Consider the following 56,751-nt stretch of genomic DNA (forward strand, 5'->3'; position numbering starts at 1 on the left):
TCGCGGTCGAGCCGGCCGAGCATGGCTTCCAGCTTGGCCACCGCGTCCCACGAACCGGTCGCCAGCGCGGTCATCGACACGTCGCGGCCCACCGTGGCCAACCGCGCATCCACCAGGTTGCACCCGCTGTCGGCGATGCGGCGCGTCACCGACAGCAGCGGCGACTCCGGATGCGTCGTATAGGCGTTGATCAGGAGGTGGTTTTCGTTCGGCGAAGGCCGGGGCGGGGTGTCGGTCAAGGAGGCTTCCGGCATTGCGAGAGGCTGAATGGCGGCTGGGCTCGCCCGGCCGCTGGGCGCAGCATACTTGCCCGTGCTTTCAGGCCGCAAGTATGATCGGGCCTCCTGAAAACCGGGCCGCGCCATGCGCGGAACCCGCAGAATCCAGAGCCAACCGCTTTGCATCCCACCGGCCTGATCACCGCGCTTGCGACCCCGTTCGACGAGGCCGGCGCACTGGACCTCGACGCCTGGCGCCGGCTGCTGCAATGGCAGCTGGCCCGCGGCGTGCAGGGACTGGTCGTGGCCGGATCGACCGGCGAGGCGGCGATGCTCGAGGACGCCGAGTACGACGCGTTGCTGCGCCTGGCGGTGGAAACCGTCGCCGGCCGCGTGCCGGTGCTGGCCGGTACCGGCCAGCCGGGCACCGCGCGCACGATCGCCCAGACCCGCCGCGCCGCCGCCGCAGGCGCCGATGCGGCGCTGGTGGTGGTGCCACCCTACGTGCGGCCGACCCAGGCCGGGCTGCTGGCGCACTACCGCGCCGTGGCCGAACAGGGCGGACTGCCGGTGCTGCTGTACAACGTCCCGGGTCGCACCGGCGCCGACATGCTGCCCGATACCGTGGCCGAGCTGGCCTCGCACGAACGTATCGTCGGCATCAAGGAAGCGGTCGCCGATCCGTCGCGGATGGCGGCACTGGTCGCGCTGCGCGGCCCCGGTTTCAGCGTGCTCGGCGGCGACGACGGCAGCGCCTGTGGCGCCATGCTCGCCGGCGCCGATGGCCTGGTCTCGGTCGGCTCGAACGCGGCCCCGGCCGCCTACCGTCGCCTGTGCGACCTGGCGCGCGGCGGCGAGACGGTCGCCGCGCGCGAATGGGATGCACGGCTGGCACCGCTGCATGGCTTCTGCGGCGTTGAGTCCAATCCGATCCCGGTCAAGGCGCTGCTGCAGCGTCTCGGCCACGGGCAAGGCTTGCGCCTGCCGCTGCTGCCGCTGTCGGCGCAGTTCCAGGGCGAGGCGGCCGCCATGGTCGCGCTGGCGCGCGAACTCGAATCACTCAGTGGCCGCGAAGCGCTCGCGGCCTGATCCAGACAACCCCGGAGAGCATTGATGTCCAACACTTCCCGCTTCGCCCGTGCCTCCGTGGCCGTGCTGCTGGCGTCCACCGCCACCGTGCTGCTCGGCGGCTGCTCCTGGTTCAGCAAGGGTCCCAAGGGCGACTACGCGCTGGCGGCCGAGGAGCGTCCGCTGGAGGTGCCGCCGGACCTGAACCTGCCCGACACCTCCGGGGCGATGGCGCTGCCGCCGGCCGGCGGTGCCGCGCCGCGTCCGCAGCAGGCGCCGGCCGCCGCCCCGGCGGCTTCGCCGAGCGGTTTCACCGTGCCGGGTACCCGCGATGCGGTGTTCGCCCAGGTCGGCACCGCGCTGGAAGGCATCGAGGGCGTGACCATCGCCAGCCGCGCCCAGTTGCTGGGCACCTACGACGTCAGTTACCAGGGCGTGGACTTCCTGGTGCGGGTGGTCGCGGTCGAGGGCGGCGCCTATGTTTCGGCGGTCGATCCGCGCGGCCTGCCCGCCACCGCCGAGGCGCCGCTGAAGGTGGTCGCCGCACTGCAGGCGGCGCTGGCCAAGGGCTGACGACACGGCGCCTGCCATCGCCGTCGCAAGAAAGGCGCCCCCTGGGCGCCTTTCTTCGTAGAGCGGGGCTTGCCCCGCTGCCACCAGTCCGAAACGCGCAGCGGGGCAAGCCCCGCTCTACGCTCAGCGTTCCAGCAGCGGCAACTTGCCCGGCTTGCCGTCCCACTCGGCCGCATCGGCCAGCGGTTCCTTGCGCACCGTGATCACCGGCCAGGCCTGCGACAGCTCGGCGTTGAGCGCGACGAAGCCTTCCTGGCCGGCGGGCACGTCATCCTCCGGGTAGATCGCGTTGGCCGGGCATTCGGGCTCGCACAGGGTGCAGTCGATGCACTCGTCCGGATCGATCACGAGGAAGTTGGGGCCTTCGTGGAAGCAGTCGACCGGGCACACCTCCACGCAGTCGGTGTACTTGCACTTGATGCAGTTCTCGGTGACGACGAAGGGCATGGGCGGCGCGGGGCGTGGCGAACAGGGCGCGCCATTCTAGTCCACCGGCCGGCCGGCGTCGCGCCGGGGACGCGTCACGCCAGGCCGCGGGTCCGCGCCAGTCGGTGCATGCCGGCGGCGGCCAGCTCCTCGGAATGGCGCTGCACTTCGATGCCGCGTGCCTGCAGGGCGCGCGCATAGCGCTCCACCAGCGCCTCGCTGCCGACCAGGTGCACCGGCGCCGGCAAGCCGGCGAGCGCGGCCTGCAGTTCGTGCCCGATCAGCAGGCCGGACAGGTACGAAGGCAGCGCGGCCTGGGCGAAGTGGCCGAAAAGCGACGCGGTGCGCACGCCGAACAGGTCGTGCAGCAGCCCGCTGGCGGGATCGCGGCTGCATTCGAGGCCGGCGTCGAACGCGGCGAGGTCCATCGGCGGCTCGCCTTCGGGCATGCTGCGCCCGAGGATGCTGTGCAAGCGCAGCACCGAATACAGCTCGCCGGTCATCGCGGTGGAGACGTGGACGATGGCGCCCTCGCGCACGCGCACCCACTTGCTGTGGGTGCCGGGCAGGCACAGGGTGTGGGTGCCGGGCCCGAGCGTGTCGAGCAGGCCGGCCACCTGGGTTTCCTCGCCGCGCATCACGTCGCCCACCAGTGGCCCGTGGTCGGCCACCCCGGGAACGCACCACAGCGTGCGCCGGGCCAGCCCGGGCGCCTCCAGCGACGCGTCCAGGTGCAGCATGCCTGCGGCCAGCGCCGCGGCGTCGGCCGGGCAGCGCACGTACGGCACTTCGATCCAGCCCCCGCGCGCGCCGACCATGCCGGCCATGACCACCAGTGGATCGTCCCAGTCCGCCAGGAGTGCGCCGAGCACCTTGCCGAAGCGGCCATGGCAGGCCAGTGCCCCTTCGTTGCTGCGGCGCCGCTCCAGGACGAGACCGTCCGCGGCGAGCCGGTAGGCGCGCAGGCTGGTGCCGCCCCAGTCCACCGCGATCATGGCAATACCACCCGGCCTTCCGGCAGGCCGAGCGCCCGCGGCAGGCGGAGCTCGAACAGGTTGCCCGAGCCGGGCCAGGCGCTGCGCGCAGCCTGGCCGAGTCCCTGCGGCGAGGTGATCACGTACAGCGTGTCCAGGCCCGGGCCGCCGATCGCGCAACAGGAGGGTTGCGGCACCGGCATCGGCACGATCCGGTCGACCGTGCCGTCGGGGCGGTAGCGCACCACCCGCGCGCCGCCCCACTGGGCGTTCCAGAGGTGGCCTTCCGCGTCGATGGTGGAGCCGTCCGCCACCGCGCCGGGCAGGTCGACCCGCGCGAACACCCGCGACCGACCCACCTGCGCCCGGTCCGGGTCGTAGTCGCAGCAGTGGATCTCCGCCGACATCGAGTCGCACCAGTACAGGGTGCGGCCATCGGCCGAGAACGCGATCGAGTTGGAGATGGCCACCGGCGGCAGCGGCAGCGGTCGCAGGCCGTGCGCGGCCGAGTACTGGTAGAACGCGCCGACCGGAGCCTTCGTCGCCGATTCGTCCATGGTGCCGAACACGAAGTTGCCATGCCGGTCGGCGCGGCCGTCGTTGCTGCGCGTGCGCGGCTCGTGCGGCTCCACGTCGGCCAGGTGCACCAGCGGCACCGCGTCCGCGCCGTCGGCCAACGCCGCGTCGAGGTCCGCGCGGTACAGCGCCTTGGCCAGGACCAGCAGCAGGTCGCCCGCCTGGCCCAGGCCGATGCAGCCGGGGCGGTCGGGCAGGGGCCAGGACCGCGAGGTTCCCTGTGCCGGCAGGTACATCCACAGGCGGGCGCCGTCGATGTCGACCCACAGCAGCGCCTGGCGGCGCTCGCACCACAGCACACCCTCGCCGTGGGCGCAGCGGGAATCGACGGTCAGGCGGGCCGGGTCGGACGGGGCGGGATCCATCGTCGACGTTCTACCATTCGGCGACGCTGCCGTCCGCATGGCGCCAGACCGGATTGCGCCAGTCGGGCGGGTTGGCATGGGCGTGGCGCAGGCGCTCCTCGTCGATCTCCACGCCCAGCCCCGGCAGCGGCAGGGCGCGGATGCAGCCGTCCTCGCAGGCGAAGTCCTCGCGGTTGGCCACGTAGTCGAGCAGGTCGGCGCCCTGGTTGTAATGGATGCCGATGCTCTGCTCCTGCAGCATCGCGTTGTGCGAGACGAAGTCCACCTGCAGGCATGCGGCCAGCGCCACCGGCCCCAGCGGGCAGTGCGGCGCCAGGGCGACGTCGTGGGCTTCGGCCATCGCCGCGATCTTCAGGCATTCGCTGATCCCGCCGGCGTGCGAGAGGTCCGGCTGCAGGATCGCCAGGCCGCCGCCCTGGAGCACGCGCTTGAACTCGAAGCGCGAGTACATGCGCTCGCCGGCCGCCAGCGGGATCGCGCTGGCGGCCGCCAGCTGCGGGTAATACTCCGCCTGCTCGGGCAGCACGGGCTCCTCGACGAACAACGGCCGGTAGGGCTCCAGCTCGCGCAGCAGCACCCGCGCCATCGGCGCACCCACGCGGCCGTGGAAGTCGATGCCGAAGTCGACGCTGTCGCCGAATGCATCGCGCACCGCCGCCACCTTGGCCAGCGCCGCGTCGATCGCGCGCGGGCTGTCGACCAGGCGCATCTCCTCGGTGCCGTTGAACTTGAAGGTGTCGAAACCTTGGGCGCGATAGCCACGGATCTGTTCCACCAGCTCGGCCGGACGGTCGCCGCCGACCCAGCGGTAGGTCTTCATCCGGTCCCGGACCAGGCCGCCCAGCAGCTGGTACACCGGCACGCCCAACGCCTTGCCCTTGATGTCCCACAGGGCCTGGTCGATGCCGGCGATCGCGCTCATCAGCACCGGCCCGCCGCGGTAGAAGCCGCCGCGGTACAGCGTCTGCCACAGGTCGTTGATCCGTGCCGGGTCCTGGCCCACCAGGTAATCGCCCAGTTCATGCACCGCCGCCTCGACCGTGCGTGCGCGGCCCTCCACCACCGGCTCGCCCCAGCCGGTGATGCCTTCGTCGGTTTCGATCTTGAGGAACAGCCAGCGCGGCGCCGCATGGTAGGTGGTGAGGCGGCGGATCTTCATGCACGGGCCTTGGTCGGGGGGCGTCCGGTGGACAGGTTTTTCATGGGCGGTAGGCGGTCTGTACCAGGCGGAACTCGCGCGCGCCGGAACGGGTGCGCTCGATCGGCTGGCCGGGACGGTAGAGTTCGCCGCCGATGCCCGCGCCGGTGCTCCCGGCGGCCAGGTAATCGGTGAGCGTGAGCGGGGTGACGCCGCCGACCACGAACAGCGGCACGGCAGGCAGCACCGCGCGAAGCGCACGCACGTGGCCCGGGCCGTAGGTGGCGGCGGGGAAGAGCTTGAGCATCTGCGCGCCCGCATCGAGCGCGGCGAACGCCTCCGAGGCGGTCGCGAATCCGGCCACCACCTGCATCCCCGCCGCCACCGCGTGGCGGATCAGCGGCGGATGGGTGTGCGGGGTGACGATGAAGCGCGCACCCAGGTGCTGCAGCGTGTCCACTTCAGCCGGGCGTAGCACCGTGCCGCCACCGATCCAGGCATGGCCGCCGTGCTCGCGGGCGGCGATGGCGATGCTCTGGGCCCAGTCCGGCGAGTTCAGCGGGATCTCGATCGCGTCGTAGCCCTCCTCGACCAGTACGCCCACGTGCGCAGCGGCTTCGCCGGGCGTGATGCCGCGCAGGATCGCGATCAGCGGCAGGCGGAACGGCGCATGCGCGCTCCGCACGCCAAGGCCGGCGGGTTGGCCAGGGTCGGTCATGCCAGGCCTCGGTGCGGGCCTGGAAGGGTGCGGATCGGTCCGCCCGGGCGCGCGCGCAGGTGGTGCACGGCCGTGTGCTGGAAGCGTGCCATGGCCCTCCTCCCAGGCCGTTTTCTGGAAGCCCGCGGCGCTCCGGCGGGCCGGATCGGTTCGCGTGCAGATGCAGCGGCGGTAGCCTCCCCCGACAAGTTATGTTGGGCAAATGAAATTTTCGCCGTAATCTATTCCAGCTTCGAATAGTTTCTCTGGGAGGGGAAATGGGCAAGCTGACCGGCAATGCGCACTGGTTCAACCCGTCGCGACTGAAAACGCGACACCTGCTGTTGTTGATGCACCTGGAAGAACAGGGTTCGGTCCTGCGCGCGGCCGAGGCCGCGCGGATGACACAGCCCGCGGCCTCGAAGCTGCTGGCCGAGATGGAGGGGCTGCTGGGCGTGCCACTGTTCGAGCGCCATGCCCGTGGCGTGGAGCCGACCTGGTACGGCCAGGTCCTGATCCGACGCGCCCGCACCGCGCTGCTGGAGATCGGCCGCGCCCAGGAAGAGATCGCCGCGCTGCGCGACGGGCGCATGGGGCAGGCGTCGATCGGCACGGTGGTCAACCCGGGCACGAACCTGGTGCCGCAGGCGGTCGCCGCGGTCAAGCGCGAGCACCCCGACATCCTGGTGCGGATCGAGATGGATTACAGCCGGCCGCTGGTGGCCAAGCTGCTGGACGGGCAACTGGACCTGGTGATCGGCCGGATCATGGATCCGGAGGGTGGCGCGGACCTGCTGTTCGAGCCGCTGTCCGACGAGCCCCATTCGGTGATCGTGCGCGCCGGCCATTCGCTGGACGGCCGCGCGCAGGTGGGGCACGGGGAGCTGGCGCCCTACGGCTGGATCCTGCCGCCGCCGGACAGCGTGTTGCGCACGCGGCTGGAAACCATGTTCCTCGAACACGGGCTGCTCGGCCCGCGCAACACCATCGAGACATCTTCGCTGTCGGTGACCATCAACCTGCTGCGGGTCAGCGACCTGGTGACAGCGCTGCCGGCGGAGTCGGTGGCGCCCTACGTGCAGGCGCGCCAGCTGGCGGTGCTGCCGCTGGACCTGGGCGTGGGCATGGAGTCGTTCGGGATCGTGCGCCGCCGGAGCCACCTGCTTTCGCCGGCGGCGCAGAAGATGCTGGACTCCTTGCGGACCGTCGCGCGGCGCCTCTACGGCTTCGCCGATATGGCGCCCGAGTCGTCGGCCTGATATGTCCATTCAGGGATATCGAGCGCGTTCTTGCATTCGATATTGTCATTGGTCCCGTCTCCCGTGCCCGACTAGTGTGGGCACGCGTAGCGCAGGCCGTTGAACACCGGCTTTTTTTTCCTGGGCAGGTGATAGCGCTATCACCGGCAGTGAGGGCTGCCGGACCATCGGGTCATTCCGCAAGCCACCAGTCTCCTGGGGAGGGAACTGTCAATGTCGAACCGTCCGACCTGCGCCCGTGCGCGCAGCGCCGCTCCACGTCCGTCGCACCGAATCAACCACTCCGCGCTCACCTTGGGCGTCGCCCTGGCGCTGGCGGCCGGCACGCTTCAGGCGCAGGAGGCGAATGCGCCGTCCGGCGGGCAGGAGGCGGACGCTGCGACCACCGAGCTCCAGGCGGTGGAGGTCAAGGGCATCCGCGGCTCGGTGATGCGCGCCCAGGACATCAAGCAGGATGCCGCGCAGATCGTCGACTCGGTGACCGCCGAAGACATCGGCGCGCTGCCCGACCGCTCGGTCACCGAGACCCTCAAGCGCGTCAGCGGCGTGACCGTCACCGGATTCGCCGCGCGCGACGATACCGACCACTTCTCCGCCGAAGGCAGCGGCGTGATGATCCGCGGCCTGACCTTCGTGCGCGGCGAGCTCAACGGACGCGACATCTTCAGCGCCGCCGGCGGCCGCGGCATCAGCTTCGAGGAGGTGTCGGCCGAACTGATGGCCGGCGTCGACGTCTACAAGAACCCGTCGGCCGAGATCATCGAGGGCGGCCTTGGCGGCACGATCAACCTGCGCACGCGCAAGCCGTTCGACGAACCCGGCCGCAAGGTCGCCGGCAGCATCGACTACAACTACGGCGACAAGGCCAAGGACGCGCGGCCGTCGGCCTCGTTCCTGTTCAGCGATCGCTGGCAGACCGGTTTTGGCGAGATCGGCGCGCTGGCCAACGTCTTCTATTCCGAACTGGCGACCCGTTCGGACGGCGTCCAGGTCATGCCTTTCGACCGCCGCGGCCGCAAGCCGGCCGAACAGACCGAAGGCTCGGAAACCGACTGGGTGTACGACTGGGACCAGGGGTCCTGGCAGTCGGCCGAATCCCAGCGCGACGCACTGCTGGCCGGCACCGACCTGGGCCAGGTGTTCGTGCCCGGCGGCGCCAACTGGCGGCGTACCGATTTCGAGCGCAAGCGCCAGGGCGGCGCGTTCGCGCTGCAGTGGCGGCCGAACGACAGCACCGAGGTCTACACCCAGTTCATCACCTCGCAGTACGACATGACCTGGCGCGAGCACTTCATGGAGTTCGGTGGTGCTTCGCAGAAGAACCAGCCCAACTGGAATGGCGACCCGGACCACTTCAATCCGATCTACGCCGACGGCCTGGCCGACATGAGCAACAACCTGATCCCGGCGGTCGGCACCCAGTTCGTCTACGACAGCCGCGGCCGCTTCATCAAGGGCACGGTGCGGCAGGGCGGCTGGCTCGGCCAGCCGTCGGACCTGGACAACGGCAACCCCGGCGTCTACCAGGGCAACTCCGGCATCCAGTTCATCAGCGGCAACCGCGTCAACGAACAGACCTCCAAGACCACCGACTGGTCCACCGGCTTCCAGCACTTCATCACCGACAACCTGATCATCCGCGGCGACTACCAGTACGTGAAGGCGGAGGCGAGCAACGTCGACTTCTCGGTCCACGCCTCGACCCTGCTGCAGGAGATGACCCTCGACCTGAGCGGCAAGTATCCGTCGGTCAGCGTCGCCGACCCGTCCACCGTCACCGACCAGCGCAACTACTTCTGGCGTTCGGCGATGGACCACATCGCCGACAGCGAGGGCACCGAGCACGCCGCCCGCGTGGACCTGGAGTACACCTTCCAGGACAGCAACTGGCTGCAGTTCGTGCGCTTCGGCGCGCGCATCGCCGACCGCAGCTACGACAACCTGTCCACCGGCTGGAACTGGGGCGTCATCAGCGACGACTGGAACAAGCTCACCGGAACCCCGGCCGACCCGGCCCGCGCCAACGTCGCCTGGCTGGACCAGTTCTATTCCAACGATTCGACCCTGTACACGATGAAGGACTTCTTCGGCGGCAAGGCCGACGTGCCGACCACGTTCTGGTCGCCGAAGGACGGCATGGTCGACATCGCCACCGTGGCCGCCACCCTGGGCCAGCTGCCCGGGGCGCGGTGGGCGCCGATCGAGTACGGACCGGAGAGCACCAATACCCAGGACGAACGCACCCAGGCCGCCTACGGCGTGCTGTACTTCGGCAACGACGCGATGGAGCGTCCGCTCGACGGCAACATCGGCGTGCGCGTGGTCCAGACCAGCGTCGATACGCTCGGCGGCGGGGTGATGCCGGACATGTCCAGCTGGGCCGACGTGGTGACGCCCGACGTACTGGAGCGGTACGCCGGCCAGGGTTTCACCACCGATACCCGGACCACCTACACCGACGTGCTGCCGAGCCTGAACCTGCGCATGCGCTTCGACCATGGCGTGCAGTGGCGCTTCGCCGCGTCCAAGGCGATCGCGCGGCCGGAGTTCCGCCTGATGCAGGCCTGGTTGCCGCTGTCGGCCAGCGCGTCGGCATGCCAGCAGGCGCTGGACGACGGGCTGCGGACCGAGCTTTGCGGGCCCTCCGACCTGTCCTTCACCGGCAGCGGCGGCAGCCCGGACCTGAAGCCGATGCGCGCCAACCAGTTCGACACCGCGCTGGAATGGTACTTCGGCCCGGCCAACATGCTGTACGCGACGTTCTTCTACAAGGACATCAAGGACTACTTCGCCAACCAGGCCGGCACCGAGCTCATCTTCGGCGACGAATACCTGATCACCCGTCCGCGCAACCTGGACGAGGGCAGGATCCGCGGCTACGAGGTGGGCTACTCGCAGTTCTTCGACTTCCTGCCGGGCTTCGGCGTGCAGGCCAACTACACCTTCGTCGACAGCAGCGGCGGCACCAATGCCGCGGTCGGGGTCCCGAACGGCAGCGCCGCGCGTGCCGGCACGGTCGAGCTGCCGCTGGAGGGCCTGTCCGAGCACTCGTACAACGTCATCGGCATCTACGAGACCAGCCGCTTCTCGGCCCGCCTGGCCTACAACTGGCGCAGCGAGTACCTGCTGACCAGCAGCGACGCGATCGTGTTCCTGCCGGTCTGGAACGACGACTACGGCCAGCTGGACGGATCGTTCTTCTACAACATCAACAAGAACTTCCAGATCGGCCTGCAGGTGAACAACCTGACCAACAGCATCACCAAGCTGCTGGTCGGGCCGCGCAAGTACCTGCGCGACGGCTACGAGGACGACACCCTGTACAGCCGTGCCTGGTTCGAGAACGACCGCCGCTACTCGGCCGTGCTCCGCGCCAGCTGGTAAGACAACGCAACGGATGGAGGGCCCGTGCCGGAAGGCGCGGGCCCTTCTTTTTTCGCGCCGGTTTCCTGACTCGACGCGACTGGGCTTGAATAAGTCACCGGTAAACATATTCCTTCACGGCATAGATCCCCCCGAATTCTTCATTGGCAATCCGTGACGCAGCGCGCCTAAGGTGGCCGCCGGGAGTTCCAGCCCGGCAGGCCTCGATGGGCGATCCATCGGATGACAGCGCTGGTCCATTCCGCCGCCGGCACCGCCGGCCTACAACTCGAAGATTCGAAAGTCAGTGTCCTGGGAGGGAACAGTGATGCCGAAATACCCGCTCCGCGGCGGCGCCGTGTCGCGCCTGCCTGCCCACCTCGCCCGTTCGGCCCTGGCCCTGGGCATCGCCCTGGCCCTGCCGGTCGGCGTGCTCCACGCCCAAGAACAGGCTGCCGCCGAGAATGCGGACAGCAGTACGACCGACGAGAGCGCGCCAGTGGAACTGGACGCGGTGCAGGTCCAGGGTATCCGCGCCAGCGTCATGCGCGCCCAGGACATCAAGCGCGACGCCGACACCTTCGTCGACTCGGTCACCGCGCAGGACATCGGCGCGCTGCCGGACCGCAGCGTCACCGAGACCCTGTCGCGCATTCCCGGCGTCACCATCGACCGCTTCCTGGCGGTCGGCGACCCGGAGCACTTCTCCGCCGAGGGCAACGGCGTGCAGGTCCGCGGCCTCACCCAGGTCCGCTCGGAGCTCAACGGGCGCGACAGCTTCTCGGCCTCCGGCGGCCGTGGCCTCAGCTTCCAGGACGTGCCGTCCGAGCTGATGGCCGGCGTCGACGTGTTCAAGAACCAGACCGCCGAGATGATCGAAGGCGGCCTGGGCGGCACGGTGAACCTGCGTACCCGCCTGCCATTCGACTTCGAGGGCGAGAAGCTCGCCGCCAGCTTCAGCGTCAACAACGGCGACTTCGCCGACAAGACCAGCCCGTCGGCCTCGGTCCTGTACAGCAACCGCTGGAACACCGGCGCCGGCGACTTCGGCATCCTGGTCGACCTGGCCCGCTCGGACCTGGCGACCCGCACCGACGGCATGTTCGTCCGCCCGTTCTTCAACAACAGCAACGCCGACATCGACGGAGACGGCGCCAACGACGAGGCCTGGGTGCCGCGTGGCGCCGACTGGCGCACGCTGAACTACGACCGCAGGCGTTCCGGCGCCTACCTGGCCATGCAGTGGCGGCCCAACGACGACATCGAGGTCGTCGCCACCGCCTTCCAGAGCGAGTACAACGAGCTCTGGAACGAGGACGCGATCTTCGTCGACAACGATCCGACCCAGGTCGCGCTCGACACCAGCCAGCCGTTCGAGCTGGATGGCAACGTGTTCCGCTCCGGCCGCATCATCCAGCCGGGCGGCGTGCCGATGGGCACGGACATCCGTGCGTCCAACCGCGACTCCAAGACCACCGACTTCTCCGCCGGCCTGAAGTGGACGGTCAACGACAACGTGGAGCTGTCGACCGACCTGCAGTACATCAAGGCCGACACCAAGAGCCTGGATTCGACGGTGGCGCTGGGCCTGCTGATGCCGTACATCGACGTCGACCTCACCGGCGGCCTGCCGTCGATCAGCGTCGACCAGCAGTTCACCGCGAACCCCGACAACTACTACTGGGGGTTCACGATGGACCACCAGGACGACAACGAGGCGGACCAGCTCGCCTGGCGGGCGGACATCAAGTACAGCTTCGACAGCGGCTTCTTCCGCTCGATCCGGGGCGGCGTGCGCACCACCCGGCGCGACGCGACCAGCATCGACACCGGCTACAACTGGGCGGCGGTGATCCAGCCCTGGATGCAGTGGTGGCAGTTGCCTGGCGGCGTGCCGCTGCCGGGCCTGGACCTGAGCAGCGACGTCAATTCCAGCCTGACCCACTTCAACGAGTTCAAGAACTTCTACCGCGGCGACGCGAACACGCCGGGCGGCTTCTATGCGCCGATCCTGGCCACGGCGCTCGGATACCCGGGCAGCTACCAGGCCATCCACGCGGCGGCCGAGGAGTACTACATCAATCCGGGCGGTTTCACTCCCTACACGCCAATGCTTCCGGGGCCGCAGCACACCAACGAGCAGGAGGAGTCCACCAACGGCGGCTACCTGATGCTCAACTTCGGCCTGGACGACGTGGCGTTCGACGGCAACGTCGGCGTGCGCGTGGTGCGCACCGAGAATTCCGCCAAGGGCTACGTGGTGTTCCCGAACCAGGCCTACGCGCCGTTCCTGGGCAGCGGCCAGTCCGAGCCGGTCTCGGCCGAGAACTCCTACACCGACGTGCTGCCCAGCCTGAACATGCGCTGGGAAGCGATGACGAACGTGATCTTCCGTTTCGCCGCGTCCAAGGCCATCGCGCGCCCGGCCTTCAGCGACATGCAGGCCTACCAGATCCTCAATGTCAGCCGCCGCGACTTCGACGACGCCGGCAACGCCTGCCCGGACGTGCCGGTGGCCTCGCTCGAATGCCTCGACCTGACCGGCAGCTCCTACGACAACCCGTACCTGGAGCCGATGAAGGCCAACCAGTTCGACCTGTCGGCGGAGTGGTACTTCGATCCCGACCACGGCGGCATGGCCTGGGTGAACCTGTTCTACAAGGACATCAAGGACTACTTCCGCCGCCAGACACAGGAGGTTCCGTTCCCCGGCGCGGACGGCAACACGTACGACTACCTGATCAGCCGCCCGGTGAACGTGGGTACGGCGGAGATCCGCGGCGCGGAACTGGGCTGGAACCAGTTCTTCGATTTCCTGCCCGAGCCGTTCGACGGCTTCGGCATGTCGGCCAACTACACCTACATCGACAGCTCCACCGAGGTGCCCAACAACATCGACGTGCAGCCGGTCGATACCGACGGCTCGACCTTCGACGACCTGCCGGCCGATGGCCTGTCGAAGAACGCGTTCAACCTCGCCGCGTTCTACGAGAAGGGCCCGTGGCAGGTGCGCCTGGCCTACAACTGGCGCAGCAAGTACCTGCTCTCGGTGGGGCCCAACGGCTACAACGGCAACAACAACAACATCGTCTGGAAGTTGCCGGTGTATAGCGACGACTACGGCCAGCTCGATGGCTCGGTCTTCTACCGGATCAGCGACAACCTGCAGATCGGCCTGGAGATGAACAACCTCAACAACGCCGAGCAGCGCACGATCATGGACCAGAACGAGGCCGGCAGCCGTGTCACCTCGTGGTACGTGAACGACCGTCGCTATGCGGCGACCATCCGCCTGACGTTCTGATGCCGCGGCGCGGGAGGCGAGTCGCCTCCCGCGCGACTTCCGCCCCGGGGCGGGGACGCCCGCAGACCTCGACGCGATGCCGGCCGACGCCGGCATCGCGTTTTTTCTTCTTCGCGAGCAGCGCTCGCGTGATTCCGCCACGGCATAGCTTGGGTTCAATAAGTCATTGGTCCGGCATGGATGTCTCGCCTATCCTCGGTCCGGACACCGTCGCAGGCGATGTGGCGGTCGCCATGCGCCCGCGGGACTTTCCCGCGAGCGCCAATCCACACGAAGTCAGTCCTGGGAGGGAACGGCGCGTGCGTCCCATCGCGATCCTGCTGGCCATGCTGGCATGGCCGGGCGGCGAAGCCACGGCAGGCCCGGCGGCCGAGTCCTACACCTGGCGCAACGTGGCCATCGGCGGCGGCGGCTTCGTCACCGGCATCGAGTTCCATCCCGCCGAGCGCGGCCTGGCCTATGCGCGTACCGACGTGGGCGGTGCGTACCGCTGGGGTGCCACGGCGCAGCGCTGGATCCCGTTGACCGACTGGCTCGGTCGCGACGACGCCAACCTCACCGGCATCGAGAGCATCGCGGTCGATCCGTCCGATCCGCGGCGCCTCTACCTGGCCGCCGGCACCTACACCCACGAACGCGCGGGCAACGGCGCGATCCTGCGTTCGAGCGACCGCGGCGCCACGTTCCAGCGCAGCGACCTGCCGTTCAAGCTGGGTGGCAATGAACTGGGACGCGGCAACGGCGAACGCCTGGCGGTGGACCCGAACGACGGGCGCGTGCTGTTCCTGGGTTCGCGCGCACACGGGCTGTGGCGCAGCGACGACCACGGCGCACGCTGGTCGCGGGTCGAGGCGTTCCCCGCGCTGGCGACCGGCGAATCGGCCACCGCCATCGGTTGGCGCAAGCAGCACATCGGCATCGTGTTCGTCACTTTCGACGCGGCCAGCGGCAAGGCCGGTGCGCCGACGCCGGTCGTCTACGCCGGCGTGTCCAGCCGCGAGGGCGGCCTGTTCCGCTCCACCGACGCGGGCCGCACCTGGCAGGCCGTGCCGGGCCAGCCGACCGGCCTGCGGCCTAACCACATGGTGGCCGACGGGCGCGGCGACTTCCTGCTCAGCTACGGCGACGAGCCCGGGCCCGACCGCATGAACGATGGCGCGGTCTGGCGCTGGTCGCCGGCCAGCGGGGCGTGGACCGAGATCACCCCGGCGCCGCAGTCGAGCGACCTGGAGGGCGACGGTTTCGGATGGGGTGCCGTGGCGGTGGCCAGGGGCAAGCCGGACGTGATCGTGGCGACCACGTTCAACCGCTGGGCCCCGCGCGACGACATCTACCGCAGCACCGATGGCGGAAGGAACTGGAAGCCGGTGTTCGAGCGTTCGCGGTTCGACCACACCGCGTCGCCCTGGACCGCGCAGGCCAAGCCGCACTGGATGGCCGACATCGAGATCGACCCGCACGATCCGGACCGCGTGCTGTTCGTCACCGGCTACGGCCTGTGGGCCTCGCGCGACATGACCGCGTTCGACCGCGGCGGCACGGTGAACTGGATCTTCGACGACGCCGGCCTGGACGAGACCGTGCCGCTGGACCTGGTCAGTCCGCCGCAAGGCGCGCCGCTGGTCAGCGGACTGGGCGACATCGACGGTTTCCGCCACGACGACCTGCAACGCACCACCACCCAGTTCGCCAGGCCGCCGCGCTACAGCAACACCGAGAGCCTGGACTATGCCGGCCAGCAGCCGCTGCTGCTGGTCCGTGCCGGCCACCTGCACCATCCCGATCCGGCGATCGTGCGCGCGGCGTATTCGCGCGATGGCGGCAGCACCTGGACCGCGTTCACCCGCGAGCCGCCGGCCAGCGAAGGCGAGGGCCGGTTGAGTATTGCGGTGTCCGCCGACGGCAGCCGGGTCATCTGGCAGGCACGCGGCGGCCCGCACTGGATCACCGACAACTTCGGCGGCCGCTGGCAGCAGGTGCGTGGCCTGCCGGCGACCGCTGTGGTGGCCGCCGACCGCTTCCAGGCCGCGCTGTGGTACGGCTTCGACCCGCTCACCGGCAAGCTGTTCGTCAGTGGCGACGGTGGCGTGGCGTTCGAGGAGACCCAGGGCGGAATGGATGCCGTCGGCGACTGGTTCCGCGGCGAGCTGCTGCCGTCGCCGGAGAAGACCGGCGTGGTGTACTTCGCCGCGTCCTGGCGCGGGCTCATGCGCTGGGGTGAGGGCGAGCTGGAACGCCTTCCCGGGGTGGAGAATGCATTCGCCGCCGGCCTGGGCGCGCCGAAGCCGGGCAGCAGCATCCCGAGCCTGTTCGTGCATGGGCAGGTCGGTGGCGCCGTGGGCCTGTACCGTTCCGACGACGGTGGCAAGCGCTGGATCCGGATCGACGACGCCCGGCATCGCTTCGGCAACCTGCGCATGCTCACCGGCGATGCGCGCGTGCACGGGCGTGTCTACCTGGCCACCGGCGGCCGCGGAATCATCTACGGAGAACCCAGTCCATGAAGTTGCGTCTGCTGTTGGCGGCTCTTGTAGTGCTCGTGATCGCGCCACCGGCCTTGGCGGCCGACACCTCGCTGGAGTTGCCACTGCTGTTCTCCGACGGTGCGGTGCTGCAGCGCGACCGGCCGCTGCCGGTGTGGGGGCAGGCCGCGCCCGGCACGCAGGTGACGGTGGCCTTCGACGGGCGCAGTGCGCAGGCACTGGCCGGCGCCGACGGCCGCTGGTCATTGCAACTGCCGGCGCATGCGGCGGGTGGGCCCTACGAACTGGTGGTGCGCGCCGGCACGCAGGAGCAGCGCGTGCGCGACGTGCTGGTCGGGGAGGTATGGCTGGCTTCGGGCCAGTCGAACATGGAGTGGCCGGTCGCGCAGACCGTGCACGCGCAGGAGGACATCGCCGCCGCCGGCGACGGCTCGCTGCGTCATTTCAAGATTCCCAAGTCCTGGGCCGAGACGCCGCAGGCGCAGCTGCAGGGCGGTGCCTGGAAGGCGGCCTCGCCGGCCACGGTCGGCGAGTTCTCCGCGGTCGGCTATGCCTTCGCACGCGAACTGCGCCGCGTACTCGGCGTGCTGGTCGGCATCATCGACAGCACCTGGGGCGGCAGCTCGATCGAAGCCTGGATGGATGCGTCGATGCTCGGCCTGGATGCGGTGGCGCTGGAAGCGAAGATGCGCGAGCGCCGCGCCTCCGATGCGAAGCTCGAAGCCGCCACGCGGGCCAGGCTCGAAGGCTGGCCGGCGGTGGATCCGGCTTCGGAGGCCTTTGCCGTCGCGGAGCTTGACGACAATGGCTGGCGACCGATCCGCGTACCGTCGTTGTGGGAGGCGCAGGGCTACACCGGCATGGACGGCGTGGCCTGGTACCGCACCCGTTTTGAACTGAGCGCGAGCGAGGCCGCTGCGGGCGTCACGCTCGGCCTGGGCCAGATCGACGACACCGACACGACCTGGGTCAACGGCCAGCGCGTGGGCGGGGTGGGCAACGGCTACAACGTGCCGCGCGAGTACCGCGTGCCCGCGTCGGTACTGCGCCCGGGACTGAACACGATCGCGGTGCGGGTCCAGGACGACGGCGGTGGCGGCGGCATTGCCGGCAGCGCCACGGAGGTCTGGGTCCAGCCGGTGGGCGGCCAGCGCCGCAGCCTGGCCGGCGACTGGCGCTTCCGCACCGCCGCGGTGACGGTGGACACGGCCGGCGACAAGAACCAGGTCGACACCCTGTTGTACAACGCGATGATCCATCCGCTGCAGCCGTACCCGCTGGCCGGGGTGATCTGGTACCAGGGCGAGGCCAACGCCAGCGACAGCGGCGCGTACCGCTACCGCGAGCAGTTCAAGACCCTGATCGACGGCTGGCGCCAGCGCTGGCACGCACCCGCGATGCCGTTCCTGTGGGTGCAGCTGGCCGCGTTCGATTCCGGCGACGATCGCCGCGATGCGAGCGGCGTCGTGCTGGACAGTCCGTGGGCGACGCTGCGCGAGTCGCAGTCGGCGGCGCTGGCCCTGCCGGCGACCGCGCAGGCGGTGACGATCGATGTCGGCGCGGCAGACGACATCCATCCACGCGACAAGCGCACCGTCGGCCAGCGCCTGTCGCGGGCCGCACGGCGCGTGGCGTACGGCGACGAGGCAGTCGTCTACCGGGGGCCGGTCTTCCGGCAGACACGTGCCGAGGGCAGCCAGCTGGTAGTGGCTTTCGACGCGCCGGGTGGCGTGCTGGCGGTCCGTGGCGGTGGCAACGCACCGCAAGGTTTCGAAGTGGCGGGTGCCGATGGCCGGTTCCATCCGGCGCACGCGCGCATCGTCGGCGATACCGTGGTGCTGCACAGCGATGCGGTGCCCGCTCCCGAATCGGCGCGCTACGCCTGGAGCGACAATCCGGCGCAGGCCGACCTGGTCGGGCGCGACGGACTCCCCGCGTCGCCCTTCCGCACGCGTGAATGGTGAGGCCGGGCGAATGGACAAGCAGATGGCGACGGAAGGGGTAGCGACGATGACGGGATGGACGATGGCAGCGCCCACCATGAACGGATGGCGCCTGCTGGCGGCCGGCCTGCTGGTGCTGGCGCTGGCGGCCTGCGGGCGCGGCCAGCAGGCGGGCGATGTCGCGTCGAAGGACGGTGCCGCAGCCAGCGGGAACGAGGTCCGAGGCGCCGCGCCGGCGCCGGGCGGCGAAGCGCCGATCCCGCAGATCGTCAGCCGCGACGGACGCCATGCCTTGCTGGTGGACGGCGAGCCGTTCCTCATCCTTGGCGCGCAGGTCAACAATTCCAGCAACTGGCCCGGCGCGCTGGACGACGTGTGGCCGGCGATCGAGGTGGTCAAGCCGAACACGGTGATGGTCCCGGTGGCGTGGGAACAGGTGGAGGCCGAGGAGGGCAAGTTCGACTTCTCCTTCGTCGACGAACTGCTGAAGCAGGCGCGCGAGCACGACCAGCGCCTGGTCCTGCTCTGGTTCGCCACCTGGAAGAACAACGGACCGAACTACGCGCCGAAGTGGGTGAAGCTGGACAACGAGCGCTTCCCGCGCGTTATCACCGCCGATGGGCGCACGCTCAACTCGCTGTCCCCCCATGGGCAGGCCACGCTGGACGCCGACCGCAAGGCCTTCGTCGAGCTGATGAAGCACCTGAAGGCGGCCGATCCGCAGCGCACGGTGATCATGGTGCAGCCGCAGAACGAGCCCGGCACCTATGGCAGCGTGCGCGACTTCTCGCCGTTGGCGCAGAAGGCGTTCGAGGGGCCGGTGCCGCAGCCGCTGCTGGACCGGCTGGGCAAGTCGCCGGGCACCTGGCGCGAGGTCTTCGGCGCCGATGCCGACGAGATCTTCCATGCCTGGCACATCGCCCACTACATCGACCAGGTGGCCGCGGCGGGCAAGGCCGCGTATCCGCTGCCGATGTACGTCAACGCCGCCTTGCGCGGGCCGTTCAATCCCGGGCAGCCGGGGCAGTACGCCAGCGGCGGGCCGACCGACAACGTGCTGGACGTGTACAAGGCCGCCGCGCCGCATATCGACCTGCTCGCGCCCGACATCTACATGCCCGAGTACATGCACTACACCACGGTGCTGGACCGGTATTCACGCGCGGACAACCCGCTGTTCGTGGCCGAGACCGGCAACCGCGGGGAGTACGCGCGCTACTTCTTCTCCGCGCTGGGCGAACAGGCCATCGGCTGGTCTCCCTTCGGCATCGATTTCACCCGGTATTCGAACTACCCGCTCGGCGCCAAGGTGGTGGACGCGGAGACGCTGGAGCCGTTCGCGCTCAACTACCGGCTGGTGGCGCCGGCGGCACGGCTGATCGCCAAGGCCAGCCTGGAGGGCAAGGTGCGTGGCACCGCCGAGCAGCCGGGGCAGGCCGTGCAGACGCTGCCGATCGACGCGCGCTGGAAGGCGGTGGTGACCTATGGCGTGCCGCAGTTCTGGTTCCAGGGGGAACCTCCGGGCAACCCCGAGCCGATCGGCGGCGCGCTGGTCGTGCAGCTGGGCCCGGACGAGTTCCTGGTTACCGGCATGCACGCGCGGGTGAACCTGGTCGCCAACGACCCGGCCGTCGCCGACCGCCAGATCTACGAATACGTGGACGAAGGCACCTACGAGGACGGCCAGTGGGTATTCCATCGCCGCTGGAACGGCGACCAGACCGACTATGGCCTCAATTTCTCCAGCGCGCCGCAGCTGCTGCGGGTCAAGCTGGCGACTTACTGATTCGAAACACGGGCGCCCGCGGGCGCCGATAGGGAGGGAGTGCGATGAGGGGACAGATGAAGCCGGCGCCGCTGGCGTTGTTAGTGGCGGCGCTGCTGCCGTTGGCGGCCGCCCAGGCGGTGGCACAGACGTTGGAGAAGCAGGCCGACGGAGTGATCGTGCGCCCGGCCGATGCCAAAGCCGCCGACGTGCGCCTGCAGCTGGTGAACGACAGCATCGTGCGGGTGAGCGCCGATCCGGATGGCGACTTCCAGCGCAGCCGCAGCCTGATGCGGGTGCCGGTGCAGGGTACGCCCGCGTTCGAGATCAGCCAGACCGCCGATGCGGTGCGCCTGAAGGCCAAGGGCATCTCGGCCGAGGTCGCGCTGGCCGACGGTCAGGTGCGCTTCTTCGACGCCGACGGCAAGCCGCTGGTGGAAGAGACCGCCGGCGCGCGCAGCTTCACCCCTTTCCAGGCCGAAGGCCGCCAGCTGTACAGCGTGCGCCAACGCTTCATCTCGCCGGACGACGAGTCCTTCTACGGCACCGGCCTGCACCAGCAGGGCTGGATGGACCTGAAGGGCCGCGACGTCGAGCTGCTCCAGCACAACATCGACAACGCGATCCCGTTCGTGCAGTCGTCCCGCCGCTACGCAATCCTCTGGGACAACAACTCGATCACCCGCTTCGGCGATCCGCGCGGCCTGCGCCCGCTCGGCGAGACCCTGGTCTTGCGCGATGCCAATGGCAAGCCGGGCGCGCTGACCGCGCGCTACTCGATCGACGGCCAGGAGAAGGTGGTCCGCCGCGAAGAGCAGATCAACTACCAGTACATCAAGGACCTCAAGAACCTGCCGAAGGCGGGCTGGAACACCGCACAGGGCGGCCGCACCCAGGTGGTCTGGGAAGGCACCATCGAAGCCAAGACCAGCGGCCGCCACACCTTCTCGCTGTACAACAGCGAATACGCGAAGGTAATCGTCGACGGCAAGCCGGTCATGGACCGCTGGCGCCAGAACTGGAACCCGTGGCACCACGAGTTCGCGCTGGACCTGCAGGCCGGCCAGCGCCACGACATCCGCGTGGAGTGGAACGCGATCGACCCGTCCTACATCGCGCTGCTGCACCGCGACCCGCTGCCGGCCGACGAGGCCAGGGACCTGTCGATCTGGTCCGAGGCCGGGCAGATGATCGACTACTACGTGGTCGCCGGCGATAACGCCGATGACCTGATCGCCGGCTACCGCCAGCTGACCGGCAAAGCGGTGATGCTGCCGAAGTGGTCGTACGGCTTCTGGCAGAGCCGCGAGCGTTACAAGACCCAGGGCGAGCTGACCGGCGTGCTGGACGAGTACCGCCGGCGCAAGCTGCCGATCGACGCGATCGTGCTCGACTGGTCGTACTGGCCCGAGGATGCCTGGGGCTCGCACGACTTCGACAAGGACAACTTCCCCGATCCGGACGGGATGGTGAAGCACGTCCATGACCGGAACGCGCAGATCATGATCTCGGTGTGGCCCAAGTTCTACCCGACCACGGCGCACTACAAGGAGCTGGACGCGGCCGGGCACATGTACCGGCGCAACGTCGAGGTCGGCGAGCTGGACTGGATCGGGAAGGGTTACCTGAACTCGTTCTACGACCCGTACTCGAAGGAGGCCCAGGACATCTTCTGGCGCCAGGTCAACGCCAAGCTCAACAGCAAGGGCTTCGACGCCTGGTGGCTGGACGCATCCGAGCCGGACCTGCACAGCAACATCGACATCGGCGAGCGCAAGGCCCGCACCACGCCGACCGCGTTCGGCCCGTCGGTGGAGTACTTCAACTCCTATCCGCTGGTGCATTCGGAAGGCGTGTACCGCGGCTCGCGCGAGGTGAATCCGGACAAGCGCGTGTTCATCCTGTCGCGCGCGTTCTTCGCCGGGCAGCAGCGCGCCGCCGCCGCGTTCTGGAGCGGCGACATCGTGCCGCGCTGGGACGACATGCGCGAGCAGATCTCGGGCCTGGTGAACGCGTCGATGGCCGGCGCGCCGAACGTGAGCTTCGACATCGGCGGCTTCTCGCCGGAGAAGCGCTACGAGACCCAGGACCCGGCGCACCTGGCCGAATGGCGCGAGCTCAACCTGCGCTGGTTCCAGTACGGCGCGTTCGTGCCCGTGTTCCGCCTGCATGGCCAGTTCCCGTACCGCGAGATTTGGAACATCGCCCCGGAAGGCACGCCGCACTACGACAGCTTCGTCCACTACCTGAAGCTGCGCTATTCGATGCTGCCGTACATCTATACCCTGGCCGCGGACACCTGGCACAAGGACGGCACGATCCTGCGCACGATGTCGATGGACTTCCCGGGCGACATGAAGACGCGCGGCATCGCCGACCAGTACCTGTTCGGCCCGGCCTTCCTGGTCGCGCCGGTGGCGCGGTTCAACGCCACGAGCCGGCCGGTATACCTGCCCGCCGGCACCAGCTGGATCGACTTCGAGACCGGCAGGCGCTACGAGGGCGGGCAGACCGTGGAGGCGGCCGCGCCGCTGCAGCGCATGCCGCTGTTCGTGCGCGCCGGTTCGATCGTGCCGCGGACGGTGGTCCAGCAGTACGTGGACGAACAGCCCGACGCGCCGCTGACCATCGAGGTCTACACCGGCGCCGACGGCAGCTTCTCGCTGTACGAGGACGACGGCCGCAACTACGGTTACGAGCGCGGCGAGTTCAGCCGCATCCCGCTGAGCTGGAACGAACAGGCCGGCGAGCTGACCATCGGCGCGCGCCAGGGCCAGTACCCGGGCATGCAGGCGCAGCGCGAGGTGCGGGTGCGCTGGATCGACGGGCCGCGCGAGGACGCGGGCGCGGTGGAGCCCAAGGCCGACCGCACGGTCCGCTACACCGGCAAGGCGGTGACGGTCCGCCGTCCGCGCGGTTGAGGCGCGGATGGACCTGACCCGGCGCGACCTGCTCAAGGCGTCGGCCGCGGCCGCCGCTGGAACCGGTGCCCTGGCGGGCATCGGCGCCGGCAATGCCGTGGCGGCGGCGGCGGGTGCGACGGGCGCTGCGCGAGCGGACTCCACGCGGCCTGCCGATGCGTTGGTTGGTGCCGGCACCGAACCGCTGCGGCTGTGGTACCGGCGCCCTGCCACGCAATGGGTCGAGGCGTTGCCGCTGGGCAACGGCCGGCTCGGCGCGATGGTGTGGGGCGGTGGCAGGTACGAGCGGCTGCAGCTCAACAAAGACACGCTGTACGCCGGCGGGCCCTACGACCCGACCCCGCCGGATGCGCTGGCCGCGCTGCCGGAAGTGCGTCGGCTGCTGTTCGCCGGCCGCTACGCCGAAGCCCAGGCGCTGGCCAACGCGACGATGATGGGGCGGCCGAAGAAGCAGATGCCCTACCAGCCGCTGGGCGACCTGCGGCTCGACTTCCTCGAGATCTCCGACGTCAACGGCTACCGGCGCGAGCTGGACCTGGACCGCGCGCTGGCGACCAGCACGTTCGAGGCGCGCGGCCTGCAGCACCGGCGCGAGGTATTCGTCTCGCCGGTCGACCAGTGCGTGGCGGTGCGCCTGTCGGGCGACAAGAAGGGCCGGATCGGCCTGCGCATCGGCCTGGACTGCGACCATGCGGAATCGGGCGTCGTCGCCGACGGCGCCGACGGCCTGCTGCTGCGCGGACGCAATGGCGACGCTTTCGGCATCGAGGGCCGGTTGCGCTTCGCCGCGCGCCTGCGCGTGCTGCCGGTGGGCGGCAGGATGCGCCGCCTGGGCGATCGAATCGAGGTCGCGCGGGCCGATGAAGTCGTGCTGCTGCTCACCGGCGCCACCAGTTTCCGCCGCTTCGACGATATCGATGGCGATCCGGAAGCGATCACCCGCGTCCAGCTCGATGCGGCCTCCGGCAAGTCGTGGCAGCAGCTCCTCGACGCGCACGTGGCCGCGCACCAGCGCCTGTTCCATCGCGTCGCGATCGACCTGGGGCGCACGCCCGAGGCGGTTGCCACGCTGCCTACCGACGAACGCGTGGCGCGCTTCGCGGACGGGGGCGATCCGGCGCTGGCCGCGCTGTACCACCAGTTCGGGCGCTACCTGCTGATCTGCTGTTCGCGGCCGGGCACCCAGCCGGCCAACCTGCAGGGCATCTGGAACGACCTGCTGTCGCCGCCGTGGGAGAGCAAGTACACGATCAACATCAATACCGAGATGAACTACTGGCCGGCCGAGGCCAACGCGCTGGGCGAGTGCGTGGAGCCGCTGGAGCGGATGGTCGCCGAACTCGCCGAGGCGGGCGTGCAGACCGCGCGGGACATGTATGGCGCACCGGGCTGGGTCGTGCACCACAACACCGACCTGTGGCGGCGGAGCGCGCCGATCGACGGCGCCGAATGGGGCCTGTGGCCGACCGGCGGCGCCTGGCTGCTGCAACACCTGTGGGACCGCTGGGACTACGGGCGCGAGCCGGGCTACCTGCAGAAGGTCTGGCCGCTGTTCAAGGGGGCGGCGGAGTTCTTCGCCGCCACCCTGGTTGAGGATCCGGACACCGGTGCGATGGTCACCGCGCCGTCGATCTCGCCGGAGAACGAGCATCCGTTCGGCGCCGCGCTGTGCGCCGGACCGTCGATGGATGCGCAGCTGCTGCGCGACCTGTTCGGCCAGTGCATCGAGATCGCCGGCCTGCTCGGGGTCGACGCGGCGCTGGCGCAGCGGCTGGCGGCGTTGCGCGACCGCCTGCCGCCGCACCGGATCGGCCGGGCAGGGCAGTTGCAGGAGTGGCAGCAGGACTGGGACATGGACGTGCCGGAGATCCACCACCGCCATGTCTCGCACCTGTACGCGCTGCATCCGTCCAGCCAGATCAACGTGCGCGACACCCCCGGGCTGGCCGCCGCCGCGCGCCGCTCGCTGGAGATCCGTGGCGACGATGCCACCGGCTGGGGCATCGGCTGGCGCCTGAACCTGTGGGCGCGGCTGGGCGACGGCGAACACGCCTGGAAGGTACTGGCGATGCTGCTCAGTCCCTCGCGCACCTATCCCAACCTGTTCGACGCCCACCCTCCGTTCCAGATCGACGGCAACTTCGGCGGCACCGCCGGCATCACCGAGATGCTGCTGCAGAGCTGGGGCGGAAGCGTGTTCCTGCTGCCCGCGCTGCCCGGCGCCTGGCCGGAGGGTCGCGTGCAGGGCCTGCGGGTGCGTGGCGCGGCGGGCGTGGACCTGGAGTAGGCGGACGGGCAACTGCGCCGGGCGCGGATCGCGAGCGACCGCGGCGGGCGATACCGGATCGAGTACCGCGGACAGGCCGTGGACCTGGAGCTGGCGCCAGGCCAGGCGGCCGGGTTGGCCTGGCGTGGCGGGAGGTTGCAGCGGGCGTGACCGTGGCCGGGACGGGCGCGGTCACAGGACCGGCCGGCCCAGCTCGAAGAGGCTGCGCGCACCCCGGACCGCCCGGCGATTTCCGCGTGCGTTCCATGCTGCAGCGCCGCGGCGGCCCGCCCTGGGCAGCCATGGGTCTTCGCTTGCCCTGGACCGCGGCCGACGGCTGACACATTCACCTGGAACGGATGACGACAGCGCTGCCATTGAGGATAAGCTGTGCCGCGCCAGTCCGCTCGACGGGACTGTGCCGCGGGGCCGGCGGGCAGGAATGGCGGCCGGCCCTGCACCGCTGCACCGGGGGATCCGTGAGGGCGGGTCCGTGCGTTTGAGGGGTCCGCAGTCGCGGGCAGTTGGGGCCGTCCGCGCGGGCGGACCGTGGGGGAGGGCGCACCGGCCTGCCGGTGCGGAAGACCAATACGACGACAAGGGTTCGAATGAGCAGTCCATCCATCGCCGGCCAGTCGGCCGCGCATAGCGGGGAGAACACCCGCTTCATCATCCTGATCAGCCTGGTCGCCACCATCGGCGGCTTCCTGTTCGGTTACGACAGCGGCGTCATCAACGGCACCGTCGACGGCCTGAAGCTGGCCTTCGGCTCCGATGCGGCGGTCACCGGCTTCAACGTGGCCTCGATGCTGCTGGGCTGCGCGATCGGCGCGTGGTTCGCCGGCACCCTGGCCGACCGCTATGGCCGCCGCACCATGCTGCTGTGGTCGGCGGTGTTCTTCCTGGTCTCGGCCTGGGGTTCGGGCATCGCCACCTCGTCACTGGAATTCGTGGTCTACCGCGTGATCGGCGGCTTCGCCGTCGGCGCGGCCAGCGTCATGGCCCCGGCCTACATCAGCGAGGTCGCCCCGGCGCGCTACCGCGGCCGCCTGGCCACGGTGCAGCAGATCGCGATCATTTCCGGCCTGTTCTTCTCGTTCCTCAGCAACTACCTGCTGGCCAGGATGGCGGGCGCGTCGACCGAGGTGCTGTGGCTGGGCTTCGAAGCCTGGCGCTGGATGTTCTGGGCCGAGATACTGCCGGCCGCGCTGTTCCTGGTCGCGCTGTTCTTCATCCCGGAGAGCCCGCGCTACCTGGTGGCGCGCGGCCTGCGCGAACGCGCCTCGTCGGTGCTTGCGCGCCTCTATGGCGCGGTCCAGGGCGAGCGCACGCTCGTTGAGATCGATGCGTCGCTGGCCAAGGACCACCATCGTCCGCGGCTGTCGGACCTGGTCAACAAGGCCACCGGCAGGATCCGCCCGATCGTGTGGGTCGGCATCGGCCTGGCCACGTTCCAGCAGTTCGTCGGCATCAACGTGGTGTTCTACTACGGCGCGGTGCTCTGGCAGGCGGTCGGTTTCTCCGAGAACGACGCGCTGCTGATCAACGTGCTGTCCGGCGCCTTGAGCATCGGCGCGTGCCTGGTGACCGTGGCCCTGGTCGACAAGGTCGGGCGCAAGCCGCTGCTGTGGGTCGGCTCGGTCGGCATGGCCGTCAGCCTGGCGCTGGTGACCTGGGCGTTCGCGACCGGCGGCCTGGACGCGGCCGGCAAGCTGCAGCTGACGCCGTCGATGGGCACCCTGGCGCTGGTGGCCGCCAACGTCTACGTGATCTTCTTCAACGTGTCCTGGGGCCCGGTGATGTGGGTGATGCTGGGCGAGATGTTCCCGAACCAGATCCGCGGCTCGGGCCTGGCCGTGGCCGGACTGGCGCAGTGGACCGCCAACTTCCTGATCACCTGGACCTTCCCGATGCTGCTGACCGGCATCGGCCTGGCCGGCGCGTACGGCATCTACACGGCGTTCGCCGTGCTGTCGGTGTTCTTCGTGCTGCGCTTCGTGCACGAGACCAAGGGCAAGGAGCTGGAGCAGATGGAAGGCTGATTGCCTTCCGGGCGGCCCGGTGGTCCACGCCGCCGGGCTGCTCCGGACGGAACCGGGGGCGTCTTCACGCGGACCGGCCCGACCCGGGGCCGGTCCACTCCGGGCAGTCCGCCCGGAACGGGCCACCTGGCCCGGAAAAACAAAAAAGCCCCGCGACGCGGGGCTTTTTCTTGTGCTTCAGCCGGCGAAGTGGCGCTCCCTAGGGGACTCGAACCCCTGTTTTAGCCTTGAGAGGGCCACGTCCTAACCACTAGACGAAGGGAGCGTTGAGGGTGTCGCCGGCGAAGGCGCGCTAGTATATTCACGCGCCCGCCGGACGGCAATCCGGCCGGACCGGTCCCGTTCACGGAAGCATGCCCATCAATCCGCACCCCCTCCCGCACCCCGTCCTGCGCAGCATTCCGCGCGAGCAGCACGTCATCTCCCGCCGGGACATCAGTCCCAACGCACTGCGCGTGCTCTACCGCCTGCGCGAGGGCGGCTTCGGCGCCTACCTGGTCGGCGGGGCCGTGCGCGACCTGCTGCTGGGCCTGCACCCCAAGGATTTCGACGTCGCCACCGACGCCACGCCCGAGCAGGTCAAGTCGCTGTTTCGCAACTGCCGCCTGATCGGCCGGCGCTTCCGCCTGGCCCACGTGGTCTACGGCCGCGAGATCATCGAGGTGGCCACCTTCCGCGCCAACAGCGACGACGGCAGCGGCGACCGCGAGCTGGAGGACGGGCGCCTGGTCCGCGACAACGTCTACGGCACGATCGAGGACGACGCGATCCGCCGCGACTTCACCTGCAACGCGCTGTACTACGCGATCGAGGACTTCTCGGTGCGCGACTACGTCGGCGGCTACGAGGACGTGCAGGCCCGGGTCATGCGCCTGATCGGCGACCCGGAGACCCGCTACCGCGAGGACCCGGTGCGCATGCTGCGCGCGGTGCGCCTGGCGGCCAAGCTGGAGTTCACCATCGAGCCGGCCACCGCCGCGCCGATCCCGCTGCTGGCGCCGCTGCTGGGCGAGGCCGCGCCGGCGCGCCTGTTCGAGGAAATGCTCAAGCTGTTCCTGTCCGGGCATGCGGTGGCCAGCTTCGAGCACCTGGAGGCGCACGGGCTGCTGGGCGCGCTGCTGCCGGAAACGGCCGCCGCGCTGCGTTCCAACCGCAGCGGCGCGCTGCGGCGCATGCTCGTCCAGGGCCTGGCCAACACCGATGCGCGGGTGGCTGCCGACGAGCCGGTCTCGCCGGCGTTCCTGTTCGCGCTGCTGCTGTGGCCGGCCTATTGCCGCGCCCTGGCCGGGCTGCAGGCGCAGGGCATGCATGCCGAGGAGGCGCAGCGCCGGGCGGCCGACCGGGTGACCCTGCACCAGGTGCAGACGATCGCGCTGCCCAAGCGCTTCTCGCTGCCGATGCAGGAGATCTGGCTGCTGCAGCAACGCTTCTCCTCGCGCCAGCGCAAGCGGGTGTTCCGCCTGCTGGCCAACCCGCGGTTCCGGGCGGCGTTCGATTTCCTGGTCCTTCGCCTGGCCGCGTCCGATTCCCACGCCGCCGACGTGGAGTTCTGGCGGCAGGCCCAGCTCAGCTCCGGCGACGAACTGTCGGCCAACCTGGAAGCGGCCGGTGCGGCGGGCGATGGCGAGGGCGACGACGCGCCCACGCGCCGTCGCCGCCGTCGCCGTCGCCGGCCGGCCACCGCATCGGCCGAATGACCGCCGCGCTCGACGGCGTTCGCGCCTGCATTGGCCTGGGCGCCAACCTGGGCCAGCCGACGCTGGCCCTGCGGCATGCCGCCGACGCGCTGGCTGCGCTGCCGGAAACGCACCTGCTGGCGCTTTCCCGCTTCTACCGGACCCCGGCCTGGGGCCGCGTGGACCAGCCCGATTTCATCAACGCCGCTGCGCTGGTACATACCCGCCTGGCGCCGGAGGTCCTGCTCGAGTCGCTGCTGCGGATCGAGCGCGAGGCCGGCCGCGAACGCGGGCCGGAGTCGCGCTGGGGGCCACGGGTGCTCGACCTCGACCTGCTGCTCTACGGCGGCCAGGTGATCGACCGGCCCGGCCTGCGGGTACCGCATCCGCACCTGCACGAGCGCGCGTTCGCCCTGGTGCCGCTGGCCGAGGTCGCCGCCGCCGAACCCTTCCCCGGCCATGGCACCGTGGCCGAGGCGCTGCGTGCGATCGACGGTACGGGCGTGGAGCCGGTGCAGGGCGTGGCTGGAATGGACTGATCCGGGTGCCGGGCGGGCGATGGCCTGTCCTTTGCCGGTCCCTGGGCGATAATGCCGGGCTTGCCGGACCGGCCGCGCGCCGCAGGCCCCCCACGAGATGCCGCCGATGAGCGTACATGCCGAGCAGAAGCCCTGGACCGTGCCCGCGCTGGCCGAAGCCAAGCGCCAGGGCCGCCGACTGGCGATGCTGACCGCCTACGACGCCGGCTTCGCCCGGGTGCTGGATGCCAACGGCATCGACCTGGTCCTGGTGGGCGATTCGCTGGGCATGGTCGTGCAGGGGCACGGCTCGACCCTGCCGGTCACCGTGGCCGACATGGCCTACCACACCGCCGCGGTGGCCCGGGTGCTGAAGCGGGCCCTGCTGGTATCCGACCTGCCGTTCCAGTCCGATGCCACCCCCGAGCGCGCGCTGGATGCGTCGATGGCCCTGCTCCAGGCCGGTGCGCAGATGGTCAAGCTGGAAGGCGCCGGTCACAAGCTCGATGTGGTCCGCTTCCTGGCCGCGCGCGACATCCCGGTCTGCTCGCACCTGGGCCTGACCCCGCAGTCGGTGCTCAAGCTGGGCGGCTTCAAGGTGCAGGGGCGCGAGGAGAAGGCCGCGGCGCAACTGCTGGCCGATGCCCGGGCCGCGGTGGAAGCCGGCGCCTCGCTGCTGGTGCTCGAGTGCGTGCCGACCCCGCTGGCGCAGAAGATCACCGCCGCCGTCTCCGTGCCCACCATCGGTATTGGTGCCGGCCCGCATTGCGACGGCCAGGTGCTGGTGCTGCACGACTTCCTCGGACTGGACAGCGGCCACCGCCGCCCGCGCTTCGTCAAGGACTTCCTCGCCGAAGGCGGTTCGGTCGCCGGCGCAGTGAGCGCCTATGCCGATGCCGTGCGCGACGGCAGCTTCCCCGATGCCGCCCACGCCTACGCCTGAGCCCACGCGCCGCCCCACGCCGAGACGAACCGGACCATGATCGAAACCATCACCGAACTGGCGGCGCTGCGCGAGCGCGTGCGTGGCTGGCGGCGCGACGGCCTGCGGGTGGGCTTCGTGCCGACCATGGGCAACCTGCACGCCGGCCATTATTCGCTGGTCATGCTGGCCCGGCAGTACGCCGACCGCGTGGTGTCGAGCGTGTTCGTCAACCCGACCCAGTTCGGGCCGAACGAGGACTTCACCCGCTATCCGCGGACGCCCGATGCCGACACGGCTGGCCTGGAGGGCGCCGGCTGCGACGTGCTGTGGCTGCCGACGGTGGAATCGATGTATCCGTTCGGCGTGGAGCTGGCCTCGCGCATCCGCGTGCCCGGCGTGAGCGCGGTGCTGGAGGGCGAGTGCCGGCCGGGCCATTTCGACGGCGTGTGCACCGTGGTCAGCCGCCTGTTCAACCAGGTGCAGCCGGACGTGGCCGCGTTCGGCAAGAAGGACTACCAGCAGCTGGCGGTGATCCGGCAGCTGGTCGCCGACCTGCAGTTCCCGATCGAGATCCTCGGCGGCGGCATCGTGCGCGAGGCCGACGGCCTGGCCATGAGTTCGCGCAACCAGTACCTGGGCGCGGACGATCGCCCGCGCGCGGCCACCATCCACCGCGTGCTGCGCGACATGCGCGAGGCGCATCTGGCCGGCGCGCCGCGCGCGGTGGTGCAGGCGCAGGCGGCCGAACAGCTGCGCCAGGCCGGGTTCGTGGTGGACTACGCGACCCTGCGCCGGCCGGACCTGTCCGAACCGCTGGACGGCGAAGCCGGGCCGAAGGTCGCGCTCGTCGCCGCGCGGCTGGGCACAACCCGGCTTATCGACAACCTCGAATTCTGAGCCGGCATCCGCCGGTGGCCATCGGCGCGACGCGCGCCATCGTTTCCAGTGCAACGCCTGCCGCGTTGCTACCATCCACGAAAGAATTGGACGTCCCGATGCACCTGACCCTGCTGAAAGCCAAGATCCACCGCGCCACCGTCACCCACTCCGAGCTCAACTACGAAGGCTCGGTGGCGATCGACGGCCTGCTGCTCGATGCCACCGGCATCCGCGAGTTCGAGCAGGTGCATGTTTGGGACGTCACCAATGGCAGCCGCTTCACCACCTATGCCATCCGCGCCGACGAAGGCAGCGGCATCATCTCGCTCAATGGCGGCGCCGCGCGCCACGTGCAGGTGGGCGACCTGGTGATCATCGCCGCGTTCGCCCAGCTCGACGCCAACGAAGCCGCCACGTTCAAGCCCGACCTGGTCTACGTGGACGCCGGCAACCGCATCACCCACACCAACCACTCCATCCCCAAGCAGGCCGCCTGATGTCCGCATCCGCTTCCGGTTTCGACGATCTCCAGTCCCACGCCGCGCGCCTGTCCGGCGCCAGCATCGCCGGGCTGCTGAAGGACGAACCGGGGCGGATCGAAGCGCAGGCCCTGCAGGTCGGGCCGCTGTACGCGACCTTCGCCCGCCAGCGTTACGACGCCCGGGCGTGGGAGGCGCTGCTGGCGCTGGGCCGGCAGCGCGACCTCGCCGGGGCGTTCCGGCGGCTGTTCGATGGCGAGAAGATCAATGTCACCGAAGGCCGCGCCGTGCTGCACACCGCGCTGCGCGGCGACCTGTCGCAGGCACCGGCCGCGCGCGAGGCCCATGCCGTCGCGGCGGAGGTGCGCCAGCGCATGCGCGGCCTGGTCGAGGCGCTGGCGGCGAGCGACGTCACCGACATCGTCAGCGTCGGCATCGGCGGCTCGGACCTGGGGCCGCGGCTGGTGGTCGACGCCCTGCGCGGCCCGCTGCCGGGCCGCTTCCGCGTGCACTTCATTTCCAACGTCGACGGCGCCGCCGCGCAGCGCGTGCTCGCGCCGCTGGACCCCAAGCGCACCGCCGCGATCTTCATCTCCAAGACCTTCGGCACCCAGGAAACGCTGCTCAACGGCGCGATCGTGCGCGACTGGCTCGGCGGCAGCGAGCGCATCTACGCGGTCAGCGCCAACCCCGGGCGCGCCGCCGCGTCGTTCGACATCGCCGCCGAGCGCGTGCTGCCGATGTGGGACTGGGTCGGTGGCCGCTATTCGCTGTGGTCGGCGGTCGGCTTCCCGATCGCGCTGGCGATCGGCATGGACGGCTTCGAGGAGCTGCTTGCCGGCGCGGCGCAGTTCGATGCGCATGCGCTGCAGGTGCCGCTGGACTCCAACCTGGCCGTGCGCCACGGGCTGGCCGCGGTGTGGAACCGCAATGCGCTGGGCCTGGCCTCGCACGCAGTGATGACCTACGACCAGCGCCTGGCGCTGCTGCCGGCCTACCTGCAGCAGCTGGTGATGGAATCGCTGGGCAAGCGCGTGCGGCTGGACGGCAGCCCCGTCGCCGCCGACACCGTGCCGGTGTGGTGGGGCGGGGCGGGCACCGACGTGCAGCACAGCTTCTTCCAGGCCCTGCACCAGGGCACCGGGATCGTGCCGGCCGATTTCGTCGGTACCGTGCGCAACGACGATCCGTATGCGGCCAACCACGAGGCGCTGCTGTCCAACCTGCTGGCGCAGACCGAAGCGCTGGCCAACGGCCAGGACAGCGGCGATCCGCACAAGGTCTATCCGGGCGGGCGGCCGAGCACGACGATCCTGCTCGACGCGCTGACGCCGCAGTCGCTGGGCGCGCTGCTGGCCATGTACGAGCACAGCGTCTACGTGCAGTCGGTGGTGTGGGGCATCAATGCGTTCGACCAGTTCGGCGTGGAGCTGGGCAAGCAGGTCGCCAATGCGCTGCTGCCGGCCTTGCGCGGCGAGTCCAAGGCCACCGACCCGGTGACCGCAGCGCTGATCGCGCGCCTGCGCGGCTGACGCGTGGAGCGGGGCTTGCCCCGCTGCTCTGACGCGTAGAGCCGGGCTCGCCCGGCTGCTCCCGACCGGGACGCCCGCGGAGCCGCGGGGCAAGCCCCGCTCTACCGGCAGGTGGGCGGATTACGACGCCGCCGGACGCGGGTCAGCTGCCGGGCCGGCCCTGCAGGTACTCCTCCAGCAGGGCCAGCTGCCCGATCGCCTCCGGGTGGCCGGCTGCGGCCGCCTCGCGCACCCGCGCCAGGTCGGGATGGCGGACCACCAGCAGGATGTCCTCGCACCGTGGGCACAGGTACTCGCTGAGATCCTCGTGCGGCTGCAGGCTCATGTCGCGGCTGTCGCCACGCCATTCGCAAGCGGCGCATTCCACCGTGCGCGTGCGCCAGCCGGGCTGGAAGTAATCGTCGATCAGGTCGGGCATCGCGGGTTCCGGGCGTCGGTCAGCGCCGCTGGGCGAACAGCCACGCCCACATGGCCGCATCGGAGTAGGTGGCGTCCCAGGCGTTGTGGTTGCCGTCGGGGTATTCGGTGTAGCGGAAGTCGGCGCCGACCGCCTGTGCGGCGCGGTGCAGCCTGCGGTCGTCCTCCGCCGGGACCAGGTCGTCGCGGGCGCCATGGAACAGCCAGGCCGGAACGTGCTTCAGGCGCGATGCCAGTGCGGTGTACGGGTCGGCCTCGCCCGCGACCGCGGTCACGAACAGCGTGGGCCGCTCCGCACGCGGCGGCTTCACGCCGCCACAGACCGGCACCAACGCGGCGAAACGCTGCGGCGCGGCCAGCGCCACCTCCCAGGTGCCGTAGCCGCCCATCGACATGCCGGTGGCATAGGTGCGCGCCGGGTCGCCGCCGAACTCGGCGCTGGCCGCATCGAGCGCGGCCAGCGCCATGCGCGCGTTGCTGCCCATCCACTCCTCGCCGCGGGGTACCTGCGGGAACACCACCAGGGCCGGAAAGGCATCCATGTTCCGGCGCAGCCAGTTGCCCAGCCCGGCCGTGGCCTGCGCCTGGCCGTCGCTGCCGCGCTCGCCCGAACCATGCAGGAACAGCACCACAGGCAGCGGCGCCTGGTGCGCCGAGGAGGGTACGAACACCGCGTAAGGGTAGCGGCGGCCCTCGTGCACGAGCTCGCGGTCGACGAAGTGGCCGGCACGCGCCGGCGACGCGGCGGCACGCGCGGGAAGCACCGGCAGGAGCAGTGAAAGCATGGCGGCGAGGATCAGGACGGGATTCGGGCGCATCGCCTTGGCGTGGGGACGGACGAGGACGCCAGCATAGCCGCCGGCACACTCCGCGGCGGTGAAGCGGGGCGCCGGCAGGCGCTGGCGCCACTCCAGCGGATGCCTGCGGGGAGGCAGTGCTGTCGCATGGAAGGGCATTCGTGCCTGGCGCGAGGGGTGGTTCAGCGGAGCGGATCCGGCGGCGGCAGCTCGTCGCGCACGCGCACGAAGCGGGCGAAGCGTGGCAGGCCGGTGGAGGTCAGCCCGTTGTAGCGGTAGGTCAGCCACGTGCCCACCGGTGGCGGGTCGCCGCGCTGTGCGTCGGTGAAGCCGCTGCCGATGCGGAACTGCCGGCCGTCCGCGGTGCGGACCTGCACAGCGCCCATCCGCCCGGCGTACTTGCCCTGCCCGGGGAGGTGCGCGACCACCTGCGCCTCGGCATCCTGGTAGGGCTTGTACTTGAGCAGGTCGTCGCTGCGACCGGCACGGTACAGCGCAGCGCCGCGGTGGAGCACCAGCCCTTCGCCGCCGGCGGCGACCACGCGGGCGAGTTCGGCATCGACTTCGCTGGCGGACCCGAAATGACGCTGCGGGATCATCGCCAGCGTCGGCGAGCCGGCGGCCGCCACCAGCCGGCGCATGCGCACGACCCGCCCGGTGAACGGCCCCGGGTGCGCGGGCAGGTCGAACACCATGAACCGCACTCCGCGCCAGGCGCGTGGGTCGGCGTCGAGGCGACGGACGAGGGCGCTCACCTCGTCGAAGCGGCCGCGCCCGAGCCACAGTTCGCCCTCCATCGGCTCGCCCGGCCAGCCGCGCGTGAAGCCGGGTGGGGGAGTGATCGGCGCACCGCCCCGGGTCCACAACCGCTGGCCGTCCCAGCGGCCACGCACGCCATCGAGCTTCTCGCTGACCAGGAACTCCGGCACCGCGACGCCGTGCCGGTACGACGTGGCCAGCATCGGCGCGGTCGCGGGGGCGGGCAGCACCGGCCCGGCCAGGAAGCACAGCAGGACCAGCAGCAAGGCGCGCATGGCAGCGTTCGCGGAGGATGGACCCGCAGCTTCGCCCAGGCGGACTGCCTCCGCGCTCGGCGCGGAGCGGTGGTGCGCGTAGGAAAACGCCCCGTGCCGGGCCGAGTCAGTGCAGCAGGATCAGCGTGGCCAGGCCCAGGAAGCAGAAGAAGCCCATCACGTCGGTGACCGCGGTGACGACCACCGTGCCGGCCACGGCCGGGTCGATGTTCATGCGCTTGAGCAGCAGGGGCAGGAGGACGCCGGCGCTGGCGGCGGCGCAGAAGTTCAATACCAGGGCCAGGGCGATCACCAGCGACAGCAGCAGGCTGTGGAACCAGAGGAACGCGATGATCCCGACGATGCCGCCGATCAGGATGCCGTTGATCAGGGCCACGCGGAGCTCCTTCCAGAGCAGGATCCTGGCATTGCTCGGGCCGACCTGACCGAGGGCCAGGCCGCGCACCATCAGCGTGAGCACCTGCACCGCGGCGTTGCCGCCGATGCCGGCCACGATCGGCATCAGCACCGCCAGGGCGACGATCTTCTGCAGGGTCACCTCGAACTGCCCGATCACGCTGGCCGCCAGGAACGCGGTGAACAGGTTGATGCCGAGCCAGACCACGCGACCGCGCACGGCGCGCCTGACCGGCGAGAACAGGTCCTCGTCCTCGTCCAGGCCGGCCGCGCCCAGGGCCTGGTGCTCGGCCTGCTCGCGGATGATGTCGACCACGTCGTCGATGGTGATGCGGCCGAGCAGGATGTTGTTGTCGTCCACCACCGGCGCCGAGACCCAGTCGTGGTCGGAGAACTGGCGCGCCACTTCCTGCGCGCCTTCGCCCACGTCGATCGCCGGCTGCTCGTCGTCGATCAGCCGGTTGATCGGGGTGGAATCCTCGTGCGTGACCAGCGACGCCAGCGACACCCGGCCCAGGTACTGGTGGCGGCGGCTGACCACGTAGAGGTGGTCGGTGTGGTCGGGCAGTTCGCCGCGCAGGCGCAGGTAGCGCAGCACGACGTCGACGTTGACGTCGGCGCGCACGGTGACCACGTCCGGGTTCATCAGGCGGCCGGCGCTGTCCTCGGGATAGGACAGCACCTGCTCCAGGCGCTCGCGGTTCTCGCGGTCCATCGACTTGAGGACCTCGTCGATGACCGTGTCGGGCAGGTCCTCGACCAGGTCGGCCAGGTCGTCGATCTCCAGGTCTTCGACCGCGGCGACCAGCTCGTCCGGGTCCATGTCCGCGATCAGGCTCTCGCGGACCTCGTCGCCCACGTGCAGCAGCACTTCGCCGTCGTCTTCGGCGTCGACCAGGCCCCAGACGACCTCGCGCTTGCCCGGCGGCAGCGACTCGAGCAGATTGCCGATCTCGGCCGGGGCCAGGGTGTTGACCAGCCGCCGCACCGGGCCCAGCCGGCCGCTGTCCAGCGCATCGGACAGCAGGCGCAGCTGGCGCGCGGTCTTGTCGTGGCGGACGGCTTCGGCCATGCGCGTCTCCGGTGGCGGGCGGGTGCCGCGGTGGAGGTGCGCGGCGGGTCAGGCGTTCATGGCCGCCATTATCGCCCGCATGCGCCGCGTTGTGTAGGAGCCCAGCTTGCTGGCGACCGGGGCGTCGGGACACGAGGGCGCCGCCTGTGCGCCAGTGTGTCGTGTCGCGGGCGCTTTTCCACGGACGGATGTCCGGTCTCCCCGGCTCCTACCGGGACACCGCTTCCTGCAGCCAGCGCTCGATCGCGCTGCGGTCGCGGGCCTGCAGCAGCTTGCCGGCCCGTTCGCGCAGGCTGTCGAGCCGGCATTCGCGGATCGCGCGACGCAGCTCGAGCAGGCTCGCCGGATGCAGGCTGAACTCCCTGAGTCCTATCGCCAGCAGCAGCGGCGCCAGGCGGGTGTCTCCCGCCATCTCGCCGCAGACCGCTACCGGCGTGCCCGACTGCGCGCCGGCGCCGATCACGTGCGCGAGCAGCCGCAGCACGCCTGGATGCAGCGGCGAGTACAGGTCGCCGAGTGCGTCGTTGTTGCGGTCCACCGCCAGCAGGTACTGGACCAGGTCGTTGGTGCCGATCGACATGAAGTCGACCGCGTCGACCAGGCCATGCACGCCGATGGCAGCGGCCGGCACCTCGATCATCGCGCCCAGCGGCGGGGTCACGACCACCACGCCCCGGCGTTTCACCGCGGCCACCGCGCGGCGCAGGCGCCGGCGTACCAGCAGCACCTCCTCGCGGCAGCTGACCATGGGCACCAGCACGCGCACCGGTCCGTAGGCGGCGGCACGGGCGATGGCGCGCAGCTGCGTGTCGAACACCTGGTCGTACAGCAGCGACAGGCGCACGCCGCGCACGCCCAGCGCCGGGTTGTCCTCGTTGGCCAGGCTCAGGCCGGTGCGGTCGGCCTTGTCCGCGCCCAGGTCCAGGGTGCGGAACGTGACCGGCCGCCCGCTCATGCCCAGCACCGCGTCGCGGTAGACCTGGAACTGTTCGTCCTCGTCGGGCAGCTCGTTGCGCTGCAGGAACAGGAACTCGGTGCGGTAGAGGCCGACCCCGGCCGCGCCCAGCGCGTGCGCGCGGGCCACGTCCTCGCGGGATTCGGCATTGGCGTAGAGGGCGATGTCGACGCCGTCGCGGGTACGCGTGGGCTTGCTGCGCAGGCGTTCCAGGTCGCGGCGCGCGCGCGCGTCCTGCTGTTCGCGCTGCTGGTAGCGGCGCAGGTCGGCCGCATCGGGGTCGACCACGACCTCGCCGGTCTCGCCGTCGACCATGACCACGTCGCCGTCGTTGATCCGGGCGAGCGCCTCGGCGGCGCCGACGACCAGCGGCAGGTGCAGGCTGCGGGCGAGGATGGCGCTGTGCGAGAGCGGGCTGCCGGCGGCCGAGACGATGGCGACTACGCCCTGGGCCTGCAGCTGCGCCAGCTCCGACGGGGCGACGTTGTCGCAGACCAGCACCTCGCCGGCGGTGCCGCGGGGCAGGGGCTCGCGCCGCTGCAGATGCGCGTTGATCCGGCCGATGATGTGGTCGAGGTCGTCGAGCCGGCTGCGCAGGTAGGGGTCGTCCATCTGCTCGAAGACCGCGGCCAGGCGGTCGCGCTGCACGCGCAGGGCGTAGCCGGCGGAGTAGCGCTCCTGCCGGACCAGCGTTTCCAGGGCCTGGACCAGTTCCGGGTCGTCGAGCAGCAGCGCGTGCAGGTCGATGAACTCGAACGCTTCCTTCGACAGCGCGCCCTGCAGCTTCTCGCGCAGCGCGCGCATCTCCGCGCGCGCCGCCTCCAGCGCATCGTGCAGGCGCTGCGCTTCCGCATCCGCCTGGGCCGCGGGGACGCGCTGCTCGGCCATCTCCAGCGCGTGCGGCAGGCGCACGCGGGCGCGGCCCAGGGCGAGGCCGCGCGAGGCACCATGGCCGGCGAAGTCGTGCCTCATGGGGCTGGCCCGGCGCTTCCGGCCGTGGCGGCGATGCAGGGACGGCGCGACCGAGCGCGTGGCAGCCCCGGCGCGCCCATGTTCAGGCGTCCTCGTCGAAACGGCGCTCGAACAGGGACGCGATGGCCTCCATCGCTTCGGCCTCGTCCACTCCGTCGGTGCGGACGGTCACCGGGGTGCCCTGGCCGGCGGCGAGCAGCATCACGCCCATGATGCTCTTGGCGTTGACCTCGCGCCCCTTCGCCTGCAGGGTCACGCCGCAGCGGAACGGCGCCAGTTCCTGCACCAGCTTGGCGGTGGCCCGGGCGTGGAGGCCGAGGCGGTTGGAGACGGTGAGTTCACGTTCAAGCATCGTCGATGATCGCTCCATTGCGAGTGCCTGCCGCCGCCGTGGCGGGCAGGTGGTCCAGTCCCTGTTCCGGATAATTCATGACCCGCAGCAGCATCGGCAGGCTCAGTGCCGCCACCCGCCGCACCGGCGTCCCCAACCGGGCCACCTTCGCGGCCAGGTTGCTGGGGCTGGCGCCGTACAGGTCGGTCAGCACCAGCACGCCGTCCCCGTCGTCGACCCGGCGCAGCGCCGCGGAAGCGGCCGGCAGCAGCTGTTCCAGGTCCGCATCGAAGGGCACTTCGAACGCTTCCGTCCGCAGCGGCAGGTTGCGCAGCAGGGTGGTTGCGACCGCCAGGACCGCGCTGCCGACGCCGGGGTGGGTGATCAGGAGAATGCCACAGGCCATGGCGGAAAGTTAACAGAGCGCTATGACCGCCGGGTAGAGCGGGGCTTGCCCCGCTTGGCCTACGGCACCCGGGCAGGCCCGCAGCGGGGCGAGCCCCGCTCTACGAGGCCGCGTTTCGGCCTGCGCCGGTGGCGCAGATCCCGGTCCGCCGCGTCAGTCCTGCTCGCGGTGGTAGGTGGCCACTTCTTCCCAGCCCTGGGTCCGGGCGTGGGCCGCCAGCCGCTCGGCCAGGTAGACCGAGCGGTGCTTGCCCCCGGTGCAGCCGAAGGCGACGGTGACGTAGGCCCGGGTCTCGTTGCGCAGCCGGGGCAGCCAGGTGTCAAGGAAGCCGGCGACCTGGCCGACGTACAGCGTCACGTCCGGCTGCGCGTCGAGGTAGTCGCGGACCCGGCCGTCGCGTCCGGTCAGGGGTCGAAGCTCGTCGTCCCAGTGCGGGTTGGGCAGCACCCGGGCGTCGAACACGAAGTCGGCCTCCTCCGGCACCCCGTGTCGGTAGGCGAACGACTCGAACAGCAGCGACAGGCCGGGGCTGTGCTCCAGGGCGAAGCCGGTGATGACCTGGCGCCGCAACTGGTGGACGTTGAGCGTGCTGGTGTCGATGACCGTGTCCGCTTCCCCGCGCAGCGGCGCGGTCAGCTCGCGCTCGCGGACCAGCGCCTCGGGCAGCGACAGGCCCAGGCGGGTGAGCGGGTGCCGGCGCCGGGTGTCGGCGAAGCGGCGCAGCAACACCTCGTCGCTGGATTCGAAGTAGAGCAGGCGCGCGTCCACGCCGAGCGATTCGGCGGTCGCGCGCCACTCGGACAGCCGGCTCAGGTCGCTGTGCCGGCTGCGCACGTCGATGCCCACCGCCATCCGCGGCGGCAGCCCGTCCTCGCGGATCATGCTGCGCACGAACGCAGGCAGCAGCTCCACCGGCAGGTTGTCGACGCAGTAGTAGTCCAGGTCCTCGAAGGTCTTGAGCGCGACCGACTTGCCCGACCCGGACAGGCCGCTGACGATCACCAGGGTGGGGCGGGCGCCGTTCACGAGCCGCGCCGCTCGAGCAGGTTGCTGTGCCGGGCGATGAACATCGCCGCCGGGTCGATGCCCTTGGTGCGCAGGATGTGCAGGCGGGTGGCCGCCTCGGTCAGCACGGCCAGGTTGCGGCCGGGCATGACCGGGAGGGTGATCAGCGGCACGTCCAGGTCCAGCACGTGGCGGGTGCCCGAATCGCCGGTCAGGCGCTCGTAGCCGTGCGGGTTGGGCTCGGTCATCGGCCGGGTCAGGTGCACGATCAATCGCAGGTACTTGTTCTTCTTCACCGCCGTGTCGCCGAACATCTCGCGCACGTTGAGCACGCCCAGGCCGCGCACTTCCAGCAGGTCCTGCAGCAGCTCCGGGCAGGTGCCGTCGAGCACGTCCGGTGCGATCTGGGTGAACTCGGGGGCATCGTCGGCGACCAGGCGGTGGCCGCGGCTGAGCAGCTCCAGCGCCAGCTCGCTCTTGCCCGATCCGGCTTCGCCGGTGATCAGCACCCCGATCGAGTAGATCTCCATGAACACCCCGTGCAGGGTCACCCGCGGCGCCAGGTGGCGGGCGAGGTGGTAGGAGAGGTGGTTGAGCAGCTCGTGCCCGCGCTTGGGCGACACCCACAGGGGGGTGTCGCTTTCCTCGGCCGCCGTGCGCAGGTCTTCGGGGCAGGACTGGTTCTTGCTGATCACCAGCGCCAGCGGACGGAACTGGGTGATCTTCTCGATCGTCTCCCAGCGCAGGCGCGCGTCAAGCGAATCGAGCCACGCCAGCTCCTCGCTGCCGAGGATCTGCACCTTGTTCGGGTAGACCGCATTGAGGTAACCGGCCAGCGAGGGGCGGCGCGCATTGGTGTCGCCCGATTCGATCCCGCGGTTCTCGCCCTTGCGGCCGGCCAGCCAGCGCAGGCCGAGCTTTTCCTGCTGCTGTTCGAACAGCTCGCGCGCGGTGATGCTGGCGTTCCTCATGCAGCCCGGCCTCGTCGATGGGGACGGGGCGATTGTCGCGCAAATGCGGCGTCCGTGCCGGCGGCGCGCGGCGGCCGGCACGGAGCGGGGGTGGGCGAAGGGCGCCGGTCAGAGTGCGTCGGTGACCACCCGCGGGGCGTGGTGGTCCTGCTGCTTTTCCTTGTGCTTGAGGATGAGCCGGTCGAGCTTGTCGGCCAGCAGGTCGATCGCCGCGTACATGTTCTCGCCTTCGGCGTCGGCGTGCAGGGTCTTGCCGGGCACCGTCAGGTTGGCCTCGGCGTGGTGGGCCGGCTTGCGCAGCCCCAGCTGGACGCGGACCTGGATGGGCTGGTCGAAATGGCGGTCGAGGCGCTGCAGCTTCTCCTCGACGTACTCGCGCAGGGGCTGGGTGACTTCAAGCTGCTGCCCGTACGTTTCGATGCGCATCATGTACCTCCTTGGTCGTTGCCGCGAATGGCGGCTCCGCCCCAGGCGGGCGTTTCGGTCGTGCGTGCCGCTCAGCCGATCCGGACCCGCTCGTGCGAAGCCGAGATGTTCATGGCCTCACGATACTTCGCCACGGTCCGCCGCGCCACCGGGATACCGGCCTGTTTCAGCAGGTCGGCCAGCTTGGCGTCAGACAACGGCTTGCGCGGGTTCTCGTCGTCTATGAGACGGCGGATCATCGCCTGGATCGCGGTACTGGAGGCCTCGCCACCGCCCTCGGTGTCGATGCCGGACGCGAAGAACGCCTTCAGTGGCAGGGTCCCGCGCGGGGTGCGCACGTACTTGCGCGCGATCGCGCGCGAGACCGTGGATTCGTGCAGGCCGACTTCGCCGGCGATCTCGCGCAGGGTCAGCGGGCGCAGCGCCTGTTCGCCGAACTCGAGGAAGCCGGCCTGCATCCGCAGCAGGCAGCGCATCACCTTGAGCAGGGTCTCGCCGCGCGCCTCCAGGCTCTTGAGCAGCCAGCGCGCTTCCTGCAGCTGGGTGCGCAGGTAGCCGGCGTCGCTCTCGCCGCAGCGGCGGATCATCTGCTCGTAGCCGCGGTGGATCGACACCCGCGGCATCGCCTGCTGCGACAGCGCGACCTTCCACACGCCGCGCTGGCGCCAGACCACGCAGTCGGGGATCACGTAGTTGTCCGGGTCCACTTCGCCGACCTGCTTGCCCGGGCGCGGGTCGAGCGAGCGCACCAGCTGCACCGCCTGTTCGACCTGGTCGATCGGGCTGCGCAGTTCCTGGGCGATGCCGGCGATGCCGCTGCGCGGCAGGCGTTCCAGCGGCCCGTCCACGATCCGCAACGCCAGCGCCCGGCCGGGCGTGCAGTCCGGCAGTACTTCCAGCTGCAGGCGCAGGCATTCGCCGAGGTTGCGCGCGCCGATGCCGACCGGGTCGAAGCGCTGCAGCTGGTGCAGCACGGTCAGGATCTCGTCCTCGCCGGCCACGGTTTCCGGCAGCAGGGTCTCGGCGATGGCCGACAGCGGTTCGCGCAGGTAGCCGTCCTCGTCCAGCGCGTCGATCAGCGCCGCGCCGATCCGCCGGTCGCGCTCCGACAGGGGCGACAGGTGCAGCTGCCACAGCAGGTGGTCGCCCAGGCTCTCCGGCTCGGCCATGCGCTCGGCGGCGCCTTCGCGGTCGTCGTCGGAACCGCCGCCGCCACCGCTGCCGCTGCCGACCCCATCCCAGCTGGCTTCGTCCGGGGTCCAGTCCTCGCCGTCGCGGTCGTCGCGGCTGCTGTCGCCGGCGTCGTCGGCGCCGCTGGCCCCGCTGCCGGGGGACGTGCCATCGACCGGGGTGGGCGCGTCGTACGGCGCGTCCTCGGTCCATTCCAGCAACGGGTTGGTCTCGATCGCCTCGGCGACCTCGGCCTGCAGTTCGAGGGTGGACATCTGCAACAGGCGGATGGCCTGGCGCAGCTGCGGCGTCATGACCAGTTGCTGTCCCAGCGATGTCTGCAGCCGTGCCTTCATGTCCCTGCCAGTAGTGGAGCGACGGGACTGCCGGCAAGGGGGTGTTCCCCCCCGGGGGGGTTACAGGCGGAACTCATCCCCCAGGTAGACCCGGCGCACGTCCGGATCGGCCAGCAGCGCGTCCGGCGCCCCCTGCGCCAGTACGCTTCCCTCGGCGAGGATATACGCACGGTCGCAGATTCCCAAGGTCTCGCGCACGTTGTGGTCGGTGATCAGCACGCCGATGCCGCGGTTCTTGAGGTGGGTCACGATGCGCTGGATCTCCCCGACCGAGATCGGGTCGACGCCGGCGAAGGGCTCGTCCAGCAGCATCAGCCGCGGTTTGGCGGCCAGCGCGCGGGCGATCTCGCAGCGGCGGCGTTCGCCGCCGGACAGGCTGGCGCCGAGCTGGTCGGCGACGTGGCCGATCTGCAGTTCGTCCAGCAGCGAGGACAGTTCGCGCTCGATCCCGTCGCCGTCCAGGTCCTGGCGCAGCTCCAGCACCAGGCGCAGGTTGTCGGCCACGGTGAGCTTGCGGAACACCGAGGCTTCCTGGGGCAGGTAGCCCACGCCCAGGCGGGCACGGGTGTACATCGGCTCGGAGGTGATGTCGCGCCCGTCCAGGACGATCCGGCCCGCATCGGCGGCCACCAGGCCGACGATCATGTAGAAGCAGGTGGTCTTGCCGGCGCCGTTGGGGCCGAGCAGGCCGACCACTTCGCCCGCGTCCAGGGTCAGGCCGAACTCCCTGACCACCTCGCGCTGCCTGTACTTCTTGCGCAGGCCCTCGGCGACGAGCATCAGTTGCTTCCCTTGGCCGGGGCCGCGGCGCGCGGCTGGATGACGGTGCGCACGCGGGTGCCGTCGCCGCCGCTCTGCATCTGCCCGGTGCCCATGTTGTAGACCATCCGCTGGCCGCTGTTGCTGCCGCGCGGCGACTCGACGTTGAAGTTGCCGGTCAGGGTCAGCAGGTCCTTGGGCGGCTCGAAGACGATGCGGTCGGCGCGCGCGTTCATCATCGTGCCGTCGTCCATCTGCTGCTTCATCGTCGCCTGCTTGCCGGTGAGGATGACCTGGGCGATGTCGCCGTTGCTGCGCACGATCTCCGCGCGGTCCGCGCGGATCTCCAGCGTGCCCTGGACGATGACGACGTTGCCGTTGAACACGCAGCGCGAGTTGGCGTCGGCCTGGTTGCAGACGGACGCGTCGGCGTCCAGCGTCATCGGCTGGTCGCGATCGGAGGTCTTGGCCAGCGCCAGCGCGGGCAGCACGGCGGCCGACAGGAGGGTCGCGGCCAGGAGGCGGCGCAGGTCAGCGGCGCGAAGAGGGTTCATAGCGGGTCTTGACTTGGGAGAGGAACTTGTACCGCTGGGTCCGCAGGTTGGCCTCGAAGCCTACGCCGGTCTGCATGATACCCGGCTGGGTCAGGGTGACGCGGTCGTCGGTCCGGGCCAGGTGCTTGTCCGGCAGCAGTTCCAGCCGGCCGGTGCGGAAGGTGGTCGGCACCGGATGGCCTTCGGCGCTGTCGCCTTTCACGTTACCTTCGAGCCTGGCCAGGCTGCCGTCGGAATTGACCCAGCCCTGGTCGGCCGCCAGCCGCCAGCCGCCGTCCTCGCCGGGCATCAGGAACAGCGGCTGCAGGATGGCCAGGCTTTGGTCCTCGCGATTGCGCTGCAGTTCCGGCGCCTGCAGCCGCACCGATTCGATGCCGTCCTTGCCGAGCATCGCCATCTCGAAATCGCGCAACACGTAGTCGGACCGCTCCGTGGCGGCGGCTTGCGGTTCGCCGCGGTCGCGCCGGTTCCAGGCCAGCCAGCCGGTGGCCACAGCCGCCACCAGGAGCGCCAGGCCCAGCAGCTTGCGCCAGCTCATGCGCGGGATCCGTCGCGCGAATGGGCCGCGCCTGCCAGGATCGCCGGCACGTGGCCCTGCGCGGCCAGCAGCACGTCGCAGACTTCGCGGACCGCGCCCTCGCCGGCGCGCGCCCGGGTGCGCCAGTGCACGATCTCGGCGATCCACGGGTGGGCGTTGGCCGGCGCGACCGACAGGCCGGCCACGCGCAGGCAGTCCAGGTCCGGCAGGTCGTCGCCGACGAAGGCGGTGCGCTGGCGGTCCAGGCCATGGCGCGCGGCCAGCTCGTCCATGCAGGTCAGCTTGTCCTTGACCCCGATGAAGGTCTCCAGGCGCAGGTCGTCGCCGCGCCGCTTCGCGGCCTGGCTGTTGCGGGCGGTGATCAGCGCGACATGGATGCCGAAGCGCCGCAGCTGTGTCAGCCCCTGGCCGTCCAGGACGTTGAAGGACTTGATCTCGCGGCCGTCGCCGTCGAAGTACAGGCGCCCGTCGGTCAGGGTGCCGTCCACGTCCAGGCAGACCAGGCCGATGCGCGCGGCGCGTTCGCGGATCTGGGCATCGACGTGGGCGAGGGGATCGTAGGGCACGGGGGGTCCTGTTGCGGATGGGCCGTTAAACCACGCGCGCGCGCAACAGGTCGTGAATGTTGAGCGCGCCGACCGCGCGGCCGTCGGCGTCGACCACGAGCAGGCCGTTGATGCGGTGCTGCTCCATCAGGTGCGCCGCCTCGGTGGCCATCTGCCCGGCGCGGACGGTCCGTGGGTTGCGGGTCATGACCTCGGCGATCGGGGTCTGGCGCACGTCGACGCCCTGGTCGAGCGCGCGGCGAAGGTCGCCGTCGGTGAACAGGCCCAGCAGCCTGCCGCCGTCGTCGACGACCGCGGTCATGCCCAGGCGCTTGCGGCTCATCTCCACCAGCGCTTCGGCCACGCTGGCGCCGGCATCGACCCGGGGCAGGGCATCGCCGCCGTGCATGACGTCGTCGATGTGCAGCAGCAGGCGGCGGCCGAGGCTGCCGGCCGGGTGCGAGCGGGCGAAGTCGTCGGCGGTGAAGCCGCGCGCCTCGAGCAGAGCCACCGCCAGCGCGTCGCCCAGGGCGAGGGTGGCGGTGGTGCTGGACGTGGGCGCCAGGTGCAGCGGGCAGGCTTCGGCGGGCACCGACACGTCCAGGTGCACGTCGGCCTCGCGCGCCAGCGTCGACTGCGGCCGGCCGGTCATCGCGATGACGGTGTTGCCCTGGCGGCGCAGCGCCGGCAGCAGCATCAGGATCTCGTCGGACTCGCCCGAGTAGGAAATCGCCAGGACCACGTCGGCGTCGGTGATCATGCCTAGGTCGCCGTGGCCGGCCTCGCCGGGATGGACGAAGAACGCCGGGGTACCGGTGGAGGCCAGGGTGGCGGCGATCTTGCGCGCGATGTGGCCGGACTTGCCCATGCCCGTGGCGACCACGCGGCCACGCCCGGCCATGACCAGCGCGCAGGCGCTGGCGAACTCCTCGCCGATGCGTTCGCCGACGGCGGCCAGCGCCTGGCGCTCGATCTCCAGCACGCGGCGGCCGCTGGCGGCCAGGCTGGCCGGGGTCGGTGCCGGTGTGGTCGGTGCGGTGGCGGCCGTCTGGGGCGGCTGGCTCATGCGGGCTCGGTCCGGGGCGGCCGGATTCGCTAGAATGCGGGGCTTCATTCTAGGCCAAGCGATCCATGGACGCCGACACCATCCGCCGCATGATCGAGGACGGCCTGCCGGGCGCCCGCGCCCAGGTGCAGGGCGACGACGGCGTGCACTTCGAGGCGACCGTGGTCGCCGAGGCCTTCCGCGGCAAGCTGCCGCTGGCCCGCCACCGCATGGTCTACGCGACCCTGGGCGAGCTCATGGGCGGGGCGATCCACGCCCTGGCCCTGAAGACCGTCACCCCCGACGAGACGGCCTGAGCCGCCGCGCCGCCACCCCAATCGGATTGCAGATGCAGAAGATCGTTGTCACCGGCGGCGCGCCGCTCCAGGGCGAAGTCGTCATTTCCGGCGCCAAGAACGCCGTGCTCCCCATCCTGTGCGCGACCCTGCTGGCCGATGCGCCGGTGGAGATCCTCAACGTCCCGCACCTGCACGACGTGGTCACCACGATCAAGCTGCTCAGCGAGCTCGGCGCCGGGGTCGAGTTCGACCAGGGCACGCTGGCGCGCGGCAGCAGCCTGGTGGTCGATCCGCGCAGCGTGAACCAGCACGTGGCGCCCTACGAGCTGGTCAAGACCATGCGCGCGTCGATCCTGGTGCTCGGCCCGTTGCTGGCCCGCCACGGCGCCGCGGAAGTCTCGCTGCCGGGCGGGTGCGCGATCGGTTCGCGCCCGGTCGACCAGCACATCAAGGGCCTGCAGGCGCTGGGTGCGGAGATCACGGTCGAGAACGGCTTCATCAAGGCCAGGGCGCAGCGGCTGAAGGGCGCGCGCTTCGTCTTCGACATGGTCACCGTGACCGGCACCGAGAACGTGATGGCCGCCGCGACCCTGGCCGAAGGCACCACCGTGCTCGAGAACGCGGCGATGGAGCCGGAGGTCGTCGACCTGGCCGATTGCCTCAACGCGTTGGGCGCGCGGATCGAAGGCGCGGGCACGTCGCGCATCACCATCCACGGCGTCGAACGCCTCAGCGGCGGCCGCCACGCCGTGCTGCCCGACCGGATCGAAACCGGCACCTTCCTGGTCGCCGCGGCCATGACCGGCGGCCGCGTGACCGCGCGCAAGGCGAGACCGGACACCCTGGACGCGGTGCTGGTCAAGCTGGCCGAGGCCGGCGCCGAGGTCACCACGACCGCGGACAGCATCACCGTGGACATGCATGGCAAGCGGCCGCGGGCGGTGAGCCTGACCACCGCGCCGTATCCGGCGTTCCCGACCGACATGCAGGCCCAGTTCATGGCGCTCAACTGCGTGGCCGAGGGCGTGGGCGTGATCAGCGAAACGATCTTCGAGAACCGCTTCATGCACGTCAACGAGCTGCTGCGCCTGGGCGCGGACATCCAGATCGACGGGCACACTGCGATCGTGCGCGGCAACGAGCGCCTGAGCGGCGCGCCGGTGATGGCGACCGACCTGCGCGCGTCGGCGTCGCTGATCCTGGCCGGGCTGGTGGCCGAGGGCGAGACCACGATCGACCGCATCTACCACCTCGACCGCGGCTACGAGAACATCGAGGAAAAGCTCGGTGCGCTGGGCGCCAAGATCCGCAGGATCACCGGCTGATGCTGCTCAAGGGCAAGCTGACGCCGCGCCGCAAGCTGCTGCTGGCGATCATGGCAGTGCTGCTGCTGGCCGTGGCCTGGGCCGGCTGGGCCGGGATGGCCGCCACCCGCGGCATCGAGACCGCGGACATGGACTGGAACGAGGACGGCACGGTCACCCGCACCGAGATCGCGCAGTCGCTCTACGCGGTTACCGCCAGCCGCGAGCGGCAAGGCCCGCGGGAGTGCACCACCTTCCGCTGGTACCGCAGTGGCGAGGTGATCCGGGTCGACTGCAGGACCGTGTTCGACACGGCCACTCCGGCCAGCGGTCGGTAACCTCGGATTTTCGGCGACGCCGCACTGATGGCGTCGAGAAGGAGCCGCGCTTCAGCGCACCGACTTCACCGTGAGGTCGACCGTGTCGATGCCGTTCTCGCGCTGCAGCACCCGCGCCGGCACCGGCATGCCCGGCACCAGCCACACGTACATCTCGCGCTTGTCGGTACGGCGTACGACCTTGGTGGCCTGCTTGCTGGCGCCATCCACGGTGACCGCTTCCTTGCCGACGACCTCCCACTGCATCTGCCGCACCCGGCCCTCGTCCACCATGCGGTAGCTCAGCGGCTTGCCGTCGGCGAGGTCGCGGGTGACCGCCAGGTTGATCAGCAGCGCATCCATGTCGCCGGGCTGCAGCTTCACCGGGCCGCGGCGCTCGGGCTTGACGTCGCCGCTCCAGGTGGCCTGGCCGGTTTGCCAGTCGTAGGTGGCATCGACGTTCTTCTTCTTCATCAGCGCGGCGGCGCGATCGCTGCTGCTGAGCGGACGCAGCCGGCCCTGGTGCTCCTCGAACACCGTGCTCTGGCTGAGGCTGCCGAGCTGGTTGCTGATGTCGAGGCTGTACTTCCAGCGGTTCCCGCCCAGGGCGGCCAGGGTCATGCTGCCGGTGGCCTGCATGCCCAGGTAGCGGGCCTGGTAGTCGGCGGTGAACGGCTCCAGACTGGCGGCATGCGCGCTGGTGCCGGCCGCTGCCAGCAATACGGCCAGGGCCGGGGCGAATCGGATACGTCCACTCATCGTTTCTACACTCCTCGGTATTCGACCAGTCGCAGGTCGATTTCGTCTTCGCCGTCCTTGCGTTGCAGGATGCGGATCGGCGTGGGTACGCCGCTGGCGACCCACAGCACGGTCTGGTCGCCGTCGCTGGACGTGCGCGCCACGCGCAGCGCGTCGTAGCTCATGTCGCCAACGGCCATGATCTCCGGTTCGCCCGCGGCCTGGTACACGTAGTCGCGCGCGCGCCCCAGGTCGACCATGCGGTAGTTCAGGGTCGCGCCCGGCACGGCGTCGCGCATGATGGCCAGGTTGATCAGCAGGGCGCTCATGTCGCCGGCCTGCAGCGGCAGGGGACGGCGGCGCTCCTTCTTCAGGTCGCCCTGCCAGTGCGCCTGCATCGTCGACCAGTCGTAGACGCCGCTGACTTCCTTGCCGAACAGCATCGCCTTGCGCGCCGTGGCCTGGGTCAGCGGCCGGTACTGGCCGTCATGCAGGTCGAACACCGTGCTCTGCTGCAGGTTCAGTCGTGCCAGGCCTGCGATGCCGCGGTCGCCGTGGATGGTCAGGTCGATGCGCCAGCGGCCGGGGCCGTCGCCGCGCACCAGTTGCATGGTCGCGCTGCCCGCGGGCTTGCCCTGGTAGAGCGCTTCGTAGGTCGCCAGGAACGGTTCCAGGGTCGGCGCCTGGCGCTCGGCTGGTGCCGCCACCGTTTCGGCCGCGACCGCCGGAGCCGGGACGGGTGCCGCTTCCTGCGCGCACAGGGGCCCGGCCAGGGCCAGGCAGAAGGCGAACAGCGGCAGGCGCGGAAGCGGCGGGAAGGGGGGCATGGGGAACAGGCTTCGGATGGCGGGTCCAGCATGCCCGGAAAGCGGTGTCAGCTGCGTGATTCCGGGCGCAGGCTCCCGGCGGAATCTAGTGCCAGTGGACTAAACAGGGTCTGACCATCGAGCCGGACCTGACCGCCCTGTTCAGCCAGGCGGCCGGCGGTGGCCAGGCCCAGCGTCGCCACCACCAGCGCGTGCTCGCGAGGCAGCAACCTCGCGGCCAGCGTTTCGGGCGCATCGCCGGGCAGCACCGGAATCCGTACCTGGGACACGACCGCGCCCGCATCCAGTTCGGGCACCACGAAGTGCACGCTGGCGCCGTGTTCGGCATCGCCGGCCTCAAGCGCGCGGGCGTGGGTATGCAGGCCCTTGTAGCGGGGCAGCAGCGAGGGATGCACGTTGAGCAGGCGACCGTCGAACTGGCGCACGAAGGCATCGCCGAGGATGCGCATGTAGCCGGCGCAGAACACCCAGTCCGGCCTGCTGGCCTCGACGGCCGCGGCGAGGGCGGCATCGAACGCGGCGCGGTCCGGGTAAGCGCGCGGCCGCGCGCTCCAGCGCAGCGTCGGCGGCACGCGCTCCAGCGCCGGCGCGCCGGGCCGGTCGGAGAACACGCCGGTCACTTCCGCCTGCAGGTGGCCGGCGGCGATGGCGTCGAGCACCGCCTGCAGGTTGCTGCCGCGGCCGGACGCCAGCACCGCCAGGCGCGGCTTGCCTCCGGTCGCGCGGGTCATCTGGCGCTGGTCAGCCGATGTGGACGCGTTCGCCGTCGCCGGCGTCCACGACCTGGCCGATCGCGCGATGGGCCAGCCCGTGCGCGTCGAGGCTGGAGGACACGGCCGCCACCGCCGCCTGCGGGACCACCAGCACGAAGCCGACGCCGCAGTTGAAGGTGCGCCACATCTCCGCGTCGGCCACCGCCCCTTCGCGCTGCAGCCAGTCGAACACCGGCGGCAGCACGATCGCGGACGCCTCGATCCGCAGGCCCAGGCCGTCGGGGATCACGCGGATGATGTTCTCGGTCAGGCCGCCGCCGGTGATGTGGGCCATGGCGTGGATCGACTCGCCGTGTTCGCGCAGCAGCGCCAGCACCGGCTTCACGTACAGCCGGGTCGGCGCCATGAGCGCGTCGGCCAGGGCCACGCCGCCGACCTGCAGGTCGGCCGGGCGGCCTGCGCGGTCGTAGATCCGGCGGATCAGCGAATAGCCGTTGGAGTGCGGGCCGGAGGAGGCGATGCCGAGCAGCACGTCGCCCTTGCGCACCTTCGCGCCGTCCAGCAGTTGCGATTTCTCCACCGCGCCGACCGCGAAGCCGGCCAGGTCGTACTCGCCCGGCGGGTACATGTCGGGCATCTCGGCGGTTTCGCCGCCGATCAGGGCGCAGCCGGACTCGGTGCAGCCGGCGGCGATCCCGCCGACCACGGCCACCGTGGTGTCCACGTCCAGCTTGCCGGTGGCGAAGTAGTCCAGGAAGAACAGCGGTTCGGCGCCCTGGACCAGGATGTCGTTGACGCACATGCCGACCAGGTCGATGCCGATGGTGTCGTGCCGGCCCAGCTGCTGGGCCAGCTTGAGCTTGGTGCCGACGCCGTCGGTGCCCGAGACCAGCACCGGCTCGCGGTACTTGTTCGACAGGTCGAACAGCGCGCCGAAACCGCCGAGGCCGCCCATCACCTCCGGGCGGAAGCTGCGCTTGACCAGCGGCTTGATCCGCTCGACCACCTCGTTGCCGGCGTCGATGTCCACGCCCGCGTCGCGGTAGGTCAGGGGGGCGGGCGTGGGGGTCTGGCTCACGTGCAGGGCCTGCGGCGGGGGATCGGGGAGCGGATTCTACCAGCCGGGCCTGCGGCCGGCCCGTCCTCCCGGGCCTGCAGCCGCTCCTACGCCGGCGCGTGATTGGCGCACTGACGGCATTCGCGCAACAATTCCGGCATCGACCGCCCCTGAGGACCCCGCATGCGCGCAAGCCGTGCCCCGAGCATCCGGTTCCCGCTTATCGCACTCGCCGGGCTGTGCCTGCTGGCGGCCGTCCTCGCGCCGGTCCATGCCCAGGAGGCGCTGCGCACGGAAGGCGACGTCGCCAGCGCGCAGGGCCTGTACGCGGCCGAGGTGCCGGTCAACAGCCAGACCGAGCAGGCGCGCGAGGCCGGCTACGCCCGCGCATTGGCGCAGGTGCTGGAGAAGCTCTCCGGCGATGCCGGCGTGGTCAACCGGCCGGGCGTGGCGCAGGAGCTGCGCAATGCCCGCGGCTACGTGGACAGCTACGACTTCCGCCAGGACCAGGGCCTGTCGCCGGCCGGTGCGCCGACCTTCAGGACCATGCTGGTCGTGCGCTTCGTCCCGGAGGCGGTGGACACGATGGTCGCCGCGCTCGGCCTGCCGGTCTGGGCGCAGCCGCGGCCCAAGCCGGTGCTGTGGCTGGCGATCGACGATGGCAGCGGCCCGCGCCTGCTCACCACCGGCCAGGTCAACGCGGCGCGCAGCGTGCTCGACCGTGCCCAGGACCGTGGCTACCGCCTGGGCCTGCCCTCCGGCGGGGCGGCCGAACAGGCCGCCGTCGGCGCGATCTGGCGCAACGATCCCGCCGCCGTGGCCCGCGCCTCGGCCCGCTACAGTCCGCCGATGCAGCTGATCGGCAAGCTCTACCGCAGCGGCGCCGGCTGGACCGCCGACTGGACCTTCGTCGATTCCGGGCGGGTGCTGGCGACCCGCTCGGTCAGCGACGGCGACGCGCGCCGCGCCATCGCCAGCGGCGCCGACGTGGCGGCCGATGCGCTGGTGCAGCGCTACGCCAAGGTGCCCCCGTCCGAACCCGCCGGCACCTACCGGGTGGCCTTCACCGGCTTGCGCAACGCCGAGGACTACCTGCGCGTGTCGGCGATGCTGCAGAAGATGCCGGTGGTGCGGCGGATCGCCCCGGCCCGCGCCGACGGCCAGCGCGTGGAGTTCGACCTGGACCTGCTCACCGGCATGGCCGGGTTCCAGCGCATGCTCGGCGCCGACGCGCCGGTGGTGGCGGTGGAGGGAGTGCCGATGGAGTACCGAATTCGATGAGCACGATTGGCGATGGGTACGATTCGATGAGCACGACTCGATGAACGAGGCGCCGGAGTACGAGATCGCGCGGTTCCTGCGCCAGCTCAAGTGGCTGGCGGTGGTCGTGGCGGCGTTGTGGCTGGTGTGGCTGCTCGGCCCGATCCTGACCCCCTTCGTGCTCGGCGCCCTGCTGGGCTGGCTCGGCGACCCGCTGGTCGACCGCCTGCAGCGCCGTGGCCTGTCGCGCAACCTGGCCGTCGCCCTGGTGTTCGGCGCGATGGTGCTGGTGGTGGTGCTGGCGCTGCTGATCCTGGTGCCGCTGCTGGAGCGGCAGGTCGTGACCCTGATCGAAGCGGCGCCCGAGTACCGCGCCTGGATCCTGCAGACCGCGCTGCCGTGGCTGGAGCAGAAAACCGGGCTGGACCTGATCGGCTGGCTCGACAGCGAGCGCATCACCGAGTGGGTCAAGAGCCACTGGGCACAGGCCGGCGGGGTCGCCGCGGCCGTGTTCGGCTACGTCTCGCGCTCCGGCGTGGCGATGCTGGCCTGGGTCGCCAACATCGTGCTGCTGCCGATCCTGACCTTCTACTTCCTGCGCGACTGGGACATGCTGGTGGACCGCGTGGCCGCGCTGATCCCGCGCGACCACATCGGCACCGTGACCCGGCTGGCGCGCGAGTCCAACGACGTGCTCGGCGCGTTCCTGCGCGGCCAGTTCGTGGTGATGATCGCGCTGGGCGTGATCTACGCGGCCGGCCTGTCGCTGGTCGGGCTCAAGCTGGGCCTGCTGATCGGCTTGGTCGCCGGACTGATCAGCTTCATCCCGTACCTGGGCGCGACCACCGGCGTGGTCCTGGCCGTCGTGGCCGCGCTGGTCCAGTCGCAGGGATTCGACCTGCAGCTGCTGGTCCTGGTCGGCGTGGTGTTCACCGTCGGCCAGATGCTCGAGAGCTACGTGCTGACCCCGCGCATTGTCGGCGACAAGATCGGCCTGCACCCGATGGCGGTGATCTTCGCGATCATGGCCGGCGGCCAGCTGTTCGGCTTCCTCGGCATGCTGCTGGCGCTGCCGGTGGCGGCGGTGGCCAACGTGCTGCTGCGGTTCGCGAAGGAACGCTACCGCGAGAGCGAGCTGTACGCGGGCGAACACGTGCCGATCGTGCTCGACTCCTACGTCGATCCCGGGTCGGTCGCCGAGGCCCCACGGCGGGAACCGGAACAGTCGTGAGCGGGACCCCCGGGGCCACGCCCCAGCTGCCGCTGTCGTTGCGCTATCCACCCGACCAGCGGCTGGAGAGCTTCGTCGACGCCCCGCCCGGCGCGATCGCCCAGCTGCGCGCGCTGGCGCGCGAGTCGGGCGCGGACTGGCTCTACGTCGAAGGGGGCCCGGGCACCGGCAAGACCCACCTGGGCCTGGCGGTGTGCGCCGAAGCCGAGCAGGCCGGTCGTCGCGCCGCCTACCTGCCGCTGCGTGCCGCCGCCGGGCGCCTGGGCGATGCGCTCGAGGCGCTCGATCGCGCCGACGTGGTCGCGCTGGACGGCCTCGACGCCGTTGCCGGCGACCGCACCGACGAGGTGGCGCTGTTCGACTTCCACAACCGTGCGCGTGCCGGCGGGCGCGGCGTGGTCTACCTGGCGGCCGCGCCGCCGGCGGCGTTGCCGCTGGCTCTGCCCGACCTGCGCTCGCGGCTGGGGCAGTGCGCGCGCGTCGTACTCGGGCCGCTGGACGACGACGGCCGCCGCAGGGTCCTGCGCGACCGCGCGCTTCGGCGCGGCCTGGTACTGGAAGAGGCCGCGATCGACTGGCTGCTCACGCGCACCGGTCGCGACCTGGTCCAGCTGCTCGCCCTGCTCGATCGCATCGACCGCGAATCGCTGGCCGCGCAGCGCCGCGTCACCGTGCCGTTCCTGCGCCGGATGCTGTCCGGCGCCGCCTGAGCCCGGCGGTGCGGGCATGCGGCGATGGCATCACGGGCAGTGTTCGGGGCGCATGTCCCAGACCACCGGCTCCCAGTAGGCGTTGTCGCGGATGCTGTCGGCGTCGAGCCGGTCGCGCAGCAGCTTCGCCCCGATCGCGTAGCTGACACCGGGTTGCACGTCGAGCTCGACCTTCTTGTACGCGCGCTGCTGCTCGAGCCGCTTCATCTTCGAGATCTGCGCATTCGCCGCGGCCGGCACCCGCTTGGGGTCGATCCGGTCGGCAATGGTCAGCACGTGCGCGCCCGGTTCGACCGGATACCGGTTCCTGCGGCCCGACGGGGTGCTGTCGCCATCGATCTGGGTGATGGTCGCGTCGAAGATGTCGCGGCTTTCGGGGATCTCGCCCTGGCTCACGGTCAGGTAGGCACAGGTGCTGGACGGATCGGCAGCGGGCGCCGGCGGGGCGGCCGCGGGACTGGCCGGCGGCGCGCTGGCTGTCGTGGCGGCCTGCGGGCCGGCGAAGGCGGCGGAAGCGAGAAGGACGGTCGACAACATGGTCATGCGCAACATGGTGGTTTCTCCGGACGGAGGGTCCGGCGGCGTGGGCGCGGCGTCGCCCATCCGCGCCGGACGGCGCAATTTCGCCGGAAACCCGGCCCCGGGAAATAGGCCTTGGGGCCAATGCGGCGGCGCTGCACGTCCCGTCCGCGGGGATTGCGTGCCGCCTGCCGCTCAGGGGCAGGGCTCGGCGCGCTCCTCCCAGACCACCGGTTCCCAGTAGGCGTTGTCACGGATGCTCTGCGCATCGAGGCGGTCGCGCAGCAGCCGCGCGCCGATGGCATAGCTCACGCCGGGCTCCACCTTGACCGTGAACGGCTTGTACGCACGCTGCAGCTCGAGCCGCTTCATCTTCGCGATCTGCGAGACCGCCGCGCCCGGCAGCCGGTGCGGGTCGATGTGGTCGGTGACGGTCAGCACGCGCTCTCCTGGCTGCACCGAATGGCGGCTGCGCGCATCCAGGGGCGTGCTGCGTCCGTCGATGCGGGTGATCTCGACCGGGAAGATGTCCTGGCTCTTGGGGATGGTGGCGCGCTGGTCGGTGACATAACCGCATGTACTGCCCGCGGCACCGACTACCGGCGCAGGTGGGTTGCCGCTGGCATGGGCATGGCCC

General features: G+C 70.7%; 50 protein-coding genes, 1 tRNA gene and 1 pseudogene (2 of these 52 cut by a window edge). 23 read left to right on the plus strand and 29 right to left on the minus strand.

The genetic code is table 11. The annotated features are described in order from the left end of the window. Positions 1-254, minus strand: the 5' portion of a protein-coding gene (locus CSC66_RS11540) for a glycine cleavage system transcriptional repressor (RefSeq protein ID WP_202935638.1). It extends 322 nt beyond the left edge of the window; only the first 254 of its 576 coding nucleotides appear in the window; the start codon lies at positions 252-254; the stop codon falls past the left edge of the window. 144 nt (positions 255-398) lie between these two features. Here CSC66_RS11540 and dapA point away from each other — a divergent pair, with 144 nt between their 5' ends. Together dapA and CSC66_RS11550 are read left to right on the plus strand one after the other, a co-directional pair. Further along, the gene (gene dapA / locus CSC66_RS11545) at positions 399-1,307 is read left to right on the plus strand and encodes a 4-hydroxy-tetrahydrodipicolinate synthase (protein WP_162377544.1); all 909 of its coding nucleotides are present in this window, start codon (positions 399-401) and stop codon (positions 1,305-1,307) included. A gap of 24 nt (positions 1,308-1,331) precedes the next feature. Continuing rightward, the gene (locus CSC66_RS11550) at positions 1,332-1,859 is read left to right on the plus strand and encodes a hypothetical protein (protein WP_162377545.1); all 528 of its coding nucleotides are present in this window, start codon (positions 1,332-1,334) and stop codon (positions 1,857-1,859) included. A 123-nt stretch (positions 1,860-1,982) separates the two neighbouring features. Here CSC66_RS11550 and fdxA read toward each other — a convergent pair whose 3' ends face one another. From fdxA to CSC66_RS11575, 5 genes are all read right to left on the minus strand, one after another. Then, positions 1,983-2,306, minus strand: coding sequence for a ferredoxin FdxA (gene fdxA, locus CSC66_RS11555; protein WP_162377546.1), 324 nt, complete (start codon positions 2,304-2,306; stop codon positions 1,983-1,985). Positions 2,307-2,380: 74 nt separating this feature from the next. Continuing rightward, a complete protein-coding gene (locus tag CSC66_RS11560) occupies positions 2,381-3,280 on the minus strand; it encodes a 2-dehydro-3-deoxygalactonokinase (protein WP_162377547.1) in 900 nt (299 codons plus the stop codon). Beyond that, a complete protein-coding gene (locus tag CSC66_RS11565; RefSeq protein ID WP_162377548.1) occupies positions 3,277-4,200 on the minus strand; it encodes an SMP-30/gluconolactonase/LRE family protein in 924 nt (307 codons plus the stop codon). The genes CSC66_RS11560 and CSC66_RS11565 overlap by 4 nt, the downstream gene beginning before the upstream one ends. Positions 4,201-4,210: 10 nt before the next feature. Continuing rightward, positions 4,211-5,359: a galactonate dehydratase gene (gene dgoD, locus CSC66_RS11570; protein ID WP_162377549.1), complete on the minus strand. Its 1,149-nt coding sequence runs from the start codon at positions 5,357-5,359 to the stop codon at positions 4,211-4,213. Between the two features lie 40 nt (positions 5,360-5,399). Continuing rightward, on the minus strand, positions 5,400-6,056 hold the full coding sequence (locus CSC66_RS11575) for a 2-dehydro-3-deoxy-6-phosphogalactonate aldolase (protein WP_162377550.1): 657 nt from the start codon (positions 6,054-6,056) through the stop codon (positions 5,400-5,402). A 257-nt stretch (positions 6,057-6,313) separates the two neighbouring features. On the opposite strand from CSC66_RS11575, the gene CSC66_RS11580 reads away from it, so the two are divergent. The 9 genes and pseudogenes from CSC66_RS11580 to CSC66_RS11620 all read left to right on the plus strand — a co-directional run bounded on the left by CSC66_RS11580 (position 6,314) and on the right by CSC66_RS11620 (position 27,381). Then, entirely contained in the window at positions 6,314-7,294 is a 981-nt protein-coding gene (locus CSC66_RS11580; protein WP_162377551.1) for a LysR substrate-binding domain-containing protein, read from the plus strand. Between the two features lie 213 nt (positions 7,295-7,507). After that, positions 7,508-10,678 (plus strand): TonB-dependent receptor, encoded by a 3,171-nt coding sequence (locus CSC66_RS11585; RefSeq protein WP_162377552.1) that lies wholly within the window; start codon positions 7,508-7,510, stop codon positions 10,676-10,678. A gap of 307 nt (positions 10,679-10,985) precedes the next feature. Then, the gene (locus CSC66_RS11590; protein ID WP_162377553.1) at positions 10,986-13,961 is read left to right on the plus strand and encodes a TonB-dependent receptor; all 2,976 of its coding nucleotides are present in this window, start codon (positions 10,986-10,988) and stop codon (positions 13,959-13,961) included. A gap of 326 nt (positions 13,962-14,287) precedes the next feature. Continuing rightward, positions 14,288-16,465, plus strand: a complete 2,178-nt coding sequence (locus CSC66_RS11595) for a sialidase family protein (protein WP_162377613.1) — start codon at positions 14,288-14,290, stop codon at positions 16,463-16,465. Next, positions 16,462-18,408, plus strand: coding sequence for a sialate O-acetylesterase (locus CSC66_RS11600; RefSeq protein WP_162377554.1), 1,947 nt, complete (start codon positions 16,462-16,464; stop codon positions 18,406-18,408). Before CSC66_RS11595 ends, CSC66_RS11600 begins: the two co-directional genes overlap by 4 nt. 61 nt (positions 18,409-18,469) lie before the next feature. Further along, positions 18,470-20,173 carry a GH35 family beta-galactosidase gene (locus CSC66_RS11605; protein WP_238394377.1) on the plus strand — a complete coding sequence of 568 codons (1,704 nt, stop codon included), beginning with the start codon at positions 18,470-18,472 and terminating at the stop codon, positions 20,171-20,173. A gap of 44 nt (positions 20,174-20,217) precedes the next feature. After that, positions 20,218-23,073 carry a TIM-barrel domain-containing protein gene (locus CSC66_RS11610; RefSeq protein WP_162377555.1) on the plus strand — a complete coding sequence of 952 codons (2,856 nt, stop codon included), beginning with the start codon at positions 20,218-20,220 and terminating at the stop codon, positions 23,071-23,073. A 7-nt stretch (positions 23,074-23,080) separates the two neighbouring features. Then, a pseudogene (locus tag CSC66_RS11615) lies at positions 23,081-25,510 on the plus strand (glycoside hydrolase family 95 protein). A gap of 437 nt (positions 25,511-25,947) precedes the next feature. Beyond that, on the plus strand, positions 25,948-27,381 hold the full coding sequence (locus CSC66_RS11620; RefSeq protein ID WP_162377556.1) for a sugar porter family MFS transporter: 1,434 nt from the start codon (positions 25,948-25,950) through the stop codon (positions 27,379-27,381). 190 nt (positions 27,382-27,571) lie between these two features. On the opposite strand, the gene CSC66_RS11625 is transcribed toward CSC66_RS11620, so the two are convergent. Beyond that, a tRNA-Glu gene (locus CSC66_RS11625) sits at positions 27,572-27,646 on the minus strand. 88 nt (positions 27,647-27,734) lie between these two features. Between CSC66_RS11625 and pcnB the strand changes: the two genes are divergently transcribed. The 6 genes from pcnB to pgi all read left to right on the plus strand — a co-directional run bounded on the left by pcnB (position 27,735) and on the right by pgi (position 33,390). Then, entirely contained in the window at positions 27,735-29,078 is a 1,344-nt protein-coding gene (gene pcnB / locus CSC66_RS11630) for a polynucleotide adenylyltransferase PcnB (RefSeq protein WP_162377557.1), read from the plus strand. Then, complete coding sequence (gene folK / locus CSC66_RS11635) at positions 29,075-29,596, plus strand: 2-amino-4-hydroxy-6-hydroxymethyldihydropteridine diphosphokinase (RefSeq protein WP_162377558.1); 522 nt, start codon at positions 29,075-29,077, stop codon at positions 29,594-29,596. The genes pcnB and folK overlap by 4 nt, the downstream gene beginning before the upstream one ends. Positions 29,597-29,702: 106 nt before the next feature. Then, positions 29,703-30,518, plus strand: a complete 816-nt coding sequence (panB, locus tag CSC66_RS11640; protein ID WP_162377559.1) for a 3-methyl-2-oxobutanoate hydroxymethyltransferase — start codon at positions 29,703-29,705, stop codon at positions 30,516-30,518. Between the two features lie 36 nt (positions 30,519-30,554). Next, positions 30,555-31,397, plus strand: coding sequence for a pantoate--beta-alanine ligase (panC, locus tag CSC66_RS11645; protein ID WP_162377560.1), 843 nt, complete (start codon positions 30,555-30,557; stop codon positions 31,395-31,397). Positions 31,398-31,495: 98 nt separating this feature from the next. After that, the gene (gene panD, locus CSC66_RS11650) at positions 31,496-31,876 is read left to right on the plus strand and encodes an aspartate 1-decarboxylase (RefSeq protein WP_162377561.1); all 381 of its coding nucleotides are present in this window, start codon (positions 31,496-31,498) and stop codon (positions 31,874-31,876) included. Next, on the plus strand, positions 31,876-33,390 hold the full coding sequence (gene pgi, locus CSC66_RS11655; protein ID WP_162377562.1) for a glucose-6-phosphate isomerase: 1,515 nt from the start codon (positions 31,876-31,878) through the stop codon (positions 33,388-33,390). Before panD ends, pgi begins: the two co-directional genes overlap by 1 nt. Positions 33,391-33,532: 142 nt before the next feature. Here pgi and CSC66_RS11660 read toward each other — a convergent pair whose 3' ends face one another. The 16 genes from CSC66_RS11660 to CSC66_RS11735 form a co-directional block, all read right to left on the minus strand. Then, positions 33,533-33,808, minus strand: coding sequence for a hypothetical protein (locus tag CSC66_RS11660; protein WP_162377563.1), 276 nt, complete (start codon positions 33,806-33,808; stop codon positions 33,533-33,535). Positions 33,809-33,827: 19 nt separating this feature from the next. Further along, positions 33,828-34,592 (minus strand): carboxylesterase family protein, encoded by a 765-nt coding sequence (locus CSC66_RS11665; RefSeq protein WP_238394378.1) that lies wholly within the window; start codon positions 34,590-34,592, stop codon positions 33,828-33,830. A gap of 194 nt (positions 34,593-34,786) precedes the next feature. Then, the gene (locus CSC66_RS11670; protein WP_162377565.1) at positions 34,787-35,638 is read right to left on the minus strand and encodes a DNA ligase; all 852 of its coding nucleotides are present in this window, start codon (positions 35,636-35,638) and stop codon (positions 34,787-34,789) included. Between the two features lie 106 nt (positions 35,639-35,744). After that, positions 35,745-37,106 (minus strand): magnesium transporter, encoded by a 1,362-nt coding sequence (gene mgtE / locus CSC66_RS11675; protein ID WP_162377566.1) that lies wholly within the window; start codon positions 37,104-37,106, stop codon positions 35,745-35,747. 208 nt (positions 37,107-37,314) lie between these two features. Further along, entirely contained in the window at positions 37,315-39,033 is a 1,719-nt protein-coding gene (gene ptsP / locus CSC66_RS11680; protein WP_162377567.1) for a phosphoenolpyruvate--protein phosphotransferase, read from the minus strand. Positions 39,034-39,115: 82 nt separating this feature from the next. Continuing rightward, positions 39,116-39,385, minus strand: coding sequence for an HPr family phosphocarrier protein (locus tag CSC66_RS11685; RefSeq protein WP_162377568.1), 270 nt, complete (start codon positions 39,383-39,385; stop codon positions 39,116-39,118). Beyond that, positions 39,378-39,770 (minus strand): PTS sugar transporter subunit IIA, encoded by a 393-nt coding sequence (locus CSC66_RS11690; protein ID WP_162377569.1) that lies wholly within the window; start codon positions 39,768-39,770, stop codon positions 39,378-39,380. The genes CSC66_RS11685 and CSC66_RS11690 overlap by 8 nt, the downstream gene beginning before the upstream one ends. 153 nt (positions 39,771-39,923) lie before the next feature. Then, positions 39,924-40,796 (minus strand): RNase adapter RapZ, encoded by an 873-nt coding sequence (rapZ, locus tag CSC66_RS11695; RefSeq protein ID WP_162377570.1) that lies wholly within the window; start codon positions 40,794-40,796, stop codon positions 39,924-39,926. Further along, positions 40,793-41,746, minus strand: coding sequence for an HPr(Ser) kinase/phosphatase (gene hprK, locus CSC66_RS11700; RefSeq protein ID WP_162377571.1), 954 nt, complete (start codon positions 41,744-41,746; stop codon positions 40,793-40,795). The genes rapZ and hprK overlap by 4 nt, the downstream gene beginning before the upstream one ends. A 108-nt stretch (positions 41,747-41,854) precedes the next feature. Then, complete coding sequence (gene hpf, locus CSC66_RS11705) at positions 41,855-42,172, minus strand: ribosome hibernation-promoting factor, HPF/YfiA family (protein WP_162377572.1); 318 nt, start codon at positions 42,170-42,172, stop codon at positions 41,855-41,857. 71 nt (positions 42,173-42,243) lie between these two features. Beyond that, the gene (locus tag CSC66_RS11710) at positions 42,244-43,698 is read right to left on the minus strand and encodes an RNA polymerase factor sigma-54 (protein WP_162377573.1); all 1,455 of its coding nucleotides are present in this window, start codon (positions 43,696-43,698) and stop codon (positions 42,244-42,246) included. Between the two features lie 60 nt (positions 43,699-43,758). Then, a complete protein-coding gene (gene lptB, locus CSC66_RS11715; RefSeq protein WP_162377574.1) occupies positions 43,759-44,478 on the minus strand; it encodes an LPS export ABC transporter ATP-binding protein in 720 nt (239 codons plus the stop codon). Next, positions 44,478-45,011: a lipopolysaccharide transport periplasmic protein LptA gene (gene lptA / locus CSC66_RS11720; protein ID WP_202935639.1), complete on the minus strand. Its 534-nt coding sequence runs from the start codon at positions 45,009-45,011 to the stop codon at positions 44,478-44,480. Before lptA ends, lptB begins: the two co-directional genes overlap by 1 nt. Then, the gene (gene lptC / locus CSC66_RS11725; protein WP_162377575.1) at positions 44,989-45,549 is read right to left on the minus strand and encodes an LPS export ABC transporter periplasmic protein LptC; all 561 of its coding nucleotides are present in this window, start codon (positions 45,547-45,549) and stop codon (positions 44,989-44,991) included. Before lptC ends, lptA begins: the two co-directional genes overlap by 23 nt. Beyond that, the gene (locus tag CSC66_RS11730; protein WP_162377576.1) at positions 45,546-46,115 is read right to left on the minus strand and encodes a KdsC family phosphatase; all 570 of its coding nucleotides are present in this window, start codon (positions 46,113-46,115) and stop codon (positions 45,546-45,548) included. The genes lptC and CSC66_RS11730 overlap by 4 nt, the downstream gene beginning before the upstream one ends. 25 nt (positions 46,116-46,140) lie before the next feature. Continuing rightward, positions 46,141-47,160 carry a KpsF/GutQ family sugar-phosphate isomerase gene (locus tag CSC66_RS11735; protein ID WP_162377577.1) on the minus strand — a complete coding sequence of 340 codons (1,020 nt, stop codon included), beginning with the start codon at positions 47,158-47,160 and terminating at the stop codon, positions 46,141-46,143. A gap of 65 nt (positions 47,161-47,225) precedes the next feature. Between CSC66_RS11735 and CSC66_RS11740 the strand changes: the two genes are divergently transcribed. The 3 genes from CSC66_RS11740 to CSC66_RS11750 are packed head-to-tail and all read left to right on the plus strand — an operon-like array spanning position 47,226 to position 49,080. Then, entirely contained in the window at positions 47,226-47,456 is a 231-nt protein-coding gene (locus CSC66_RS11740) for a BolA family protein (RefSeq protein WP_136260146.1), read from the plus strand. A gap of 32 nt (positions 47,457-47,488) precedes the next feature. Beyond that, positions 47,489-48,763, plus strand: a complete 1,275-nt coding sequence (murA, locus tag CSC66_RS11745) for a UDP-N-acetylglucosamine 1-carboxyvinyltransferase (protein WP_162377578.1) — start codon at positions 47,489-47,491, stop codon at positions 48,761-48,763. Continuing rightward, complete coding sequence (locus CSC66_RS11750; RefSeq protein WP_162377579.1) at positions 48,763-49,080, plus strand: hypothetical protein; 318 nt, start codon at positions 48,763-48,765, stop codon at positions 49,078-49,080. The genes murA and CSC66_RS11750 overlap by 1 nt, the downstream gene beginning before the upstream one ends. Positions 49,081-49,131: 51 nt before the next feature. On the opposite strand, the gene CSC66_RS11755 is transcribed toward CSC66_RS11750, so the two are convergent. The 4 genes from CSC66_RS11755 to purM are packed head-to-tail and all read right to left on the minus strand — an operon-like array spanning position 49,132 to position 52,415. Next, positions 49,132-49,818, minus strand: a complete 687-nt coding sequence (locus CSC66_RS11755; RefSeq protein WP_162377580.1) for a DUF3108 domain-containing protein — start codon at positions 49,816-49,818, stop codon at positions 49,132-49,134. 5 nt (positions 49,819-49,823) lie between these two features. Beyond that, positions 49,824-50,624 carry a DUF3108 domain-containing protein gene (locus CSC66_RS11760; RefSeq protein ID WP_162377581.1) on the minus strand — a complete coding sequence of 267 codons (801 nt, stop codon included), beginning with the start codon at positions 50,622-50,624 and terminating at the stop codon, positions 49,824-49,826. Positions 50,625-50,671: 47 nt separating this feature from the next. Beyond that, complete coding sequence (gene purN / locus CSC66_RS11765) at positions 50,672-51,355, minus strand: phosphoribosylglycinamide formyltransferase (protein WP_162377582.1); 684 nt, start codon at positions 51,353-51,355, stop codon at positions 50,672-50,674. 10 nt (positions 51,356-51,365) lie between these two features. After that, the gene (purM, locus tag CSC66_RS11770; protein WP_202935640.1) at positions 51,366-52,415 is read right to left on the minus strand and encodes a phosphoribosylformylglycinamidine cyclo-ligase; all 1,050 of its coding nucleotides are present in this window, start codon (positions 52,413-52,415) and stop codon (positions 51,366-51,368) included. A gap of 162 nt (positions 52,416-52,577) precedes the next feature. Here purM and CSC66_RS11775 point away from each other — a divergent pair, with 162 nt between their 5' ends. From CSC66_RS11775 to hda, 3 genes are read left to right on the plus strand one after another with little or no spacing between them, the layout of a single operon-like run. Further along, positions 52,578-53,675, plus strand: a complete 1,098-nt coding sequence (locus CSC66_RS11775) for a DUF2066 domain-containing protein (protein ID WP_162377583.1) — start codon at positions 52,578-52,580, stop codon at positions 53,673-53,675. Positions 53,676-53,715: 40 nt separating this feature from the next. After that, on the plus strand, positions 53,716-54,885 hold the full coding sequence (locus CSC66_RS11780; RefSeq protein WP_162377584.1) for an AI-2E family transporter: 1,170 nt from the start codon (positions 53,716-53,718) through the stop codon (positions 54,883-54,885). Beyond that, positions 54,882-55,595, plus strand: coding sequence for a DnaA regulatory inactivator Hda (gene hda, locus CSC66_RS11785; RefSeq protein WP_162377585.1), 714 nt, complete (start codon positions 54,882-54,884; stop codon positions 55,593-55,595). The genes CSC66_RS11780 and hda overlap by 4 nt, the downstream gene beginning before the upstream one ends. Positions 55,596-55,625: 30 nt before the next feature. Here hda and CSC66_RS11790 read toward each other — a convergent pair whose 3' ends face one another. Then, positions 55,626-56,147 carry a hypothetical protein gene (locus CSC66_RS11790; RefSeq protein ID WP_162377586.1) on the minus strand — a complete coding sequence of 174 codons (522 nt, stop codon included), beginning with the start codon at positions 56,145-56,147 and terminating at the stop codon, positions 55,626-55,628. A 162-nt stretch (positions 56,148-56,309) separates the two neighbouring features. Next, positions 56,310-56,751, minus strand: partial view of a hypothetical protein gene (locus tag CSC66_RS11795; RefSeq protein WP_162377587.1) — the 3' portion only. The gene runs 38 nt beyond the window's last position; 442 of the gene's 480 nt are visible here — the last part of the coding sequence; the start codon falls outside the window, past its right edge; its stop codon occupies positions 56,310-56,312.

The organism is Pseudoxanthomonas kaohsiungensis, from assembly GCF_010211765.1.
Taxonomy (GTDB): domain Bacteria; phylum Pseudomonadota; class Gammaproteobacteria; order Xanthomonadales; family Xanthomonadaceae; genus Pseudoxanthomonas; species Pseudoxanthomonas kaohsiungensis.

Bases quoted from the DNA above. Each gene is read 5' to 3' on its own strand.
- CSC66_RS11550 (WP_162377545.1), top strand. From the start codon at position 1,332: ATGTCCAACACTTCCCGCTTCGCCCGTGCCTCCGTGGCCGTGCTGCTG.
- fdxA (WP_162377546.1), bottom strand. From the start codon at position 2,306: ATGCCCTTCGTCGTCACCGAGAACTGCATCAAGTGCAAGTACACCGAC.
- CSC66_RS11560 (WP_162377547.1), bottom strand. From the start codon at position 3,280: ATGATCGCGGTGGACTGGGGCGGCACCAGCCTGCGCGCCTACCGGCTC.
- CSC66_RS11565 (WP_162377548.1), bottom strand. From the start codon at position 4,200: ATGGATCCCGCCCCGTCCGACCCGGCCCGCCTGACCGTCGATTCCCGC.
- dgoD (WP_162377549.1), bottom strand. From the start codon at position 5,359: ATGAAGATCCGCCGCCTCACCACCTACCATGCGGCGCCGCGCTGGCTG.
- CSC66_RS11575 (WP_162377550.1), bottom strand. From the start codon at position 6,056: ATGACCGACCCTGGCCAACCCGCCGGCCTTGGCGTGCGGAGCGCGCAT.
- CSC66_RS11580 (WP_162377551.1), top strand. From the start codon at position 6,314: ATGGGCAAGCTGACCGGCAATGCGCACTGGTTCAACCCGTCGCGACTG.
- CSC66_RS11585 (WP_162377552.1), top strand. From the start codon at position 7,508: ATGTCGAACCGTCCGACCTGCGCCCGTGCGCGCAGCGCCGCTCCACGT.
- CSC66_RS11590 (WP_162377553.1), top strand. From the start codon at position 10,986: ATGCCGAAATACCCGCTCCGCGGCGGCGCCGTGTCGCGCCTGCCTGCC.
- CSC66_RS11595 (WP_162377613.1), top strand. From the start codon at position 14,288: ATGCTGGCATGGCCGGGCGGCGAAGCCACGGCAGGCCCGGCGGCCGAG.
- CSC66_RS11600 (WP_162377554.1), top strand. From the start codon at position 16,462: ATGAAGTTGCGTCTGCTGTTGGCGGCTCTTGTAGTGCTCGTGATCGCG.
- CSC66_RS11605 (WP_238394377.1), top strand. From the start codon at position 18,470: ATGGCAGCGCCCACCATGAACGGATGGCGCCTGCTGGCGGCCGGCCTG.
- CSC66_RS11610 (WP_162377555.1), top strand. From the start codon at position 20,218: ATGAGGGGACAGATGAAGCCGGCGCCGCTGGCGTTGTTAGTGGCGGCG.
- CSC66_RS11620 (WP_162377556.1), top strand. From the start codon at position 25,948: ATGAGCAGTCCATCCATCGCCGGCCAGTCGGCCGCGCATAGCGGGGAG.
- pcnB (WP_162377557.1), top strand. From the start codon at position 27,735: ATGCCCATCAATCCGCACCCCCTCCCGCACCCCGTCCTGCGCAGCATT.
- folK (WP_162377558.1), top strand. From the start codon at position 29,075: ATGACCGCCGCGCTCGACGGCGTTCGCGCCTGCATTGGCCTGGGCGCC.
- panB (WP_162377559.1), top strand. From the start codon at position 29,703: ATGAGCGTACATGCCGAGCAGAAGCCCTGGACCGTGCCCGCGCTGGCC.
- panC (WP_162377560.1), top strand. From the start codon at position 30,555: ATGATCGAAACCATCACCGAACTGGCGGCGCTGCGCGAGCGCGTGCGT.
- panD (WP_162377561.1), top strand. From the start codon at position 31,496: ATGCACCTGACCCTGCTGAAAGCCAAGATCCACCGCGCCACCGTCACC.
- pgi (WP_162377562.1), top strand. From the start codon at position 31,876: ATGTCCGCATCCGCTTCCGGTTTCGACGATCTCCAGTCCCACGCCGCG.
- CSC66_RS11660 (WP_162377563.1), bottom strand. From the start codon at position 33,808: ATGCCCGACCTGATCGACGATTACTTCCAGCCCGGCTGGCGCACGCGC.
- CSC66_RS11665 (WP_238394378.1), bottom strand. From the start codon at position 34,592: ATGCTTTCACTGCTCCTGCCGGTGCTTCCCGCGCGTGCCGCCGCGTCG.
- CSC66_RS11670 (WP_162377565.1), bottom strand. From the start codon at position 35,638: ATGCGCGCCTTGCTGCTGGTCCTGCTGTGCTTCCTGGCCGGGCCGGTG.
- mgtE (WP_162377566.1), bottom strand. From the start codon at position 37,106: ATGGCCGAAGCCGTCCGCCACGACAAGACCGCGCGCCAGCTGCGCCTG.
- ptsP (WP_162377567.1), bottom strand. From the start codon at position 39,033: ATGAGGCACGACTTCGCCGGCCATGGTGCCTCGCGCGGCCTCGCCCTG.
- CSC66_RS11685 (WP_162377568.1), bottom strand. From the start codon at position 39,385: ATGCTTGAACGTGAACTCACCGTCTCCAACCGCCTCGGCCTCCACGCC.
- CSC66_RS11690 (WP_162377569.1), bottom strand. From the start codon at position 39,770: ATGGCCTGTGGCATTCTCCTGATCACCCACCCCGGCGTCGGCAGCGCG.
- hprK (WP_162377571.1), bottom strand. From the start codon at position 41,746: ATGAGGAACGCCAGCATCACCGCGCGCGAGCTGTTCGAACAGCAGCAG.
- hpf (WP_162377572.1), bottom strand. From the start codon at position 42,172: ATGCGCATCGAAACGTACGGGCAGCAGCTTGAAGTCACCCAGCCCCTG.
- CSC66_RS11710 (WP_162377573.1), bottom strand. From the start codon at position 43,698: ATGAAGGCACGGCTGCAGACATCGCTGGGACAGCAACTGGTCATGACG.
- lptB (WP_162377574.1), bottom strand. From the start codon at position 44,478: ATGCTCGTCGCCGAGGGCCTGCGCAAGAAGTACAGGCAGCGCGAGGTG.
- lptA (WP_202935639.1), bottom strand. From the start codon at position 45,011: ATGAACCCTCTTCGCGCCGCTGACCTGCGCCGCCTCCTGGCCGCGACC.
- lptC (WP_162377575.1), bottom strand. From the start codon at position 45,549: ATGAGCTGGCGCAAGCTGCTGGGCCTGGCGCTCCTGGTGGCGGCTGTG.
- CSC66_RS11735 (WP_162377577.1), bottom strand. From the start codon at position 47,160: ATGAGCCAGCCGCCCCAGACGGCCGCCACCGCACCGACCACACCGGCA.
- CSC66_RS11740 (WP_136260146.1), top strand. From the start codon at position 47,226: ATGGACGCCGACACCATCCGCCGCATGATCGAGGACGGCCTGCCGGGC.
- murA (WP_162377578.1), top strand. From the start codon at position 47,489: ATGCAGAAGATCGTTGTCACCGGCGGCGCGCCGCTCCAGGGCGAAGTC.
- CSC66_RS11750 (WP_162377579.1), top strand. From the start codon at position 48,763: ATGCTGCTCAAGGGCAAGCTGACGCCGCGCCGCAAGCTGCTGCTGGCG.
- CSC66_RS11755 (WP_162377580.1), bottom strand. From the start codon at position 49,818: ATGAGTGGACGTATCCGATTCGCCCCGGCCCTGGCCGTATTGCTGGCA.
- CSC66_RS11760 (WP_162377581.1), bottom strand. From the start codon at position 50,624: ATGCCCCCCTTCCCGCCGCTTCCGCGCCTGCCGCTGTTCGCCTTCTGC.
- purN (WP_162377582.1), bottom strand. From the start codon at position 51,355: ATGACCCGCGCGACCGGAGGCAAGCCGCGCCTGGCGGTGCTGGCGTCC.
- CSC66_RS11775 (WP_162377583.1), top strand. From the start codon at position 52,578: ATGCGCGCAAGCCGTGCCCCGAGCATCCGGTTCCCGCTTATCGCACTC.
- CSC66_RS11780 (WP_162377584.1), top strand. From the start codon at position 53,716: ATGAACGAGGCGCCGGAGTACGAGATCGCGCGGTTCCTGCGCCAGCTC.
- CSC66_RS11790 (WP_162377586.1), bottom strand. From the start codon at position 56,147: ATGTTGCGCATGACCATGTTGTCGACCGTCCTTCTCGCTTCCGCCGCC.